The sequence below is a fragment of the Synechococcus sp. MVIR-18-1 genome (genome assembly GCF_014279835.1).
Classification (GTDB): domain Bacteria; phylum Cyanobacteriota; class Cyanobacteriia; order PCC-6307; family Cyanobiaceae; genus Synechococcus_C.
The window spans coordinates 2,385,959-2,442,809 of the sequence record NZ_CP047942.1; the positions used below are offsets into that span (position 1 = coordinate 2,385,959).

At 54.4% G+C, this 56,851-nt stretch carries 59 protein-coding genes (2 of these 59 cut by a window edge); 35 read left to right on the plus strand and 24 right to left on the minus strand.

Annotation, left to right across the window (positions count from 1 at the left end; genetic code table 11):
• The 3 genes in view from SynMVIR181_RS12830 to SynMVIR181_RS12840 are tightly spaced (at most 24 nt apart) and all read left to right on the plus strand, a layout consistent with a single transcriptional unit that may run on beyond the window.
• On the plus strand, positions 1-130 hold the end of the coding sequence (locus tag SynMVIR181_RS12830; RefSeq protein ID WP_186589500.1) for an anthranilate synthase component I family protein. It extends 1,214 nt beyond the left edge of the window; the window shows 130 of its 1,344 coding nt (coding positions 1,215-1,344); the start codon falls outside the window, past its left edge; the stop codon is at positions 128-130.
• Positions 127-993, plus strand: coding sequence for an aminotransferase class IV (locus tag SynMVIR181_RS12835; protein ID WP_186589501.1), 867 nt, complete (start codon positions 127-129; stop codon positions 991-993). The genes SynMVIR181_RS12830 and SynMVIR181_RS12835 overlap by 4 nt, the downstream gene beginning before the upstream one ends.
• Positions 994-1,017: 24 nt before the next feature.
• A complete protein-coding gene (locus SynMVIR181_RS12840; protein WP_186589502.1) occupies positions 1,018-2,613 on the plus strand; it encodes an APC family permease in 1,596 nt (531 codons plus the stop codon).
• On the opposite strand, the gene urtE is transcribed toward SynMVIR181_RS12840, so the two are convergent.
• The 8 genes from urtE to ureE all read right to left on the minus strand — a co-directional run bounded on the left by urtE (position 2,576) and on the right by ureE (position 9,590).
• Positions 2,576-3,283: an urea ABC transporter ATP-binding subunit UrtE gene (gene urtE, locus SynMVIR181_RS12845; RefSeq protein ID WP_186524157.1), complete on the minus strand. Its 708-nt coding sequence runs from the start codon at positions 3,281-3,283 to the stop codon at positions 2,576-2,578. The genes SynMVIR181_RS12840 and urtE overlap by 38 nt on opposite strands.
• Positions 3,280-4,053 (minus strand): urea ABC transporter ATP-binding protein UrtD, encoded by a 774-nt coding sequence (gene urtD, locus SynMVIR181_RS12850; RefSeq protein WP_186589503.1) that lies wholly within the window; start codon positions 4,051-4,053, stop codon positions 3,280-3,282. Before urtD ends, urtE begins: the two co-directional genes overlap by 4 nt.
• The gene (urtC, locus tag SynMVIR181_RS12855; RefSeq protein ID WP_186589504.1) at positions 4,050-5,180 is read right to left on the minus strand and encodes an urea ABC transporter permease subunit UrtC; all 1,131 of its coding nucleotides are present in this window, start codon (positions 5,178-5,180) and stop codon (positions 4,050-4,052) included. Before urtC ends, urtD begins: the two co-directional genes overlap by 4 nt.
• 4 nt (positions 5,181-5,184) lie before the next feature.
• Positions 5,185-6,339 carry a branched-chain amino acid ABC transporter permease gene (locus tag SynMVIR181_RS12860; RefSeq protein ID WP_186524160.1) on the minus strand — a complete coding sequence of 385 codons (1,155 nt, stop codon included), beginning with the start codon at positions 6,337-6,339 and terminating at the stop codon, positions 5,185-5,187.
• A gap of 91 nt (positions 6,340-6,430) precedes the next feature.
• The gene (gene urtA, locus SynMVIR181_RS12865; protein WP_186589505.1) at positions 6,431-7,726 is read right to left on the minus strand and encodes an urea ABC transporter substrate-binding protein; all 1,296 of its coding nucleotides are present in this window, start codon (positions 7,724-7,726) and stop codon (positions 6,431-6,433) included.
• A gap of 117 nt (positions 7,727-7,843) precedes the next feature.
• A complete protein-coding gene (gene ureG / locus SynMVIR181_RS12870; protein ID WP_186524162.1) occupies positions 7,844-8,446 on the minus strand; it encodes an urease accessory protein UreG in 603 nt (200 codons plus the stop codon).
• A complete protein-coding gene (locus SynMVIR181_RS12875) occupies positions 8,446-9,126 on the minus strand; it encodes an urease accessory protein UreF (protein WP_186589506.1) in 681 nt (226 codons plus the stop codon). The genes ureG and SynMVIR181_RS12875 overlap by 1 nt, the downstream gene beginning before the upstream one ends.
• Positions 9,123-9,590 (minus strand): urease accessory protein UreE, encoded by a 468-nt coding sequence (gene ureE, locus SynMVIR181_RS12880; protein WP_186589507.1) that lies wholly within the window; start codon positions 9,588-9,590, stop codon positions 9,123-9,125. Before ureE ends, SynMVIR181_RS12875 begins: the two co-directional genes overlap by 4 nt.
• Before the next feature lie 109 nt (positions 9,591-9,699).
• On the opposite strand from ureE, the gene SynMVIR181_RS12885 reads away from it, so the two are divergent.
• The 9 genes from SynMVIR181_RS12885 to SynMVIR181_RS12925 all read left to right on the plus strand — a co-directional run bounded on the left by SynMVIR181_RS12885 (position 9,700) and on the right by SynMVIR181_RS12925 (position 16,992).
• On the plus strand, positions 9,700-10,590 hold the full coding sequence (locus SynMVIR181_RS12885; protein ID WP_186589508.1) for an urease accessory protein UreD: 891 nt from the start codon (positions 9,700-9,702) through the stop codon (positions 10,588-10,590).
• Between the two features lie 63 nt (positions 10,591-10,653).
• Positions 10,654-10,956, plus strand: a complete 303-nt coding sequence (locus tag SynMVIR181_RS12890) for an urease subunit gamma (protein WP_186524166.1) — start codon at positions 10,654-10,656, stop codon at positions 10,954-10,956.
• A gap of 11 nt (positions 10,957-10,967) precedes the next feature.
• Positions 10,968-11,288: an urease subunit beta gene (locus SynMVIR181_RS12895; RefSeq protein WP_186524167.1), complete on the plus strand. Its 321-nt coding sequence runs from the start codon at positions 10,968-10,970 to the stop codon at positions 11,286-11,288.
• Positions 11,289-11,291: 3 nt separating this feature from the next.
• Positions 11,292-13,001, plus strand: a complete 1,710-nt coding sequence (gene ureC / locus SynMVIR181_RS12900) for an urease subunit alpha (protein WP_186589509.1) — start codon at positions 11,292-11,294, stop codon at positions 12,999-13,001.
• Complete coding sequence (locus SynMVIR181_RS13390; protein WP_255444324.1) at positions 12,998-13,144, plus strand: hypothetical protein; 147 nt, start codon at positions 12,998-13,000, stop codon at positions 13,142-13,144. Before ureC ends, SynMVIR181_RS13390 begins: the two co-directional genes overlap by 4 nt.
• A 29-nt stretch (positions 13,145-13,173) precedes the next feature.
• Entirely contained in the window at positions 13,174-13,365 is a 192-nt protein-coding gene (locus SynMVIR181_RS13395) for a gamma-glutamyl-gamma-aminobutyrate hydrolase family protein (RefSeq protein WP_255444325.1), read from the plus strand.
• A gap of 278 nt (positions 13,366-13,643) precedes the next feature.
• On the plus strand, positions 13,644-15,116 hold the full coding sequence (locus SynMVIR181_RS12915) for a circularly permuted type 2 ATP-grasp protein (protein WP_186517165.1): 1,473 nt from the start codon (positions 13,644-13,646) through the stop codon (positions 15,114-15,116).
• Positions 15,110-16,108 (plus strand): alpha-E domain-containing protein, encoded by a 999-nt coding sequence (locus SynMVIR181_RS12920; RefSeq protein ID WP_186589511.1) that lies wholly within the window; start codon positions 15,110-15,112, stop codon positions 16,106-16,108. Before SynMVIR181_RS12915 ends, SynMVIR181_RS12920 begins: the two co-directional genes overlap by 7 nt.
• A complete protein-coding gene (locus SynMVIR181_RS12925; RefSeq protein WP_186589512.1) occupies positions 16,093-16,992 on the plus strand; it encodes a transglutaminase family protein in 900 nt (299 codons plus the stop codon). The genes SynMVIR181_RS12920 and SynMVIR181_RS12925 overlap by 16 nt, the downstream gene beginning before the upstream one ends.
• Here SynMVIR181_RS12925 and SynMVIR181_RS12930 read toward each other — a convergent pair.
• From SynMVIR181_RS12930 to SynMVIR181_RS12940, 3 genes are all read right to left on the minus strand, one after another.
• On the minus strand, positions 16,980-17,471 hold the full coding sequence (locus tag SynMVIR181_RS12930) for a redox protein (protein ID WP_186589513.1): 492 nt from the start codon (positions 17,469-17,471) through the stop codon (positions 16,980-16,982). The two genes, SynMVIR181_RS12925 and SynMVIR181_RS12930, sit on opposite strands and share 13 nt — an antisense overlap.
• A 172-nt stretch (positions 17,472-17,643) precedes the next feature.
• Entirely contained in the window at positions 17,644-18,417 is a 774-nt protein-coding gene (cobA, locus tag SynMVIR181_RS12935) for a uroporphyrinogen-III C-methyltransferase (RefSeq protein ID WP_370593898.1), read from the minus strand.
• Between the two features lie 11 nt (positions 18,418-18,428).
• Complete coding sequence (locus tag SynMVIR181_RS12940; protein ID WP_186589515.1) at positions 18,429-19,115, minus strand: DNA mismatch repair protein MutS; 687 nt, start codon at positions 19,113-19,115, stop codon at positions 18,429-18,431.
• Positions 19,116-19,157: 42 nt separating this feature from the next.
• Here SynMVIR181_RS12940 and SynMVIR181_RS12945 point away from each other — a divergent pair, with 42 nt between their 5' ends.
• The 4 genes from SynMVIR181_RS12945 (at position 19,158) to SynMVIR181_RS12960 (ending at position 22,955) form a co-directional block, all read left to right on the plus strand.
• Positions 19,158-19,301 carry a hypothetical protein gene (locus tag SynMVIR181_RS12945; protein ID WP_255444326.1) on the plus strand — a complete coding sequence of 48 codons (144 nt, stop codon included), beginning with the start codon at positions 19,158-19,160 and terminating at the stop codon, positions 19,299-19,301.
• A 221-nt stretch (positions 19,302-19,522) separates the two neighbouring features.
• Positions 19,523-21,064 (plus strand): ferredoxin--nitrite reductase, encoded by a 1,542-nt coding sequence (locus tag SynMVIR181_RS12950; RefSeq protein WP_186589516.1) that lies wholly within the window; start codon positions 19,523-19,525, stop codon positions 21,062-21,064.
• 278 nt (positions 21,065-21,342) lie between these two features.
• On the plus strand, positions 21,343-22,230 hold the full coding sequence (locus SynMVIR181_RS12955; RefSeq protein ID WP_186590692.1) for a formate/nitrite transporter family protein: 888 nt from the start codon (positions 21,343-21,345) through the stop codon (positions 22,228-22,230).
• Between the two features lie 11 nt (positions 22,231-22,241).
• Positions 22,242-22,955 carry a HEAT repeat domain-containing protein gene (locus tag SynMVIR181_RS12960; protein WP_186589517.1) on the plus strand — a complete coding sequence of 238 codons (714 nt, stop codon included), beginning with the start codon at positions 22,242-22,244 and terminating at the stop codon, positions 22,953-22,955.
• 54 nt (positions 22,956-23,009) lie between these two features.
• On the opposite strand, the gene cynS is transcribed toward SynMVIR181_RS12960, so the two are convergent.
• Positions 23,010-23,450 carry a cyanase gene (gene cynS / locus SynMVIR181_RS12965; RefSeq protein WP_186524187.1) on the minus strand — a complete coding sequence of 147 codons (441 nt, stop codon included), beginning with the start codon at positions 23,448-23,450 and terminating at the stop codon, positions 23,010-23,012.
• Between the two features lie 515 nt (positions 23,451-23,965).
• Here cynS and SynMVIR181_RS12970 point away from each other — a divergent pair.
• From SynMVIR181_RS12970 to ppk1, 3 genes are read left to right on the plus strand one after another with little or no spacing between them, the layout of a single operon-like run.
• Positions 23,966-25,039, plus strand: coding sequence for an anthranilate phosphoribosyltransferase family protein (locus tag SynMVIR181_RS12970; protein WP_186590693.1), 1,074 nt, complete (start codon positions 23,966-23,968; stop codon positions 25,037-25,039).
• Positions 25,040-25,058: 19 nt separating this feature from the next.
• A complete protein-coding gene (locus tag SynMVIR181_RS12975) occupies positions 25,059-26,282 on the plus strand; it encodes an MFS transporter (protein WP_186589518.1) in 1,224 nt (407 codons plus the stop codon).
• A 60-nt stretch (positions 26,283-26,342) separates the two neighbouring features.
• Complete coding sequence (gene ppk1 / locus SynMVIR181_RS12980) at positions 26,343-28,472, plus strand: polyphosphate kinase 1 (protein WP_370593856.1); 2,130 nt, start codon at positions 26,343-26,345, stop codon at positions 28,470-28,472.
• A 154-nt stretch (positions 28,473-28,626) separates the two neighbouring features.
• On the opposite strand, the gene SynMVIR181_RS13405 is transcribed toward ppk1, so the two are convergent.
• Positions 28,627-28,791, minus strand: coding sequence for a hypothetical protein (locus tag SynMVIR181_RS13405; protein WP_255444534.1), 165 nt, complete (start codon positions 28,789-28,791; stop codon positions 28,627-28,629).
• Positions 28,792-28,798: 7 nt separating this feature from the next.
• Here SynMVIR181_RS13405 and SynMVIR181_RS12985 point away from each other — a divergent pair, with 7 nt between their 5' ends.
• The gene (locus tag SynMVIR181_RS12985; protein ID WP_255444530.1) at positions 28,799-29,665 is read left to right on the plus strand and encodes an RpoD/SigA family RNA polymerase sigma factor; all 867 of its coding nucleotides are present in this window, start codon (positions 28,799-28,801) and stop codon (positions 29,663-29,665) included.
• 43 nt (positions 29,666-29,708) lie between these two features.
• Positions 29,709-30,320 carry a diacylglycerol/polyprenol kinase family protein gene (locus SynMVIR181_RS12990; protein ID WP_186590694.1) on the plus strand — a complete coding sequence of 204 codons (612 nt, stop codon included), beginning with the start codon at positions 29,709-29,711 and terminating at the stop codon, positions 30,318-30,320.
• A 21-nt stretch (positions 30,321-30,341) separates the two neighbouring features.
• Here the strand turns inward: SynMVIR181_RS12990 and SynMVIR181_RS12995 are convergent, their stop codons facing one another.
• Positions 30,342-31,400: a 3-deoxy-7-phosphoheptulonate synthase gene (locus SynMVIR181_RS12995; RefSeq protein ID WP_186589521.1), complete on the minus strand. Its 1,059-nt coding sequence runs from the start codon at positions 31,398-31,400 to the stop codon at positions 30,342-30,344.
• A gap of 114 nt (positions 31,401-31,514) precedes the next feature.
• Here SynMVIR181_RS12995 and acnB point away from each other — a divergent pair, with 114 nt between their 5' ends.
• The 3 genes from acnB to SynMVIR181_RS13010 all read left to right on the plus strand — a co-directional run bounded on the left by acnB (position 31,515) and on the right by SynMVIR181_RS13010 (position 37,332).
• The gene (acnB, locus tag SynMVIR181_RS13000; RefSeq protein WP_186589522.1) at positions 31,515-34,097 is read left to right on the plus strand and encodes a bifunctional aconitate hydratase 2/2-methylisocitrate dehydratase; all 2,583 of its coding nucleotides are present in this window, start codon (positions 31,515-31,517) and stop codon (positions 34,095-34,097) included.
• 19 nt (positions 34,098-34,116) lie between these two features.
• Entirely contained in the window at positions 34,117-35,526 is a 1,410-nt protein-coding gene (locus tag SynMVIR181_RS13005; RefSeq protein WP_186589523.1) for a ClC family H(+)/Cl(-) exchange transporter, read from the plus strand.
• A gap of 201 nt (positions 35,527-35,727) precedes the next feature.
• A complete protein-coding gene (locus SynMVIR181_RS13010) occupies positions 35,728-37,332 on the plus strand; it encodes a radical SAM protein (protein ID WP_255444330.1) in 1,605 nt (534 codons plus the stop codon).
• Here the strand turns inward: SynMVIR181_RS13010 and SynMVIR181_RS13015 are convergent.
• Complete coding sequence (locus SynMVIR181_RS13015; RefSeq protein ID WP_186590696.1) at positions 37,268-38,563, minus strand: O-antigen ligase; 1,296 nt, start codon at positions 38,561-38,563, stop codon at positions 37,268-37,270. The genes SynMVIR181_RS13010 and SynMVIR181_RS13015 overlap by 65 nt on opposite strands.
• Positions 38,560-39,414 carry a formyltetrahydrofolate deformylase gene (purU, locus tag SynMVIR181_RS13020; RefSeq protein ID WP_186589524.1) on the minus strand — a complete coding sequence of 285 codons (855 nt, stop codon included), beginning with the start codon at positions 39,412-39,414 and terminating at the stop codon, positions 38,560-38,562. The genes SynMVIR181_RS13015 and purU overlap by 4 nt, the downstream gene beginning before the upstream one ends.
• 100 nt (positions 39,415-39,514) lie before the next feature.
• On the opposite strand from purU, the gene psbQ reads away from it, so the two are divergent.
• The 3 genes from psbQ to pstS all read left to right on the plus strand — a co-directional run bounded on the left by psbQ (position 39,515) and on the right by pstS (position 42,180).
• A complete protein-coding gene (psbQ, locus tag SynMVIR181_RS13025; protein WP_186589525.1) occupies positions 39,515-39,973 on the plus strand; it encodes a photosystem II protein PsbQ in 459 nt (152 codons plus the stop codon).
• A gap of 14 nt (positions 39,974-39,987) precedes the next feature.
• Positions 39,988-41,094, plus strand: coding sequence for an FAD-binding oxidoreductase (locus tag SynMVIR181_RS13030; RefSeq protein WP_186589526.1), 1,107 nt, complete (start codon positions 39,988-39,990; stop codon positions 41,092-41,094).
• Positions 41,095-41,175: 81 nt separating this feature from the next.
• Positions 41,176-42,180, plus strand: a complete 1,005-nt coding sequence (gene pstS / locus SynMVIR181_RS13035) for a phosphate ABC transporter substrate-binding protein PstS (RefSeq protein WP_186589527.1) — start codon at positions 41,176-41,178, stop codon at positions 42,178-42,180.
• Positions 42,181-42,267: 87 nt separating this feature from the next.
• Here pstS and dnaK read toward each other — a convergent pair whose 3' ends face one another.
• Positions 42,268-44,175, minus strand: coding sequence for a molecular chaperone DnaK (dnaK, locus tag SynMVIR181_RS13040; RefSeq protein ID WP_186589528.1), 1,908 nt, complete (start codon positions 44,173-44,175; stop codon positions 42,268-42,270).
• A gap of 131 nt (positions 44,176-44,306) precedes the next feature.
• Between dnaK and SynMVIR181_RS13045 the strand changes: the two genes are divergently transcribed.
• From SynMVIR181_RS13045 to SynMVIR181_RS13060, 4 genes are all read left to right on the plus strand, one after another.
• Positions 44,307-45,200, plus strand: a complete 894-nt coding sequence (locus SynMVIR181_RS13045) for a shikimate dehydrogenase (protein ID WP_186590697.1) — start codon at positions 44,307-44,309, stop codon at positions 45,198-45,200.
• A gap of 38 nt (positions 45,201-45,238) precedes the next feature.
• A complete protein-coding gene (locus tag SynMVIR181_RS13050; RefSeq protein ID WP_006854938.1) occupies positions 45,239-45,703 on the plus strand; it encodes a Tic20 family protein in 465 nt (154 codons plus the stop codon).
• 78 nt (positions 45,704-45,781) lie between these two features.
• Complete coding sequence (gene rpsF, locus SynMVIR181_RS13055; protein ID WP_186524200.1) at positions 45,782-46,147, plus strand: 30S ribosomal protein S6; 366 nt, start codon at positions 45,782-45,784, stop codon at positions 46,145-46,147.
• A gap of 41 nt (positions 46,148-46,188) precedes the next feature.
• Positions 46,189-46,503 (plus strand): hypothetical protein, encoded by a 315-nt coding sequence (locus tag SynMVIR181_RS13060; protein ID WP_186589529.1) that lies wholly within the window; start codon positions 46,189-46,191, stop codon positions 46,501-46,503.
• Positions 46,504-46,505: 2 nt separating this feature from the next.
• Here SynMVIR181_RS13060 and SynMVIR181_RS13065 read toward each other — a convergent pair whose 3' ends face one another.
• A complete protein-coding gene (locus SynMVIR181_RS13065; RefSeq protein ID WP_186524202.1) occupies positions 46,506-47,711 on the minus strand; it encodes an argininosuccinate synthase in 1,206 nt (401 codons plus the stop codon).
• Positions 47,711-47,965 carry a hypothetical protein gene (locus SynMVIR181_RS13070; protein ID WP_186589530.1) on the minus strand — a complete coding sequence of 85 codons (255 nt, stop codon included), beginning with the start codon at positions 47,963-47,965 and terminating at the stop codon, positions 47,711-47,713. The genes SynMVIR181_RS13065 and SynMVIR181_RS13070 overlap by 1 nt, the downstream gene beginning before the upstream one ends.
• Before the next feature lie 53 nt (positions 47,966-48,018).
• Between SynMVIR181_RS13070 and SynMVIR181_RS13075 the strand changes: the two genes are divergently transcribed.
• Together SynMVIR181_RS13075 and mraY are read left to right on the plus strand one after the other, a co-directional pair.
• Positions 48,019-48,282: a DUF3134 domain-containing protein gene (locus SynMVIR181_RS13075; protein ID WP_006854943.1), complete on the plus strand. Its 264-nt coding sequence runs from the start codon at positions 48,019-48,021 to the stop codon at positions 48,280-48,282.
• A 23-nt stretch (positions 48,283-48,305) separates the two neighbouring features.
• Entirely contained in the window at positions 48,306-49,418 is a 1,113-nt protein-coding gene (gene mraY / locus SynMVIR181_RS13080; RefSeq protein WP_186589531.1) for a phospho-N-acetylmuramoyl-pentapeptide-transferase, read from the plus strand.
• Positions 49,419-49,438: 20 nt separating this feature from the next.
• Here the strand turns inward: mraY and SynMVIR181_RS13085 are convergent, their stop codons facing one another.
• Positions 49,439-50,122, minus strand: coding sequence for a ParA family protein (locus tag SynMVIR181_RS13085; protein ID WP_186589532.1), 684 nt, complete (start codon positions 50,120-50,122; stop codon positions 49,439-49,441).
• Between the two features lie 492 nt (positions 50,123-50,614).
• Between SynMVIR181_RS13085 and SynMVIR181_RS13090 the strand changes: the two genes are divergently transcribed.
• Complete coding sequence (locus SynMVIR181_RS13090; protein ID WP_186589533.1) at positions 50,615-50,878, plus strand: hypothetical protein; 264 nt, start codon at positions 50,615-50,617, stop codon at positions 50,876-50,878.
• Here the strand turns inward: SynMVIR181_RS13090 and SynMVIR181_RS13095 are convergent, their stop codons facing one another.
• A complete protein-coding gene (locus SynMVIR181_RS13095) occupies positions 50,879-51,040 on the minus strand; it encodes a hypothetical protein (RefSeq protein WP_006854947.1) in 162 nt (53 codons plus the stop codon). It abuts the gene before it with no gap.
• A gap of 45 nt (positions 51,041-51,085) precedes the next feature.
• Between SynMVIR181_RS13095 and purT the strand changes: the two genes are divergently transcribed.
• Positions 51,086-52,255 carry a formate-dependent phosphoribosylglycinamide formyltransferase gene (gene purT, locus SynMVIR181_RS13100; RefSeq protein ID WP_186589534.1) on the plus strand — a complete coding sequence of 390 codons (1,170 nt, stop codon included), beginning with the start codon at positions 51,086-51,088 and terminating at the stop codon, positions 52,253-52,255.
• On the opposite strand, the gene SynMVIR181_RS13105 is transcribed toward purT, so the two are convergent.
• From SynMVIR181_RS13105 to uvrA, 3 genes are all read right to left on the minus strand, one after another.
• Positions 52,240-54,390, minus strand: coding sequence for an HAD family hydrolase (locus SynMVIR181_RS13105; RefSeq protein ID WP_186589535.1), 2,151 nt, complete (start codon positions 54,388-54,390; stop codon positions 52,240-52,242). The two genes, purT and SynMVIR181_RS13105, sit on opposite strands and share 16 nt — an antisense overlap.
• Positions 54,391-54,653: 263 nt before the next feature.
• On the minus strand, positions 54,654-56,168 hold the full coding sequence (locus SynMVIR181_RS13110) for an alpha/beta fold hydrolase (protein ID WP_186589536.1): 1,515 nt from the start codon (positions 56,166-56,168) through the stop codon (positions 54,654-54,656).
• A protein-coding gene (gene uvrA, locus SynMVIR181_RS13115) for an excinuclease ABC subunit UvrA (RefSeq protein WP_186589537.1) crosses the window boundary here: on the minus strand, positions 56,165-56,851 show its end. Its footprint extends 2,307 nt past the window's final position; the window shows 687 of its 2,994 coding nt (coding positions 2,308-2,994); its start codon lies off the right edge, out of view — the gene reads right to left on this strand; it ends in the stop codon at positions 56,165-56,167. Before uvrA ends, SynMVIR181_RS13110 begins: the two co-directional genes overlap by 4 nt.

The following is a 56,851-nucleotide window of genomic DNA, read 5'->3' on the forward strand; positions in this document are numbered from 1 at the left end:
CACCGTTCTGCGTAAAAACAATGAGCTTCGGGTACATGCAGGCTGCGGAATCGTTGCCGACTCGGATCCTCAGGCAGAAGCCGACGAACTGGACTGGAAATTGCTGCCACTTTTAGAGGCACTGGAATGACAGCATCTGAGCCACAACACTCCATCGCCTGGATCAACGGCACGTGGGGGCAGCCTGCAGAGCTGAAGCTGCCACTCAGCGACCGGGGACTGCAGCTCGCCGATGGACTATTCGAAACGGTCCTCCTTCATCACAACCGTCCCTGCCTGTTAGACGCACATCTGCGTCGATGGGAGCAAGGTTGTGAGCTGTTGGGAATGGCAGCACCGCCCAAAAGGTCCTGGTTGGATCCATTGATTCAAGAAGCAATCGAACGACTTGGAATCGCGCAGAGGTACGGGGCCATGCGCCTGAACTGGAGTCGAGGCGATGGAAGCAAGCGAGGAATTGGACTTGATCACCACTCTGCCGACCCCTCCAGGCATCGCTTTTGGCTGACGTTGCAAACCCATACGCCAACATTTGAGTCGGTGCGCACATGGATCAGTTGTCATGAATATCGGCATGCCTCCAGCCTGATGAGCCGATGCAAAACCTTTTCCTATGGGCAGGCCATTCAAGTGCGCCGGGAGGCTCAGCAAAAGGGAGCTGATGATGGATTGATGCTCAGCACCAATGGCACTTTGTGCTGCGGGAGCAGCGCCAATCTTGTTGTGCAACGCCATGGCCAATGGCTCACACCCCCTTTAAGCGATGGCTGCCTGCCAGGAGTGATGCGGGGCCAAGCCCTCAAGCAGGGACTGATGCAAGAGCAGTCGCTTTCAGCCGAACCGCAACCTGGTGATCAATGGTTATTAATCAACAGTCTTGGCTGCCGGACGATCAGCCAAGTGAATGGCGAACCACTCACGAACAGGGGGAATGGAGAAACCCTTTGGAGATCTTTATTGCCATCTCATTCTGAAATTTCATTGCCACCCTGAGCGCAACAGAACACGATCAGCCGCATGGAATTAAGGCGTGACTTAAGCCTTACAAGCCTCACCCTGACCGTCGTCACCGGAACGATTGGCTCGGGATGGTTATTTGCCTCCTATTACGCCGCTCGAACAGCTGGACCCGCAAGCCTGCCCGCCTGGCTGCTCGGGGGATTGATTTCCTTCATGCTCGCTCTGGTGTTTGCGGAGTTGGGCTCACTCATCAACAGCTCCGGCGCACTGGCCCAGATTCCACTTCTCAGTCATGGGCGATTGTCTGGCTTCATCGGTGGTTGGAGCATCTGGATCAGCTATTTGTGCGTCCCAACCATCGAGCTGTTAGCCATGCTCGATTATCTCGACAGCAGCCTGCCCTGGCTCACGCAAGATCGGAACGGCACACAAATTCTCAGCGGAGGCGGTCTGGCTGTCGCCATCGTCTTGATGGTGTTCTTCACCTGGATCAACCTCAACGGTGTGAAGGGTCTGGCCCGCTGGATCGACAACCTCACCATCTGGAAGTTGATCGTGCCCCTGCTTGTGGCCAGTGTGTTGATGCTGCTCAGTCAGCACTGGGGGAATCTGAGCATCCCAGTCACAATCGCCAGCGACCCATCGGCCAGCAACGCTGGCAGCGGCACGGAGCTGGTGAATGCCGTCGGAAGCGGTGGCATTCTGTTTTGTCTCCTCGGCTTTCGCACCGCCGTCGACCTCGCTGGAGAAGCGCGCAACCCCCAACGCAATGTACCGCTCGCCATGGGACTAGGGCTAGGCATCAGCCTGCTGATTTACCTCGTTCTGCAATGGTCTTTCCTGGTGAGTGTGCCACCAGAAGCCCTGCAGCAAGGATGGTCCCAGCTGAGCCTCGGCCAACATGGCGGTCCGCTTGCAGCCATCGCCCTTGGTCTTGGGCTCGGTTGGATGGTGGTGCTGTTGCTGATCGACGCAGCCCTTTCCCCCAGCACAACGGCGATGGCCTACCTGGGGGTATCGGCGCGGGTGAGCTGGATGATGGGTCGCTGCAACCTGCTCCCTAAGTCCCTGGGTCGGGTCAATAGATATGGAGTACCGGATGTTGCCGTCGTCAGCAGCTTGGTGTTGGGATGTGCCCTGTTCTTAATCGGCCCAGGCTGGCAACAGGTTGTGGCCTTTCTCACGGCAGCACAAATGATCGCCCTAGCCATAGGGCCAGCAAGCTTGTTAGCCCTGCGCCAACAACTCCCCCAAGAACGAGGCCATTTTCGAATTCCCTATCCCACGGCCTTGAGTGCCTTGGCCTTCGTGATGGCGACATGGGCAACGAACTGGTGCGGGCGCACAGCATTAGAGGGAGCGGTGCTCGCCATCGGAATCCCAAGCCTGCTCTTTGCGCTTCACAACTGGAGAAAAAGCCAGCCGATTGAAACCAAAGAAGGCCTGTGGTGGGGCCTTTATTTAGGCCTTCTTGTTTTGGATATGGAGCTATTCAGCAAAGGACAACCACTGGAGCTCACGAACCTGGCCCATCTCGCAGTCTTGGCGGGGATGGCCCTTCTGGTGCTGCCGATCGCGGTCAACAGCGCTCTTCCGGAGGTTTCACCCCATGCGCTCACACACTTAGGAAACGATCCACAACATCTTGGCTGAGCTCAGACGTGGAGCCACTGGCCACAATTCCTCCGCGCTGCATGGCGTAATAGCGATCCGCCTGTCGAACGAAATGCAAATGCTGCTCCACTAGCAGAACGCCAATCCCTTTCTCCGCAATAATGCGTTGAACAGCAGCTTCAATATCCTGAACAATATTGGGCTGAATACCCTCAGTAGGCTCATCCAAAAGCAACAATTTTGGCTGACCTAAAAGAGCACGAGCAATGGCAAGCTGCTGCTGCTGACCACCGGAGAGATCTCCACCTTTTCGTGAAAGAAATTCCTGGAGAATGGGGAAAAGTTCGTAAATAAAAGGATCGATACGACGATTTCGAGCAAGACCTCCTGGGAGGGCCTCCATCCCCAACATCAAATTCTCTTCAACTGTTAATTGAGGAATGATTTCCCTACCCTGAGGCACATAGCCAAGTCCTGACCTTGCACGCTGATGAGGAGGCTGACGCTCCATTCCATGGCCTTCAAAAATAATCTCACCAGACCGTGGTTTAAGCAAACCGATCAGAGACTTAAGAAGTGTGGTCTTTCCCACCCCATTCCGGCCGATCAGGCAAACCATTTCTCCAGCGAGGACCCTCAGATCAACATCTCGAAGAATATGGCTCTCGCCGTAATAGGTATTGAGGCCCCGAATCTCGAGCATTGTCATTGAGCTTCGTCCTCCGTAGTTCCTAAATAAACCTCAATCACTCGAGGATCCTGTTGCACCTGATCCATAGAGCCCTCACAAAGAACATGACCCTGGTGCAACACAGTCACCGGGCTATCAAGACGACGGATGAATTCCATATCGTGCTCAATGACCAAAACAGTGTGTTCTCCAGCCAAAGACTTCAGCAAATCAGCCGTTAGGTCAGTTTCCTCATCCGTAAGACCTGCAACCGGCTCATCCACCAACAAGAGATCGGGATCTTGACCAACCAACATTGCAATTTCCAACCACTGCTTCTGTCCATGAGAAAGAGATCCAGCTCTCCAGTCAGAGCGAGATTGAAGATTAACAATGTTCATGAGATGGTGAACTTGGTCACGCTGTTCAGCACTGATACGGCCAAAAAGCAAAGTCCAAGGCTGTTTTGACCGACTAACAGCCAATGCCAAGTTGTCCTGAACTGTTAGATCTTCAAACACACGAGGACTTTGGAACTTACGGCCGATGCCAAGTCGTGCAATGCGGTGTTCTGGGATTCCAACCAGAGATCGGCCTTTAAAAAGCACGCCTCCTGAGCTAGGCGCAACCTTTCCAGTGATGACATCTAAAAATGTTGTCTTCCCCGCTCCATTGGGACCGATGACCGCTCGTAGCTCTCCTGATTGCAAGCTGAGGTTGAGATCTCGAAGAGCAAGAAAGCCATCGAAACTCACCGTGATGTCCTTGAGCTCCAGCAATGCTCTGGAACCAGAAACAATATTGCTCATGGCTGCACCTCGTCATTGCCATCAACTTCAAGTTGCGGATAAGTACCAATCGGCCGAATAAAGCCCACACGGGACATCAGATTCCTCGGTCCTTCTCCTTGGAACCAACCAATCACCCCCTCAGGCAATGCCGTCACAACAAGAATGAATAAACCACCTTGGATGAAAAGCCAAGTTTCAGGCAATGCTTCGCTCACCAGACTTTTGGCGTACATGATGGCAACAGAACCAAGAATCGCTCCAACTAATGTTCCACGACCACCAACAGCGACCCAAATCACCATTTCGATCGAAAACGGAACAGTCATGAATTGCGGCGAAACGATGCCTGATTGCACGGTGTAGAGCGCCCCACCAATACCCGCCAATCCCCCAGCAATTGCAAACACAATTGTTTTAAATAACGTGGGGTTATACCCAGCAAAGCGAAGCCGCGGCTCATCATCACGGATTGCAATTAGAACGTTTCCAAAGCGACCACGCACAACCCAACGTAGAAAGATCCACACCAAGATCACAACGACAGCCGTCAACCAAAAGAAACCACGCTGCATCTCTGCCGATCCCAACTCGAGCTGCCCAAACAGAACTGTGACATCCGTTTTGAGACCATTGGTCCCATTAATCAGCTTTTGCTGTCCATTGAAGAAGTTAAAAAAGACCAACAGAGCAGCCTGGGTCAAAATCGAAAAATAAACCCCCTTAATCCGATTACGAAACACCAAGTTCCCCAATACAGCTGCAAGCAAAGCAGGGACTAGCCAAATTGCAATGAGCGTAAAGAGAGGCGAACGAAAAGGCTCCCAAAACAATGGCAACCGATCAACTCCATACAAACTGAAGAATTCAGGAATAGAATTGGGCATATCAATAGAACTCCTCAGTTGGAGATACATCGCAGCGGCATAACCTCCAAGAGCAAAGAAAATTCCCTGACCAAGACTCAGAAGACCTGTAAAGCCCCAAATCAAATCAATCCCAAGCGCCACAATCGCTAGCGATAGAAACCGACCCAACAGGTTCAGACGGAAAACAGGAAGAACCGATGGAGCAGCAACGATTACCGCGATGATCAACACCCAAACAGCCACCGAGAGCCATGGACGCTGTTGAAACGAACGAAACATCAGTTCAAGCCTCAACCATGCGGCCTTTTTGCGGGAACAGGCCTGAAGGACGGAACTGAAGGAACACCACAATGAGGGCAAACACCATCACCTGAGCCATGCTCGTGGTCGCAAAAAATTCAACGCCACCAGCCAGTGGCCCAGGCATATCGGGCCAAATCGTAAGCAGCCTTCCCGCTCCAATCAGATCAGTTAACAAGCCGATCGCAAATGAAGCCAAGACGGTGCCGAAAAGATTGCCAACACCACCGAGCACCACAACCATGAAACAGCCCACGATGTAAGACGTTCCAACGTTGGGACCTACCGAACCCAACAACGACACTGCAACTCCAGCCACGCCAGCCAAACCAGAACCGATCCCAAAGGTGAGGACGTCAACCGTGTCAGTCGGAATGCCGAGGCAGTCGCTCATCGAACGATTCTGAGTGACTGCCCGAATCCGAATACCCCAAACACTGCGGTTAAGGAACCAGATCACCCCAACGACAGCGATCAACGTCATCACGATGATCACAAGACGTGGCACCGGAAATGTGAGATCCATCCACTCGAGACCACCGCGCATCCACTTCGGAGCGGTGACATCCACATTGCGAGATGTCGCCTTAGCAATCCGGCTAATTTGCGAGGCCAATCCACCCGCAAATAACACTCCAATGAAAGCGGAAACAGCCCAACCACCTAATCGCACAAACCGGGATTGACGTCCCTCCAATAAGTGCTTCGGAAGAAACAACGGAACGCTGAATCCGAGCACGAGAAACAGAACCATTCCTGCCGCATAAGCAAGCGGAACGCTGCGCACAAACTGCTGGAGAATCAAACTGACACCCCACGTAGCAAGCAACGTCTCCAGTGGACTCCCATAGAGACGTCGTATCACTGTGCGTTCAAGCAAAATGCCAACAACACCGCTTACAACGAAGGCGCATGGAATCGCAACCAATACGTAGGCGTTGTAAATAGGTGCAAGTAGGGGAAGTTTGAAAATGAGCTGCACCACGTAGGTGGTGTAGGCACCAAGCATGATTAATTCGCCATGAGCGAGATTAATCACACCCATCAAGCCAAACACAATTGCCAGTCCAAGGGCGGCCATCAGCAACACAGAGCCGATGGCCACACCGTTGAACAGACTTTCGAAAAGCAGTTGCACGGGGAGGGTCTAGTAAGCGAAACAAATAAAAAGAGGAGCCCCCAAGGGACTCCTCCTGTAGCAATCCATCAATAGATGGAGCTATCAATGATCAGAGCTTGTACTTCTCTCCCTTGCTGGGATCAGACCAATCGCAAGCGAAGCCCTTCGATGTGGGCTCAAACTGGTTCCAGGTCTGAGGATCAATTGGGCTGTCCGACTCTTCTACGATTTCAAACTGACCATCTGCAGTGATCTCTCCGATCCGAACGATTTGAGAGATGTGATGGTTAGGACGAACCTCGATGGGTCCTTGAGGAGCATCAAACTTAATACCGATCAGGGCTTCACGTACTTTGTCGTCATCGAAAGTACCGGCTTTCTCAACAGCCTGCTTCCAGAGGTAAACCATGTTGTATGCAGACTCTTGAGGGTCGGCAACAACGCGGTCAGCGCCATACTTAGCTTTGAAGTCAGCAGCAAACTTCTTCGAAGCCGGGGTATCAATGGACATCATGTAGTTCCAAGCGCCGTAATGGCCCTCAAGGAACTCAGGTCCAATTGTGCTGATTTCTTCTTCAGCAATGGAATAGCTCATCACGTAGTAACCCTTTTCAGGAGTGATGCCAGCATCCTGAATCTGCTTAAAGAAAGCAACATTTTGGTCACCATTCAGGGTGTTAATAATTACACCACCATCAGGCAAGGCTTTTTTAATCTTGGCAATAATTGGAGCAACCTCAGTATTACCTAGAGGCAAATAGTCTTCGCCAACCACTTCTCCACCCAGAGACTTCACCTGCTCCTTGGTGATGGTGTTTGAAGTACGAGGGAAGACATAGTCAGAGCCCACTAGATAGAAAGGCTTTCCGGCAGCTGGTGACTTCTCGAACATGAAGCTGGTCGCTGGCTCCGACTGCTGGTTAGGAGTCGCGCCGGTGTAAAAAATATTCTTCGAACATTCTTGGCCTTCGTACTGAATTGGGTAATACAGAAAAGCATCCTTCGATTCGTACACCGGAAGCATTGCCTTACGGCTAGCAGAGGTCCAGCCGCCAAACACAACAGGAACTTTGTCCTGATCGATGAGTTTTTTGGACTTCTCAGCAAACGTGGGCCAATCGGAGGCACCGTCTTCAACGATGTAATCAATTTTGTACTTCTTGCCGTCTACCTCAACACCACCGGCAGCATTGATTTCATCAATGGCCATCTTTTCTGTATCCACCAAGGTGGACTCAGAAATCGCCATCGTCCCCGTTAGGGAATGAAGGATGCCGACAGTGACGCTGTCGTCAAATTCCACGCTGGAGGCTTTCTCATCGCCACCACCACAAGCGGTGACGGCCAGACCCAGCGACGCTGCGGCCATGCCGACGAAGAGACGCTTGGACAATGATGAACTCATGAGTACCAAAAACAAGTGAATCGACGCTTAAACGTCGGAGCATGAAAGGTACAGATCAAGAGCCGCAAGTTCCTGTATCAATAAAAACAATTTGGCTCTTAAGCGCCTAAATACGCTTCATTCTTGTATCTGTTGCAACACAAAGGCTTCCACGCGATCGAGTCCTTCTCCCGTCCGAAGGTTGGTAAAACACCAGGGCCGATCCCCGCGCATCCTCAGTGTGTCCTGTTCCATCACACCCAAATCGGCACCAACGAGGGGAGCCAGATCAATCTTGTTAATCACCAATAAATCGGACCGTGTAATTCCAGGTCCGCCCTTACGAGGAATCTTGTCCCCAGCCGCTACATCAATCACGTAAATACAAAGGTCCACTAATTCGGGACTAAAACTGGCCGCAAGATTGTCACCGCCGCTTTCAACCATCACCAGATCAAGACCGGGAAATTGCTGCTCCAATTCACTTACAGCAGCTCGGTTGATGGAGCAGTCTTCTCGTATCGCCGTATGGGGGCATCCCCCGGTTTCAACACCACGGATACGCTCCGGCTCTAATGCACCAGAGCGCGTGAGGAATTGGGCATCCTCTTGCGTATAGATGTCATTGGTTACAACAGCTAACTGCAGGCGATCACGCAATCTCCTGCAGAGCGCTTCCACGAGCGCTGTTTTACCTGAGCCCACCGGACCGGCGACGCCAAGCCTGAGTTTGCTGCTCATCAGCTTCGGAACAAACGTGAATACAACTCAGCATGAGCCAACTGGGCGAGCCCTGCACCAGCACCACCCGACCAAAGGCTGCGCGGATCTTGATCCTTCAAAACACTCGCCTGATCACGAATCATCGGCAACAGTTGCTGTTGGATCCGTTGAGCCGTGGTGGGACCAAGCGGCACCAAGCGGACAGCCGCACTTAGCTGATTCGCAACCCAGCCATAGAGATAACCCTCCACCATCTCCTGTTCAGAGATCTTCAACGACAAGGCAGCCCAAGCCCAGGCCGCTGGCCAAGCCAAGACCACCGGCTGAGGCAATGCCTGAGGCAATGGATGTCCAAGATCAGCCATCAACGCCAGCAAAGAACCGCCCATCTGCACTTGCTGGGCACGCACCTCAGCCGACTCCCTCAAAGCCAGCAACCAGCCATCCAGAGAGATCAAGTCGCTGGGCATCCCTAACCCTTCGCCCTCCCAGACTTGAAACAAAGCACGCAATGGTTGTAACGCCGCAGCTTCCAACCTCAGTGCACCTCTCTGAAGTTCCGCTTCAATCCAGTTCTGAAGATCGAATGCATCGTTCAGATCGCCATTTTGGATCAAAACCTCAAGCCCCTCGGAATAACTAAACGCACCAACGGGCAAGGCAGGACTCACCAATTGCAGCAATGCAAGCGAGGTCATGCGTGCTGGTGGGCGAGGTAAGCACCGCCTTCGGGCCTGAATGGACCACAACACCGTGTCAGCTTCAATCCACGGCCATTGAGCATGGCGGCGAGGACGGAGTCGTTGAGCAACAACAGCTCATGCTCATGCAGCTCAAGAGCCACATGGCGATTGCCAAGGTGATAAGCGGCCTCAAGCAATGCCAGCGGCGTTGCTGCCTCCACTAGCAATAACTCCTCAGGAGCAGCGGTCACCAACACATGCACCTGCCGAAGGGAATTAGTGAGGCGATCACCCGGCGCCAAGGCCCGCTCGCGTGGCAGCTGCAACAACACGTCTCGGCCACAGGCTGTGCGACGACGGCCACGCAGCACCGTGCGTTGATTCGCACTCAGCGGCAACTCCATCACCGCGAGGGTGGCGTCAGGCAATGACTCCTCAGGCAAGAGACGATGGTCCAACACGATCAAACCAACATCCAAGGGTGCAGACAGCCAAAGAGATCACGCAACAAAGACTGCCCAACCAGCACGCCTTCGTTTGGTAGTGCTTGCTACAGAGCCAAGAAGAGTTGGCGTCGAGCGTGCATCCATGCATCGACTTGATCCATGGCACGGCACCTGCAACCTGCAGTTTTTTGCAGGCAGCAGCGGCAGTCAGCATCAAGGGGGCTGCACCGCCCCCCTGAAATTGATGCTCGCCGAACGAGGAGAAAACGGGCGTTGCGAGCTTCCTCTGCTTCACACCGCTGGCGGTCTTGTGGGAGGAGACCAATTGAGCGTCAACCTCGGCTTAAGACCAGGCAGTCGCTGCCTGCTCACCAGCGTGGCCGCGCAAAAGGTATATGGATCAGTGGGTCGCAGCCAGCTCCATCCCCAGGGGGCTTGGGCCCGCCAACAGGTCTTGGCAGAGCTTGATACCGAGACCGATCTGGAGTGGCTTCCCCAAGAGCTTGTGCTTTACGCCGACGCTCTGTTTGAACAAAACCTCAGCGTCACCTTGCCCATGGATGGATCGTTTCTCAGCGCAGAAATTGTGCGTCTCGGGCGCACTGCCGCAAATGAAACATTGGGCCGCGGATGCTGGAGATCTAGCCTCCAAATTCAACGCCAAACGGCTGAAGGAAGGCGCTGGGAGCTTGTTGATCGGCTCGAAATCAGCGACGCAGCGCTGAAGGGAGTGCATGGACTCAATCAACAACCGGTCTTCGGCACCTTGGTTTGGGCGGCACCCTTCCCTCTCCCAACAGACAAGCTCAACACCCTCCTCGATGACATTCGGCAGGATCGAAACGAACTCAAAGGAACCATGCAATGCGGCGTACTCCCCCAGGGACTGATCGCCCGTTACAGCGGCTTCTCGAGCCGTGATGCCCGTTTCTGGTTCAGCAGGATTTGGGCTCGCACCCGTCAGGCAAGAGCCCTGGCTGCGCCGAAGATTCCCAGGGTCTGGCCTTTACAGGAAGATCCATTGAAGGCCTAAGCGTTCAAATTGAACATTCCGCTGGCCCCGGGAGATAGAAACTAAACGGAGTGCAAGGTCACCATGCACCTCAGCCCCCAGGAAAAAGACAAGCTACTGATCGTCACGGCTGCACTCTTGGCAGAACGTCGACTCCAGCGCGGCCTCAAGCTCAACCACCCGGAAGCTGTGGCATGGCTCAGTTTCTTGGTTATTGAAGGCGCACGCGATGGGAAGAATGTGGCCGACCTCATGCAGGAAGGAAGCACATGGTTAAGCCGCGACCAGGTGATGGAGGGCATTCCGGAGTTAGTCGATGAAGTCCAAATCGAGGCTGTGTTTCCCGATGGAACCAAGCTCGTAACCCTGCATGACCCCATTCGCTAAGACTTTCTCTGATGGCACCCCTGATCCCCGGTGAATTGATCCCGGAACCCGGCGAACTTGAACTCAATGCCAATAGGGAGGTCACAACCCTCAGCGTTGCCAACAGCGGCGACCGTCCCGTACAGGTGGGATCCCACTTCCATTTCCAAGAAGCCAATGCGGCCCTGATCTTTGACCGTGACGCTGCACGCGGCCAAAGGCTCGACATTCCAGCCGGTACGGCCATTCGCTTCGAACCCGGTGACAACCGCGACGTGAATTTGATCCCGTTTTCTGGAGCACGCCGCGTGGTCGGCTTCAACGGACACATCAACGGACCCCTCGACGCCTGATTCATGCCCTACCGCATCTCCCGCCAGGCCTACGCCGAAACCTATGGGCCCACCACTGGCGACCGCATTCGTTTAGCGGACACCGAACTCATCCTTGAAGTGGAGAAGGACTTCACCACCTACGGCGATGAGGTGAAATTCGGCGGCGGAAAGGTGATTCGCGATGGGATGGGCCAATCCCAAACCTCGCGGGCTGGAGGAGCCGTTGACACCGTGATTACCAATGCCCTCATCCTTGATTGGTGGGGCATTGTCAAGGCCGATATCGGGCTAAAAGATGGCCGCATCGTTGGCATCGGCAAGGCCGGCAACCCCGACATCCAAGAAGGCGTCACCATCGTGATTGGGCCCGGCACCGAAGCGATTGCTGGCGAAGGGCACATCCTCACAGCAGGTGGGATTGACACGCACATCCATTTCATCTGCCCCCAACAAATCGAAACGGCCCTGGCCAGCGGAGTGACCACACTCATGGGCGGTGGGACGGGACCGGCCACTGGAACCAATGCCACCACCTGCACCCCAGGTGCGTTTCACATCAGCCGAATGCTGCAGGCAGCAGAAGGGCTTCCCGTCAACCTGGGCTTTTTCGGGAAAGGAAACGCCAGCACACCAGAAGCTCTGGAGGAACAAGTACGAGCAGGAGCATGCGGGCTCAAGTTGCATGAGGATTGGGGCACCACGCCGGCCGCCATCGATGCCTGCCTATCGGTGGCCGATCAAATGGATGTGCAGGTTTGCATCCACACCGACACGCTCAACGAAGCCGGCTTCGTGGAAGACACCATCGCCGCAATCAAAGGCCGCACGATCCATACCTTTCATACAGAGGGGGCGGGCGGCGGCCATGCACCAGACATCATCAAAATTTGCGGCGAAGCCAACGTGCTTCCCAGCAGCACCAACCCCACACGCCCCTACACACGCAACACCCTCGAAGAACACCTCGACATGTTGATGGTGTGCCATCACCTTGATCCAAAAATCCCTGAAGATGTGGCCTTTGCGGAATCACGCATCCGCCGCGAAACGATTGCTGCTGAAGACATCCTTCACGACCTCGGCGCCTTCTCGATCATCGCCAGCGACTCCCAAGCGATGGGACGGGTGGGAGAAGTGATCACACGCACCTTCCAAACAGCTCACAAGATGAAGGTTCAACGCGGAGCACTGCCAGAAGACTCAAGCCGTAACGACAACCACCGCCTGAAGCGCTACATCGCAAAGGTCACGATCAATCCAGCGATCGCCCACGGCATCAGCCGTCAGGTGGGGTCGGTAGAAACAGGCAAACTCGCTGATTTAGTGCTCTGGAAACCAGGATTCTTTGGCATACGACCTCAACTCGTTGTAAAAGGCGGTTCGATCGTCTGGGCCCAAATGGGTGATGCCAACGCCTCAATCCCCACACCAGGACCAGTGCATGGACGACCCATGTTTGCTGCCTTCGGCAAAGCCCTTGCCCCCAGTTGCCTCACCTTCATGAGCGATGCAGCCATGAACGACAACATCCAAAGCAAACTCGGGCTGGAACGCACCTGCATCGCCGTAGAAAACACCCGCAGCGTTGGCAAAAGTGCTCTCAAACTCAACTCAGCACTTCCAAAGATGAGCGTGGATCCACAGACCTATGAGGTGTTTGCCGATGGTGAACTTCTCACCTGTGAACCAGCGGAGGTGTTGCCACTCGCCCAGCGTTATCTACTGCTTTGACCACGAACGTTCCCACCTTGCTGGTGGTGCAGCACGTTGATCGCGAGGGAGCTGACTTGATTGGCACCATCGCCGACGAGCGGGGAATGACGATCAAAATCCTGCGACCAAACCGAGGCGATACCATCCCCGATCCAACCTGACCTGGCTTCAAAGCAAACTTGATTGGCTGGTGGAATGGCACCGACAGAGGAAACCGGTCATCGGCATCTGCCTCGGAGCGCAACTGCTGGCCGTTGCAGCGGGAGGTGGGCATCGGTGCGGTCCACTGGGTGGTCGATCCAAGCGACGATCCCTGGCTGCGGGGGCTCCACGCCAGCGAGCCGGTGCTGCATTGGCATGGCGACCGTATTCGCCTACCTAAGGAGGCCAGCCTGCTGGGCTCATCTCTGCACTGCCCAGAACAACTCTTCCGAATCGGCCGACCATGCCGCAGGAGTGCAGTGCCACTGGGAGGTCACCGCAGAATCACTGAAGCGCTGAATCGCGATAGTCCACTCGCAAATCGAGCAATAGGTGATCGATACGACCAAAAGGCAGAAGCCAAGCTTGAGTTAAAGGAACGATCCAGGAATCAGTAACAAACAACACTTGAGGAAGAGGCACTCCAGTTTTTGGATACCCCCAATAACCGTTAGTGCGATGTTCAAGGAATACCGGCCATCGCATGGATATGACGAGTATTTCTGCAGGAAGCAGGCTGCCCCGCGTGCAGATTTAGAGCCTCTGCTCAACTCACTCGGCGCCATCGGCCTAGCAGAACTCCAACGTAACCATGCCTCTGCCAGCAATCTGTTGAGACGCCTTGGAGCCACGTTCCGAATCAACGGCTCAGGGCCCCGCGAAGCAGAACGCATCCTTCCTTTTGATCCCCTACCCAGATTGATTCATAAAAGTGAGTGGAACACATTAGAGGAGGGTTTACTGCAACGCCTTGACGCGATTGATCATTTTTTGGCAGATATTTATGGGCCACAACACATTCTTAACGATGGGGTCATCCCTAGAGAAGACGTAGAAAGTTCTCAGGGTTGGCGACCAGAAATGCAAGATATCGAATTACCGTTGGGACGCTGGTGTCATGTGTCTGGACTTGACTTGATCAGGGATGGTGACGGCAATTGGCGAGTCCTGGAAGACAACTTGAGATGTCCCTCAGGAGTGGCTTATTTCCTCGAAAACCGTCGTGTCATGAAACGATTATTTCCGAGCCTTTTTGTGGGTAGTCACATCCAAGCGATCGACGATTATCCTTCTCACTTACTGAGAACACTCCAAGACCTGGCCTTCTGGAGTGACTCTCCACGCGTGGCTTTACTCACTCCAGGAGTGTTCAACAGCGCCTATTTCGAACACAGCTACCTCGCCCAGCAAATGGGAGTCACGCTCGTGGAAGGTAGAGACTTGATCTGTGAGAACGGATATGTATGGATGCGCAGCACAGAGGGATTGCAGCGAATTGATGTGATCTATCGACGGATTGACGATGACTTTCTCGATCCCAATGTGTTCCGCCAAGATTCCATCCTTGGAGTGCCTGGCCTGATGGACGCGATGCGCAAGGGCAACGTTGCTATCGCCAATGCACCAGGAACAGGCGTTGCCGACGACAAGCTCATTTACGCCTACGTTCCCAAGATGATTCGCTACTACCTCGGGCAGGAACCCATCATCGAAAACGTGCCCACCTATCTCTGCTCCAGGCCAGATGACATGACCTACGTGCTGGAACACCTCGGATCACTCGTGGTGAAGTCGGTCGCTGAAGCAGGGGGCTATGGAATGTTGATCGGTCCCCACGCCTCAACAAACGAAATCGAGGCCTTTGCCGAGAAGATCAAGGCTCATCCTCGAAATTTCATCGCACAGCCCACATTGCAGCTCTCCACAGTTCCATCCATCAGTGAGGGTGAGCTCTATCCGTGTCATGTGGACTTACGTCCTTATGTTCTGCGTGGAAAAAGTAGCTGGGTCAGTCCAGGTGGACTCACCCGCGTGGCCTTAAGACGTGGTTCTTTAGTGGTGAATTCCTCCCAAGGCGGCGGTTGCAAAGACACCTGGGTGGTGAGTGATCGACAAGCGCCGATTGAACATCTGGAGGCCATGCCGTGTTGAGCCGCGTCGCGGACTCCCTCTATTGGATCAACCGTTTTGTAGAGCGCGCCGAAAACATCTCTCGCTTTCTCGAGGTAAGCAATGCGATGGCTTTGGACAATCCCAGCGGCAACGCTGAACCCTGGTTGCCCTTAATCGATGCGAATGGTGATCGCCAGCACTTTGATCAAAGCTATCCGCGTCGATCGTCAAAAGATGTCAGAGATTTTTTGCTTCTAGACCTCGACAACCCCAACAGCATTGTGAGCTGCATCTCGAATGCACGCGAGAACGCCCGCCAAATCCGTGATGTCATCTCTACTGAGATGTGGGAACACATCAACGATCTCTTTTGGAGTCTTCAAGACGGAGAAGTTCTATGGAGTGAACCAGACCAAGAGCAACTTCGAACGATTCGTCGCGGTTGCCAACTGTTCTATGGCATCACTGACGTCACACTCAGCCGCGATCAAGCCTGGTTGTTTAGCCGTCTAGGCCGGCTGATTGAAAGAGCCGATAAAACCTCCCGAATCCTTGATGTGAAGTACTTTCTGCTGTTACCAGTCCCCAGCGCAGTGGGGGGAGTGCTGGATGAGCTGCAATGGATTGCTCTTCTCCGTACCGCTGGGGCTTATCAGATGTATCGGCAGAGCGTCCAACAAGCAATCAGTCCCATTTCAGTGGCACGTTTTCTTCTGCTGGATCCGATTTTTCCGAGATCCGTACGGTTTTGCTTGCAAGAGATCAACGACACCCTGGAGCGAATTCAACACAAGCCCATTCCAGGTTCACCTGACAACCTCGAATGCCTGCGCGGTCAGCTGGTGGCCAAGTGGAGTTACGTGCGCATTGAGTCTCTGATCGACCGCGGTTTGCATGAAGTGATTGATCAACTACAGACCGATCTCAATCAACTGCATGAGCTCATTCATAAAAGCTATTTCCCCACCGCCGATCACACACCGCAGGACCTCTCAACCATTTCGACAGACCCATCATGCTCGTTGAGCTGACCCACACCCTTACGTATCAATACGACGCACCCATCAGTCTTGGAGCACACCGCCTGTGCCTCCAACCAAGAGGTCATGGTCATCAGCGACTGCTTGAACATCAGCTGATCGTGTCTCCAGAACCAAGCCATCAGCATGCTCTCGTAGCAGCCAGTGGAGATGAGATTCAACGCATCCGCTTTCAAGGCACAACAGACCATTTGTGCATCGAATCACGCAGCAAAGTGGAAACCCAAGCTGCAGCGCCACTGGAACAATGTTTCAACCCACTGAATCCTCCGCTCCCCTACCCCCGCGGACATCTCAATCCTGATCTTCACGGTGCGCTTGAAGGCTGGTTACCGAACGGTCAGCACGATCCCTCAGCCATAGCCCTAGCCCAGGATGCATTGATGGGGGGAAACCAGCAAACCTTGCCGTTTTTGCGCCAACTAATGGCGACCATTCAAGACCGGGTGAAATACACCGAACGACATTTAGGCCCAGCTTGGCCAGCTGGCCGAACCCTGAGGGAAAGAGTGGGCTCTTGCCGAGACTTAGCAATGTTGATGGTGGAATGTTGCCGCAGCGTTGGTCTGCCTGCACGGTTCACCAGCGGGTATCAACTCACCGATCCTGCCCCTACTGACTATGACCTTCATGCCTGGGCCGAGATCTATCTTCCTGGAGCAGGCTGGCGTGGTTTTGACCCCAGCGCTGGAAGCGAAATCAGCGAGCGCTACATCGTGCTGGCCAGCTCCTCAAAACCAGAGTTAACCGCTGCTGTTTCAGGCGATTTCAAAGGTCCACCCAACACCATCAGCAAGCTCAACTGGACGATCAAGGCACAGGTCTTAAGTTGGCCGCCCCAGAGCACTGCTCAAGAGACAACTCACGCTGCCTGAAGGACAGGTGCAAGACCATGCAATAGCGGACGCGCTGCCGCTTTTGAAGTGACTTGATAGAGCTTTGGGATCTTCAGGCTGTTGTAAACACGGAACTCTCTATCTACACATACATTGGAATTTCGCTTGGCCTGATTAAGAACAACAGATCCATCGGGATCAGACAAGGACCGGTGAAATGTACCTCTTGGGATATTAAGAATGTCACCCCCACTGTCCAAACGGACGATGTGAAAGGGATGTTCCCAAGCCAAGTTCACCAAATAGAAGGTTCGTCCACCACTAGCAGCAAGAAGATTGTCGTCTTGGTGAGGATGCAAATAAAACTGCCACGCCCCACTCTCTTCAGCATCCGGCGGACTCACCGCTGGCCCACGATGAACAACTAAGTCGCGAGCATTCGAATCAGGAATCGTGACATCAAAAAAACGAACAGATGGGGTATCTCGAAAACGCGTATACGGAATAAGTTCAAACATTTTAATGCCATTGAATTATTGATTCATTGTCTCTAGCGCTGATGGTTAGCTCAATCCGTATCGGATGCCACCCAGACATAGAAACCAAATTGTTGGTTTCAGCAGTGAACGCCTCCCTAACTGGATTAATCAGGGATGATTGATCACCGCACTGAACATCAATCAACAACCGTCAGAATGGAATCGGCATCGTGACCGCCGCGGGCTCAGGTGCACAAGCCTCCACTTGATGGTTGACCACGTCTCCCACAACAACAATCGAAGGAGAGGCAAATTTTTCAGTCCGAGTCGCGGCTGCCACTTCACGTAAGGGTGCTTTCAAGCAACGCTGACCAGCGACTGTGCCCTGTTGAACAACAGCCACAGGGGTGTCCCCATCAAGACCACCGGCCATCAATTCCTCGGCAATTCGCGGCAAATTATGCAAACCCATATAAATCACTAAGCCATCACTCGCTGTGGCAAGAGCACGCCAATTCACAGATGGACGACGCTTGTCGATCTCCTCATGACCGGTCACAAAGGTGACCGACGAGCCTGCTCGTCGGTGCGTCACCGGTATTCCGGAATAAGCGGGAACCGCAATCCCGGCCGTGACGCCGGGCACAACCTCAACAGCAATGCCATGGGAAACCAGATGGGCTGCTTCCTCTCCACCACGGCCAAACAGGAAGGGATCTCCACCTTTCAAACGAACCACCGTTTGATGGCGCTGACCCAACGCAACGAGAACTGAATTCGTACTGGGCTGAGGCACGGAATGGTGACCGCGGCGTTTGCCGACAAAGTGACGTTCACAGGAGTCTGGAACGAGATTGAGGACCTCACTGGGAACCAGGGAGTCGTAGACGAGGGCATCGCAACACTGCAGTAGGCGATGCGCCTTAACGGTGAGGAGATCGGGATCGCCTGGTCCAGCTCCAACGAGGTACACAGTGCCCGTCATGGTCGAGTCAGTCACGGCAATAGGGCAAGACAATGAATCAGTCCCTGCCGAAGCTGGGGATCTTCAAGGAGGGATGGCAGACCACCAGCCTGACGCAACGCCTCAGACATCCGATTGGGAGCCAAGGAGAGAGGTAATGGAACCACATTGGGATGGTCACTAGCAAACTGGTCCCAAGCATCAAAGGGCACCACAGGCAAGTCAAAGCGATGCTGAATTGAAGCTAGGAAACGATCAGACAGCCCTGGCCTCAATGGATGATGAACCAGCGCCAGAGAAGCGTTTTTAGCGGCAACATCCTCAATCCAACGCGCCATCAGAACCCACCAACAATTCCAGGCACCAAGAAAAGGAAGCGACTTCACAACAACGCCCTCAGCCTTCAAACGATCACGAATCAGCGGAACGTCACTGCGCGCATGACTACCAGGCAGCAGAAGCAAAGGAACAAGCCACTGGCTGTCGCACTGCACGGGCGAGGGATGCTCTGCAGTCAGCACTTCCAATTCAACTGGAGCCGCTCTACTCGCAGCGACCGCATCCACAATTTGGAGCAAGCATGGCGGTACAACTCCACCTGAGCGTCCATGGATCACAAGACGAAGAGCAGTTCCACCACTCAATTCGCCACGTTTCCGTAACAACGGCCACGGATCTGATGCCCCTGGAACTGATCTAGTCAGGTGGTTTTCATTCATGCATGCATGACTAACTACCGCAGAAGGCATTCTCGCGCTCCCATGCAGTCAACTGCTCGCAGGAACCGAGCACCACAGCAATTTAAAAATGATTTTGATCGCGATTTAGCGGCCATGGCAAGGGTTTGGTCGATGATCCGCCATGGAGCCGTTCGCTGGATCGGAGAAATAGGCCGCCAATACTGATTCAATTCTCTGCCGTTAAGGAGGGGTTAATCGAGCCAGAAACTGCAGAACTTCTTTGTAGCAAATCAAACATAAATGCGAGTCCATAGACGCTGATTTGGTTCCAACCGATACCGAAAGATCACGCCACAGATCGCTATAAACCTTTTCTCAGCACGAACACTTCTGATGTGCTGGAAATCTCGCTAACTGACGAATTCCTGTACCAGGGCATCAGCACTATGAGCATTCAAGTCCCCACAAGACCATTCTTAGAAAACAAGAAGCTCAATAAAATTGAGCAGAACAAAGCAGCAAAGGATGGGTTACTCGTTGGCAATGAGATTGAAGAGTTTGCAAGAATTGGTTGGGAAGAGGTCGATGAAACCGATCTTCAGCTTCGTCTGAAATGGTATGGAATGTTTTGGCGTCCCAAGACACCGGGCAAGTTCATGCTTCGCTTGCGAGTCCCCAATGGCGTCATTAATCATCGACAGCTTCGGGTTGTGGCTTCAATCGTGGAGCGTTACGGCGAGAATGGAAGCTGCGACATCACAACACGCCAAAACCTACAGCTGCGTGGCGTCCTGCTAAATGATTTACCAGATATTCTCAAGCGACTGAAGGACGTTGGACTGAGCTCAATCCAATCAGGCTTTGACAACCCAAGGAATGTAACTGGAAACCCACTTGCAGGCATTGATCCAAATGAAATTATCGATACACGGCCATTCACCACCGAGCTTCAAAACTTTCTCACCAACCACTGCGAAGGTAATCCAGAGTTTTCGAACCTTCCGCGCAAATGGAATACAGCTGTAGCTGGGGCAAAAGATAACTTTCTACTCCACAACGACATCGTCTTTCACCCTGTTGAACGAGATGGTGTTTTGGGTTTCGGCGTATGGATCGGAGGGATTCTCTCATCACAAATGAATGCGTATGCCATTCCCCTTAATGCTTGGGTGAAACAGGAGGAGATTTGCAAAATGACCGATTGCGTCATTCGCCTCTGGCGTGACAACGGCGAGCGGGACAAGCGACCGAAAGGGCGCTTCCGCATGTATCTCGACCAGCTCGGCATCGACGCGTTCAGAAGTGAAGTGGAAGGCCTCTTTGGTCCTCTCACAGAGGATCCAGGCTCAGTTTTTAACGACACTCCTCGTTCTCACTACGGAATCCACCCACAAAAAAATGCAGATGAGTTTTTCGCAGGACTGCATGTCAGCGTTGGACGACTCACGGCCACCGATCTGCACGACTTAGCCACAGCAAGTCTTGATTACGGGACTGGTGAAATTCGCCTAACAGAGGACCAAAACGTGATCATCGTGGGCCTTTCAACAGCCAATCTGGATCGCTTCAAAGCAGATCCCTTGTTGCAACGCTTCCCTCTTGAACCAGGTGTCATTGGCGCTGGCACGGTCTCCTGCACGGGAAACACCTACTGCAGCTTTGGTCTCACCAACACCAAGGACCAAGCCCTTGCCGTTGCCAAACAACTCGATGCAGATCTCGAATTACCCGAAGAGCTGAAGATCCATTGGACCGGTTGCCCGAATACCTGCGGGCAAGCCTTTATGGGTGCGATCGGGCTAACGGGCACCAAGGCGAAAAACAGCAAGGGCGAAATGGGTGAGGGCTACACCCTGAGCATCGGAGGATCTCAAGGTGAAAACCCTCAGATCGGCGAAGTGCAGCACAAAGCAATTCCCGCAGAAGACATTCAAAACGTTCTTCGACAGGTGCTGATCGAACAATTCGGAGCAAAGCCTCGGGCCTAAACAGACCGAATTAGATCTACGACGTCAAACCGTGGCGCTTTGTTTTGAAGCCATGGTTTGACGTATTTAAAATCAAACTTTTATTCATTTTACAATGACTTTCAAAGGTGATTTCCTATCGCGCTTTGTCAATTGGCTCAGCGCAAGTGGCAAAGACAAAGAACCGGTTTCTGTATCCCCACAGCACCAAGATGTTTTTTCACGCTTCATGAATCGCGTTAGCGGTTGATTCCCTTTTCATTTACTAAAACCCAATCATGAGCGCAACAGCGTCCCAGATGGACTACGTCCTACCTAATGAACTCGTCGACGGCATGATCTTAGCCGGCGGCAAGAAAGCAACTGTCAGCATTAAAAATCTGCTGATCCGTGGCTTTTATTCTGGCGCCATTCTTGGTCTTGCCGTCATCCTGGCCCTCACAGTAGGAATCCTTACGAAACTGCCATTTGTGGGATCTCTTCTGTTCCCCTTTGGCTTTGCCAGCATCGTCCTGTTCGGGATGGAGTTAGTCACTGGAAACTTCGCGTTGCTACCGATGGCAACATGGGCCGGGAAATGTAGCTGGAAAGCAACATTCCGAAATTGGACATGGGTCTGGATTGGCAATTTCATCGGCACGCTCGTTGTGGCGATCATCATGGCCATCAGCCTCACCAGCGGCAGCATGGATGCTTCCGCTGAGAATGTTGGTCCACCCATTTGGGATCTTGTGGCTCAAAAGATCGTTGCTCTGAATCAGATCAACGTTGTGAAAAAGTACGAAGCCCTTGGAAGCATGGGTTTCTTCTTGGCTTTCTTGCGTGGAGTTGTTGCAAACTGGTTGGTGTGCCTAGGCGTCACAATGGCTCTTGTGAGCAAAAGTGTTCCCGGCAAATTGCTGGCCTGCTGGTTGCCGATTACGGCCTTCCAAACAATGGGCATGGAACACATTGTTGTGAATCAATTCCTGCATACAGCTGGACCAATTCTCGGTTCAGGCGTTCCGTTCTACAAAGTGATCTTCTGGAATTTCCTCCCAGTCACGCTCGGGAATGTTGTTGGAGGTATGGTCTTTATTGGCATGCTCTTTTACAGCACTCACCGCACCAAAATTTCCGATGTGCTTCCCACAGAGCATGATGAAAAACTGGAACGTGAACTGGCTGCTGAGCTTGGTGCCCGCTAATTTCAAACTCCATGAGTGCCATTGATGAAGCCACCCTGTGGGATCGGCTAGCCAATGCACGGAAGATTCCCTTGAATCCAACCTGGCTGGGAGAGAATTTTTCTCCCAGCCTTTCTGATGAACTCCGTTTTGCGGTGGCTGAGCGTTTAGGAATGTTGGCAGAAACAGGCTGGCCAATCATCCAAACCCTGATCCAACAGTACGGAATTCGTCCTGAATTAATCCATGCCGCCGGACTCTGCCATCAACCTGAAGCAAAGAATTGGTTGCTCAAACAATTGGAGCAGTCCAATGAGCCTGATGCCTTATTGCTCAACGCACTGAGTTGCTGGGGTGCAGAACTCACGCTGTCTCAATTCGAGTCCATTTTGCAGCTGCCCGGCCAAGCACAACGCCTCGCCGCTCTCAATCTTCTTGGCTTCAAATCTCATCAACTTCAAGCCATCGAATTGCTGCAGTTATGTGAACCCGCTCTGCAAGATTGGCGTGATCCTGTTGTCATCGCCTGCATACGTTTACTGCAGCGACGAGATGACATTCTCATTAGCAACAAACTAGCCAATCTGGTCGAAGAAGGATCTGATACAGCCGCTGAGGCTGCCTTAAAAGCCCTGGGATGCATGGCCACAACTCATAGCAAAAGAGCATTGAAGTCATTAAGCGCAGAACTCACCAATCAAGAGCGACGTGAACAAGCCGTACGCCAGCTTCAGCAGCAATATTAAAGGCAATAAAAAAGCCCGATCGTGCCGGGCTCTTACTTAAATGAGATCAAAAACTCACCATTTCTTATAGGGTAAGAATTTTCCGCACATCGTGATTTTCACCCGATCACCCTTTGGATCTTCAACCTTATCCACATCCAAAGTAAAATCAATAGCACTCATAATTCCATCGCCAAACTTTTCCTGGATGACATCTTTCATGGGCATTCCATAAACCTGCATGATTTCATAGAAGCGATAGATCAATGGATCTACAGGAATGACGGGATCGAGACTTCCTTTCGTTGGAAACTCTTGCAGGGCAGCGGTAATGGCTGGATCTAGAGCCAACAAAGTTGCTAATTTCTCTGCTTCTTCAGGGGATGCGGTGGCCTGTCCATAAAAGAGGGAAGCAATCCAAACTTCATCGAGCCCAAGGGCCGCTTCTAGATCAGCAAAAGAAAGCCCCTTAGCCTTTTTTGCTGCCATGAGCGAAGCAGTAACCGTCGTTGTCATGTAAAAAGAAGAATAAATGAACTACTAGAGATCAGCAAGCCTTACGGAGCCACTCAGCAGTGAGTGGATCATCTACAAGATCAAGACCCAAAACTGATGCATTGGCTACCAATCCTTAATCCCAGAACAACCAATAGAAGCATCGGCGACAGAACGAATGAGAGGAAGAGCGCATCATTGAAAAGTTGATGGTTAGGTCGTACTCATGTTTCTATCCTCTTTCGCGAATCGGTTCAATCAATTCCTGAATCAAGTCTTCAAAAGTATTAATAGCATCCTAGTGAGCGACTCTTTGTCAGTGACTTCAGCCCTTGTTCGTCAAACATTTCCAAACCTGCTCATTGAACGTCTCTATTACGCCGAAGGGCGACAGCATCCATCCCACCCACTCCATGGAAGCTATGCAGGCCTGTGCAGGAGCTAAGCCTCGAGTTACATAAAAAGATCCGGTATCAATGACTACCGCCGAAGGGGATAATTCTGCGGAACGATCTCCTTCGGTTCCGGTGATATCAATGGAAATGTCTCCAGAAGCCAAGAAGCGTGCTTGTTTCAAGCAATTGCTACGCAAAATTGGCAGTGGAGAGCACACCAGCAAAGGGTTGACCCGAAGCGAAGCCGATGAGGCCATGGAGTTGATGCTCACGGGAGGAGCGTCAGACGTTCAAATTGGCGCCTTTTTGATCGCCCATCGCATTCGCCGGCCTGAGCCTCAGGAGCTCACCGGAATGCTCGACACCTATAAACGTCTCGGGCCTTGTCTTCTCAGTGAACCCGATCAACGCCGGCCGATCTGTTTTGGCATGCCCTTTGACGGTCGATCTCGCACGGCACCGATCTACCCCTTAACCACCTTGTTGTTGGTGGGGTCGGGACAACCTGTGGTCTTGCAGGGTGGGAAGCGAATGCCGGTGAAATTTGGAATTACAGCCTTAGAACTGTTCGCTTCCATCGGGCTCAACCTGAACGGACTCTCCATCAACGATGTTCAAACAGGATTCAACCGGCATGGTCTTGCCCTCATTTATCAACCGGAACACTTCCCCCTCGGAGAGGCTCTGCTGCCCGCTCGGGATGATCTCGGGAAACGCCCTCCACTAGCAAGCGCCGAGCTGCTCTGGACCGCACACCAAGGGCACCACCTCCTTGTCAGTGGCTTTGTGCATCCGCCAACGGAAAGCCGAGCCTGGCAAGCCCTGGAACTAGCCGGAGAAAAGGACGTCATCACCGTAAAAGGCTTAGAAGGCGGAACAGACCTCCCTGTCAGTCGAGCCGGAATCACGGCTCGGATCCAAAACTCAGGGGAACCCGAACGACACATCGTTCATCCCCGGGACCATGGCTGCTTCGGAGATGACCCCCGCTGGGAATCGGAGGAGGCCTGGGCTGCGCACGCCAAAGAGGCACTTCTAGGGCGAGGGCCCATGGCTCAGTCTTTGCGTTGGAACACAGGCTGTTACCTCTGGTTAAGCGGACTGAGCAAAAGCTTGGAGGACGGCGTGGAGAAAGCCCAAACCATGCAATCCAATGGAGTAGGCACCACAGCCCTAGAGAAACTGATCGCGTGGCGAGCATCTGTGGGAAGGTGAATAACCGCCTCGATCGAACGTGCGCCGTCCTCACGTTCCAACGTTATTAAGTGCGTTTCTCACGCTGCTCAATGACCGACTGAGCGAAAGCATTGTTTTTCCATTGCTGCCATTTCTGTTGGCATCGTTCAATGCCGACGGTCGCACCCTTGGGTTATTAGCTGGCAGTTACGCCCTCGCTCAATTTGCAGCAACTCCGTTAATCGGAGCCCTGAGTGATCGCTTCGGTCGCAGGCCCGTGATCGCCATCTGCGTGAGTGGTTCCGTTCTGGGCCTCGGACTCTTCGCCATCACCTTGAGCCATGACTGGCCTGCTGGTGCTGTGTTGCCCCTCTTCCTTCTGTTTGGAGCCCGTCTGATCGATGGGGTAAGCGGTGGAACAGCCGCCACGGCAGGCGCTGTACTCGCGGACATCACACCACCGGAGAAACGCGCACGCGCCTTCGGACTGATCGGAGTGGCCTTCGGCCTTGGATTCATTATCGGGCCCTTTCTTGGCGGCCAATTGGCCCGGATTGCCGTCACGGTGCCGATCTGGGTGGCCACCGGCTTCGCCGTCCTCAACCTCGTTGTTGTTCTCACGCTGCTTCCTGAAACCCATCCGGTGTCAGAGCGCCGCGTTCTTCCCCGCAAACGGGAGCTCAACCCCTTCGCTCAAATCGCGCGAGTGATTGGCAATCCAGCCGTCGGGCGTCTGGCCTTGGGCTTTTTTCTATTTTTTCTTGCCTTTAATGGCTTCACCGCAATCCTGGTGCTCTATTTCAAGCAACGATTTAACTGGGGCCCAGAGCTCGCTACCACGGCCTTTTTGATTGTGGGGGTGGTTGCCACCGTGGTCCAGGGTGGACTGATCGGTCCATTGGTAAAACGTTTTGGGGAGTGGAAACTCACGCTGATCGGTCTCGGGTTGGTGATCGCCGGCTGCTTGCTGATCCCCAGCACCAATCCAGAACAAGCCAGGATCGGGGTGTTCACAGCGGTGGCGATTTTGGCCAGCGGCACGGGTCTTGTCACCCCAAGCCTTCGCAGCCTCGTGTCTCGGCGTCTCAGCAATGAAGGACAAGGCGCCGCTCTTGGCAGCCTGCAAGCACTGCAGAGTCTTGGTAGTTTTTTAGGACCACCGCTGGCTGGATTGGCCTACGACCTCCTTGGTCAAACCAGTCCGTTCTTTGGCAGCGCAGGATTGCTGGTGGTCGTGCTGCTCTTGGTGACCCGCAGTCCCCTTGAACAGACCACAGGCTGACGCACGATTGCTACCTTTCCATTGCGAGCACTGTGCTCTAGACCATTGATGAGCGGCGTCATGCTTCCCGGGAATCTCTACATCAATCGGGAGCTCAGCTGGATCGCTTTCAACAGGCGCGTTCTAGCTCAAGCACTCGACCAAAGAACGCAGTTGTTGGAACAGGCCAAATTCAGCGCCATTTTCAGCAACAATCTCGATGAGTTTTTCATGGTGCGCGTGGCGTCCTTGAAGTCTCAGGTTGAGGCCGGCATCGACAAACAGAGTGAAGACGGGCGAACCCCTCGGGAGCAGCTCCATGAGATTCGCAACCAGCTCTCAGAGCTGCTGGAAGCCCAGCAGAAGCACTACCTCAACCACCTCCGCGTGGGCCTTGAAGACTATGGAGTGTTTCTGTTCAATTACGAACAACTAAACAACGCCCAAAGGCACTGGGTAGACAACTTCTTTCAAACGGCGATTTTTCCGGTCTTAACGCCCCTAGCGGTGGATCCTGCCCATCCCTTTCCCTTCGTTAGCAATCTCAGCCTCAACGTGGCCGCCCTGATCCACGACCCAGAGTCGGGCCAACGCCAACTGGCTCGCGTGAAGGTTCCCCAGAAGATCCTTCCTCGCTTTGTCTCGATTCCGATTGAGCTGAGCGGCCCTGATGCCAAACCGTTGCATACGGCAGTGCCTCTTGAACAGGTGATTGCCTTCAATCTCAGCCTGCTCTTTCCAGGAATGAGCATCGAAGGCCATTACTTTTTCCGGGTCACCAGGGATGCAGACCTGGAGCTACGAGACCTTGAAGCCGACGATCTCATGATCGCGATCGAACAAGGCCTGAGAAAGCGACGGATGGGGGGGGAAGTGGTCCGCCTAGAGGTTGCTGGCGACACACCGCAAGACGTCATTGAGATGTTGATGGACGGCATGTCTGTTGTTGAAGAAGACCTCTACAGAGTGAATGGACCTCTGGGCCTCGATGATCTCTTCGGCTTAATGGGCCTGCCGCTGCCTTACCTCAAAGACGCCACCCATTCAGGTCAAACTCCCGCCGTCCTCAGCCGCGCTCAGAGAGGCATGTTGGAAGACGGCTCGATCAAGGAAGAGGAGTTCGAAAGCATTTTCTCAGTCGTGCGTCGCCGCGATGTTCTCCTCCATCACCCTTACGACTTGTTTTCCACATCGGTAGAGGAATTCATCAATCAAGCAGCAGACGATCCCCTCGTCATGGGGATCAAGATGACCCTCTACCGCACGTCCAAAGATTCCCCGATCATCGCAGCACTCATCCGTGCAGCAGAAAATGGAAAGCAGGTGATGGCCCTGGTAGAGCTCAAAGCCCGCTTCGACGAAGACAACAATATTCAATGGGCCAAGCATCTTGAGCGCTCAGGTGTGCATGTGGTTTATGGCGTGATTGGCCTCAAAACACATACCAAGATTGTTCTGGTCGTTCGCAAAGAGAAAGAACGCCTGCGCAGCTACGTCCATATCGGAACTGGCAACTACAACTCCAAAACCTCTCGTCTTTACACCGATATAGGCCTGCTTTCAGCACGACCAGAACTCGGCCAAGACCTTGTGGAGTTGTTTAACTACCTAACCGGTTTCTCCAAACAACAAAGCTTCCGCAAACTACTTGTTGCTCCTGTCTCCTTAAGAAAGGGAATGGAGCAATTGATTCGGCGTGAAATCGAACATGCCCAACAAGGACGTGGTGGATCGATCAAAGCAAAAATGAATTCTCTGGTGGATCCCGGAATCATTGCTCTTTTGTATGAAGCATCTCAAGCCGGAGTCACGATCCAATTAATCATCAGAGGGATGTGCAGCCTCTACCCCCGCCTTGAAGGCATTAGCGACAACATCAAAGTGGTAAGCATCATTGGCCGCTTCTTAGAGCATTCGCGCATCTTTTGGTTTAACAACGGCGGCGAAGCGGAGGTATTCATCGGAAGCGCCGACTTAATGCCACGCAATCTTGACCGACGCGTCGAAGCGGTTGTGCCCATTGAAGAACCAGAGCTAAGAGCACAGCTCGAGCGCCTACTTGAGCGCTACTTAAGCGACAACAGAGGGGCATGGGACATGCAGCCTGACGGATCTTTCATTCAGCGGAATCCCGAAGGAGAAGAGCGCAACTCCCAATTGCAGTTAATCGATGACTGGAAAGGAAGCGCCCTACTTCAACCAAATCGGTAACCATTTACAAATTCAAATGAAAGCCAAAAAAGAAAAAACTCCGCATTTTTGTAGCGATTGACACTCTTGACGACTTAAATCGCCGAGTTCCAGAAAGGTTTCATAATTGCATTCATAACTTTTTCAGGTAGGTGCTATGTTTCGCCCAAATTCGTCAGGAGACCAGGGTGATGGGGATCCCTCTGGAGTCCAAAGAAGCTGCCCCTAAAGGCACTTCTAAGGAACCTTTATTGCCAGCGGCTAGTCGTCGCAGTGCAGCCAATCGCTCAAGTGGCACAACTTCGAGCAAAGGAAATCGCTCAAGTGGGCGCTTAGCCACAGATTCAATTGGTCATTACTTAAGCAGTATTGGTCGTGTTCCGCTCCTAACAGCTGCTGAAGAAATTGAGCTTGCACACCATGTGCAAGCCATGAAAGAACTGCTTGACATTCAAGAAGAAGACCGCACACCTAAGCAACGCCATCGCATCCGGATGGGGAAGAGGGCACGCGATCGGATGATGGCTGCCAACCTCAGGTTGGTGGTGAGTGTCGCCAAGAAATACCAAAACCAAGGCCTCGAACTGCTCGACCTCGTTCAGGAAGGAGCCATCGGCCTTGAGCGTGCTGTCGACAAATTTGACCCAGCCATGGGCTACAAGTTTTCGACTTACGCCTACTGGTGGATTCGTCAAGGCATGACACGGGCGATCGATAACAGTGCGCGCACGATCCGCCTGCCGATTCACATCAGTGAAAAGCTGTCGAAAATGCGCAAGATCACCCGGGAGCTCTCCCATCGTTTCGGGCGTCAACCGAACCGCTTGGAGTTGGCCCATGCCATGGGCATTGAACCGAGAGATCTAGAAGAGCTCATCGCTCAAAGTGCTCCCTGTGCCTCCCTGGATGCTCACGCCCGTGGCGAAGAAGATCGCAGCACCCTTGGAGAACTGATCCCAGATCCAAACGGCGATGAGCCGATGGAAGGCATGGATCGCAGCATTCAGAAGGAGCATCTGGGCGGCTGGCTCTCCCAGCTCAATGAACGCGAACAAAAAATCCTGCGTTTACGGTTTGGCCTTGGTGGGGAAGAGCCGCTCACCCTTGCCGAAATTGGTCGTCAAATCAATGTGTCGCGCGAACGGGTACGCCAACTCGAATCCAAAGCCATTTTGAAATTGCGCACGATGACCAATCATCAGCAGGCTGCCTGAGTCGTCCTTGCCTCTGCCATCTCTGTTGCTCATCGCCCTCTGGATGGCTGGTGTTCTCGGCAGCGCTCTGGCCTGCCGTCAACGCTGGCCCAACCAACGCGAGTTGAGTCGAAAAATTGTCCATATCGGCACCGGCCCGGTTTTGCCGCTCGCCTGGATTCTTCAGGTGCCTGCCTCCATCGCGGTTCCTTGTGCTGTGGTGGTCACCCTGATCGCCTTCATCAATCACCGCTGGACCTTGCTACCCGCAGTGGAAGATGTGGGCCGAAACAGTTACGGGACCGTTGCCTATGGCTTCGCGATCTGTTTGCTTCTGATCCTGTTTTGGGCTGACAATCCAGCTGCTGCCTGTGCTGGAGTGCTAGTGATGGCCTTCGGGGATGGCCTGGCAGGTCTGATTGGACGCGCCGTTCGTTCCCCCAACTGGACGCTCTTAGACCAGCGCAAGTCCATCGTCGGCACAACGACGATGGCCATCACCAGTGCTGTGGTGTTGCTCGCTTTAGTGCTGATCACCCAAAGTCAACTCACCCCACTGCGGCTCTTAGCGGTCTGCACGTTGGCAGTGGGACTCGAACAACTGAGCCTCTGGGGCATCGACAACCTGACCGTGCCCCTTGGAGTGGCCTTGAGTTGGACCTGGATGACGGCCTGATCAAATCCACAAGAGCGGCGCCTAGCTGAACCTTGCCCGAGCGACAGAAGCAGCGAGCTCTCCAAGCAATTCACCAGTGGTTTCAAGACTGATGCATGCATCAGTCACACTCTGCCCATACGTCAGAGAGCTCCTGTCTGCAGACAACTTTTGATTGCCTTCTACAAGGTGGCTTTCAATCATGACTCCCATGACATGGTCCGACTTCTGGTCCACCTGAGAGGCAACTGCTCTTAACACCTCGCTCTGACGGCGAAAGTCTTTGCTCGAATTGGCATGGCTGCAGTCCACCATCAAGCGATCCGGCAGCCCAGCACCCGTGAGCTCGGCAGCTGACTCCTGAATCGCCTCCACGTGGTAATTCGTTCCACGATTGCCACCACGCAAAACCAAGTGCCCATTTGGGTTTCCAGAGGTGCTAACGATCGAGGCATGACCCTCACGATTGATGCCCAGGAAATGATGGGGCTTAGCTGCAGCCTGCATTGCATTGATCGCAATCGTGGCACTGCCATCGGTGCTGTTTTTGTAGCCAATGGGCATCGACAAGCCTGAAGCCATTTCACGATGGGTCTGGCTTTCAGTGGTGCGTGCACCAATCGCTGTCCAGCTGATGAGATCCGCAATGTATTGAGGAACAACAGGATCCAACAGCTCCGTTGCTGTAGGCATTCCTTCTTGAGCCAAATCAAGCAGCAGCGAACGGGCCATCCGCAGCCCCGTATTGATGTCGTAAGAGCCATCGAGATGGGGATCGTTAATCAACCCCTTCCATCCCACGGTGGTACGAGGTTTTTCGAAATACACCCGCATCACAATCTCCAGCTCAGCGGCATGTCTCTCCCGCAAAGGCGCCAAGCGACGGGCGTAGTCGCGAGCCGCATCCACGTCATGCACAGAACAGGGACCAACGATCACCAACAGCCGTCGGTCCAAGCCACTCAGGATGGCTTGAATGCGGCTGCGAGCCGTCACCACTGTCTCTAAAGCCGTTGGATCAATTGGCAGATCGCGATGCAACAGAGCCGGAGGGATCAGTGGTCGGGTGTCCACCACATGGAGATCGTGGGTGGTGGTCATGCCTTGGCCTGAAATTCAGTTCAGATTACGCAAGTCGATCCACCCCAACAAACAACAGAGTGGAACGCTGACCAACAACAATGGTGTGTATCGCTGTCTGCGCCGCCAAAACCGATGCTGAGCTCCTATCGCGAGAACGCCGAGGAACGGGGAAACCAGGGCATCCCACCGCTCCCTCTTGATGCCGCTCAGACCAAGGCCCTCACCGAACTTCTTCAACAACCACCAGCAGGGGAAGATCAAACCTTGCTGCACCTGCTGAGCGAACGCATTCCACCCGGCGTCGATGAAGCGGCCTATGTCAAAGCAACCTGGTTAAGTGCCGTCGCCCAAGGCAAAGCCTCCAGCCCATTGGTGGCCCCTTTGGAGGCGGTGCAACTGCTCGGCACCATGGTGGGTGGATACAACGTTGCCGCACTGATCGAACTGCTGAAGCATCCGAACGAGACACTTGCGAGCTGTGCCGTTCAAGGTCTGAGCCGCACCCTCCTGGTTTACGACGCTTTCAATGACGTCATGGAGCTGGCAGCGAGCAACCGTTACGCCCAACAGGTGGTGGACAGCTGGGCCGCAGCGGAATGGTTTACCCGGCGAGATGAGCTCGCCAAAGAGATCACCGTGTCTGTGTTCAAGGTGGACGGCGAAACCAACACGGACGACCTCTCACCAGCCACCCACGCGACCACACGTCCAGACATCCCATTACACGCCCTGGCGATGTTGGAAACCCGTGATCCCGAGGGACTCAACACCATCGAAACCCTCAAGAAAAAAGGTCATCCCGTGGCCTATGTGGGTGATGTAGTTGGCACCGGAAGCTCTCGAAAAAGCGCCATCAACTCCGTGCTTTGGCACACCGGCAATGACATCCCCCATGTTCCCAACAAGCGCGCCGGCGGGGTGATTATTGGCGGCAAGATTGCCCCCATCTTTTTCAACACAGCAGAAGATTCAGGCGCCTTACCGATTGAGTGTGATGTCAGCGATCTGAACACCGGTGATGTGATCACGATTCGCCCTTACGCCGGCACGATCGAACGCGATGGCACGGTGATCAGCCGTTTTGAACTCAAGCCGAGCACGATCAGCGACGAAGTTCGTGCTGGCGGTCGCATCCCACTCATGATTGGCCGCGCTCTCACCGACAAGGTGCGCAGCCAACTTGGACTCGCCCCTTCTGAAACCTTCATCCGGCCTAGCGCTCCTGCCGATACCGGAAAAGGCTTCACCTTGGCTCAAAAGATGGTGGGCAAAGCCTGCGGTCTTCCAGGCGTCCGTCCCGGCACAAGCTGTGAACCGCTGATGACCACCGTTGGCAGTCAAGACACCACCGGACCCATGACCCGGGACGAAATGAAGGAGTTGGCCTGCCTTGGCTTTTCCGCTGATTTGGTGATGCAGAGCTTCTGCCACACCGCCGCTTACCCCAAACCAGTGGACCTGCAGACCCAGAAAGACTTACCTGATTTCTTTGCCCAACGCGGCGGTGTCGCCCTTCGCCCCGGTGACGGCATCATCCACAGCTGGCTTAATCGCATGCTTTTGCCCGACACCGTGGGCACAGGGGGTGACAGCCACACCCGTTTCCCGCTCGGTATTTCTTTTCCAGGAGGTTCCGGGGTTGTGGCCTTTGCTGCCGCAATCGGTGCCATGCCGCTCGACATGCCCGAATCGGTCTTGGTCCGGTTCAGCGGCTCTCTTCAGTCGGGGGTCACACTCCGCGATGTGGTGAATGCGATCCCCTGGGTGGCGATCCAAAAGGGTCTGCTCACCGTGGAGAAATCCAACAAGAAAAATGTCTTCAATGGCCGGATCATGGAAATTGAAGGATTGCCAGATCTCAAGCTGGAGCAAGCCTTCGAGCTCACAGACGCCACGGCAGAACGCTCTTGCGCAGGCTGCACCATCAAATTGTCCGAGGCCACAGTGAGTGAATATCTGAGCAGCAATGTGGCGCTGCTCAAAAACATGATTGCGCGCGGCTACAGCGATGCCCGCACCCTGGCGCGACGGATCAAGGTGATGGAGGACTGGCTGGCCAACCCCCAACTCCTTCAGGCGGATGACGACGCTCAATACGCCGAAGTGATTGAGATCAATCTCGATGAGCTCACCGAACCCGTCCTCGCCTGCCCGAACGATCCCGACAACGTGAAACTGCTCAGCGAAGTGGCTGGCGAAGCCGTTCAAGAGGTCTTCATCGGCTCTTGCATGACCAACATCGGCCACTACCGCGCCGCGGCCAAAGTTCTCGAAGAGGCCGGCGACATCGCCGCCAGGCTCTGGGTTTGCCCGCCCACACGCATGGACGAGGACATGCTCAAGCAAGAGGGCTACTACGCCACGTTTGAAGCGGCCGGCAGCCGCATGGAAATGCCTGGCTGCTCGCTCTGCATGGGCAATCAAGCCCGGGTGGATGACAACACCACCGTGTTCTCCACGAGCACCCGCAACTTCAACAACCGGCTTGGCAAAGGAGCACAGGTTTTCCTCGGCAGCGCCGAATTAGCCGCTGTTTGCGCCCTGCTCGGGCGCATTCCCACACCCGATGAGTACCAAAGGATCGCCGCTGAAAAGATCGACCCACTCTCCGCAGAGCTCTACCGCTATCTCAACTTCGACCAGATCGATAACTTTGTGGAACAAGGTCGGGTGCTGAGCGCTTCGGAACAAGCGGAGGTCATGGCCGGCGCCTAGACGGCGTCTGCTTAAAGCCATGACTGCAGCTAGCGACCTAAAAGAAAAACAAGATCCATCCGGTTCGAGTCGGAGCATTCGCCGGCTGCTGGAACGCCGCTGGCTGGTGGTTGTGCTCGCCTTGATGTTCACGGGCCTTGGCGCAGCCCTCACCGGGGTGTTGTTCAAGGTGGGCATCAAAGTTTTAGGTGCCTGGCGCCTGGAACTGCTGGCAGACCTTCCTGCTTGGGCCGTTCTGCCTTGCTTAGGCGCAACAGGTGGTTTGGTGTCTGGATTGCTGGTTTCTCGGCTGGCACCATCAGCAGGTGGATCCGGAATCACCCACATCATGGGATTCCTGAACCATCGGGCCGTCCCGATGGGTCTCAAGGTGGGCTTGGTCAAATTGGTTGCCGGAATCGTCGCCATCGGCAGTGGCTTCCCCCTCGGACCGGAAGGTCCCGCCGTTCAGATGGGGGGATCGGTGGCCTGGCAACTTGCGCGTTGGCTAAGAGCACCTGCGGCATTCCGTCGCGTGATCGTCGCAGCGGGCGGTGGAGCAGGGATTGCGGCCGTATTTCACGCTCCGATAGGCGGTTTTTTTTACGCCATTGAGGAATTACTGCACTCCGTAAGACCAGTCGTAATGCTGCTGGTGATCGTCACCACCTTTTTGGCGGATGCCTGGGCGGATGTGTTGGGGTTAGCGGGTTTAAGCACAGGTGGTAGCGGGCTGAACACTGGCCTTGGCTTTCAGCTGGAGAAGGAATACGAACCACTGGTGAGTTTTTTACCCATCGATCTGGGATACCTGATCGGACTGGGCGTTGTTGTGGGTGTCTTGGCCGAGCTGTATTGCCGCTATGTCATCGCCATGCAGAAACAAGGGCATCGTTGGTTCGGTGACCGCCTCGTTCTGCGCATGGTGATCAGCGGAGCACTTCTAGGGGGGGTGTATTCATGTCTCCCCTCCGAATTTCACAACCTCCAAGGATTACAAGACCTCATCGGTGATGGGAAAGCTGATATTCCAATGGCGCTCGGCACCTTTGTGGTGCTGTTTTTCAGTACGGGATTAGCAGCAGCGTCTGGTGCACCTGGAGGCTTGTTTTTCCCAATGCTCACCCTGGGCGGTGCCATCGGCCTCGCCTGTGGGATTTGGGTGGAAGCACTCACTGGCCACGTGCCCAGCACCTATGTCTTTGCGGGGATGGGAGCCTTCGTAGCCAGTTGTTCACGCACGCCGATTACGGCCATGTTTTTAGCCTTCGCTCTAACCAAGGATTTGTTGGTTCTAAAACCAATTCTGGTGGCCTGTTTGGCGAGTTTTCTGATCGCACGCCTGTTTGATCACCGCTCGATCTACGAGAGACAAATGGAGCTCGAATTTCTAGAGGAAGATCACCTCCAAGCCGAAATTGAACGACGAAGAGGCATTCAGCATGAATGAGCTGGCTCGACGCGGCGGCAACAACTGACCCCAAACACAGCAATCCTCGATAGCTGAAATGGCCATAGCAAGGGATCAGGGATCCATCGCGTTGCCTGCTCCGTTGATCCTGCAGGATGAAACCGTGATGCACGGGCTCTGCTGAACCGCGAAACCCTCCTGTTTGAACCTGCTGTAGCCGAGGTAGGTGCACTGAAAACAGTGCTGGCCTTCCCCAGCACCTACACCGTGGGCATCACCAGCCTTGGCTACCAGCTCGTATGGGCCAGCTTGGCCATGCGCTCCGATCTCGATGTCAGGAGGCTCTTTACAGATCAAGGGGATCCTCAACACCGTCGCTGTGATCTCTTTGGCCTCTCTCTGAGCTGGGAGCTGGATGGGCCTGTTCTTTTGGATCTCCTGGAACAACAACGGATTCCCCTTTGGAGCCATGAACGTGGTGATCAGGATCCAATCGTGTTCGGTGGCGGTCCCGTTCTGACGGCCAACCCCGAACCGCTAGCCCCGTTTTTTGATGTTGTGCTGCTCGGGGATGGAGAAGAGCTGCTGCCCGCCTTCATCGACGCCCTGCAGCAGGTGCGAGACGAATCCCGTCAAAAGCGCCTTCGTTATTTAGCGCAGATTCCTGGCATCTATGTGCCCGATCTGCATGCTCCACAATTCAGTGCCGACGGCGCCTTTGTGGGGATCAAACCCAGAGAGGCAGATCTACCTGAGCGCATCGCGAAACAAACCTGGAGGGGCAACACCCTGAGCCACTCCACAGTGATCACCCCCGAAGCCGCCTGGCCCGACATTCACATGGTGGAGGTGGTGCGCAGCTGCCCAGAACTCTGTCGCTTTTGCTTGGCGAGTTACCTCACCTTGCCCTTCCGAACCCCATCTCTTGATGACGGCCTGATTCCTGCGGTTGAGAAAGGGCTTAAAGCAACCCGGCGTCTCGGATTATTGGGTGCCTCGGTGACCCAACATCCCCAATTCAGCGATTTGCTGCAGTGGCTGGATCAAGACCGCTTTGATGACTTGCGCGTGAGTGTCAGCTCCGTGCGCGCTGCCACCGTGACACCTCAGTTAGCTGAAACCTTGAGTCGCCGCGGAAGCAAGTCGGTGACGATCGCCATCGAAAGCGGAAGTGATCGAATGAGGCGCGTCGTGAATAAGAAACTCAGCCGGGAGGAAATCAGCGCCGCAGCCCGTTATGCAAAAGAAGGAGGACTGAAAAGCCTCAAGCTCTACGGAATGGTGGGACTCCCCACGGAGCAAGACGAGGACATCGAAGCCACCGCCGACCTGCTTCTGGATCTAAAAAAACAAACTCCAGGCCTGCGCTTCACCTTGGGGGTGAGCACCTTTGTGCCAAAAGCCCACACACCATTTCAGTGGCAAGGGGTTCGGCCAGAAGCCGACAAACGCCTCAAACGACTCGCCAAACGGCTCAAACCGAAGGGTGTGGAACTGCGTCCTGAGAGCTACGGCTGGAGCGTGATCCAAGCCCTGCTCTCCCGCAGTGATCGTCGACTCGCACCAGTGATTGCCGCAGTGAGGGGCTCTCAAGAGAGTCTTGGTGGCTGGAAAAAGGCCTATCGCGCAGCACGAGCAGAAGAATTACCAGCCGCTAGCTCTGCCGGAGTGCCTTTGCCCCGCCCTCCCGCCTGGGAGGAAGTTGTGCATGAAACCTGGTCAGACGACCACATTCTTCCCTGGTGCCATCTGGATGGTCCCCTTCCCAACGAAACGCTTCTCAAGCATCAACACCAAGCGCTGAGTCCAGAGAACGCTCCTGACGACGCTCCTCACTCGGTCTGAGCAAACAGCGCAGTCCCGCCAACAAAATCCAGCCAGCAATATTCACGCGGCTATCAAAAAACGGCAGATCGGTGCCGTGCAAAACCAACAAGGTGAGCACTGCTGCCCACCAAGCACGATCAAACAACCGTCTGAGCCCACGACGAAGCGCCACGATCAACAAGGCCAGCACCAACCCCGCCACCAAAGCCGCCACCGGTAAGCCATGGGCAATGGCCAGTTCAAGGGGAAGGTTGTGGGCATGCCCATGCCATTTCCCTGTTCTGAGTGGATAAATCACCGAAAAAGCCGCTGCCCCCCATCCCAGCCAGGGCCTCTCAGCAATCAACTGAACAGCCACACCCCACTGACTCAGGCGCGTAGACGCAAGAACGCGCTCACCAGCGTGCTGACTATCACTGAGCCGGCCCCAGATCCCCTCTGGCACCAGCGACCGTGCGGGGACCTGAATCAACAACGGCATCCCAGGCACAACAGACACAATCAACACCCCAAGGCCAACCGCCAACAGCGGTACAAGCCAAGGCCAGCTGATCGGACCCAACACAATCGGGAGCGCCAGCACCAAAGCACCCCAGCCATTGCGCGACTCGGTGAGCACGAGGGCCGTCACAAAAGAGACCACCAGGCCCAGAACAACAGCCCGCCGCAGCTTGCTCAGGCCCGGTTGAATCAGTGCTGCAAGCGCCAAGGGCCAAACCAGTGCCAACCAGGCGGCGGCGATATTGGCGTAATCAAACAGCCCGGACAGACGTCCTTCTGGTTCTCCACCAGGGGTCATGAACCAAATAATCGATCCGCCCAAGACTTGCCAGGGGCCTTGCCAGCCCCACCAAAGTTGCCCCAAACCCGTCAACACCACTGGGAAGCTACCCGCCACCAACCAAAGCGCAGAGCGACGGCGTGCCTCAGCCGAGCTGACGTAGGGCTGAAAGCCCCAAAACGCCCAAAAGAACGGCAACCAGTTCCCCATGCCCACCCAGGCGAGGGATCCGGAATAGGAGCCAAAGCATCCGATCACCATCAACAACGACGCCAAAAACAAGGGCGCATTCCAAGGGTCACGCCAAAACGGTCGCTCGCTCCTCCAACTGCTCATCAGCAGAGAGGGAAATAACAACAGGCTGGCCAGCAGTGCCGAAGAGGGCAGGAAGAACAAGCCAATCTGGAAACATCGCCAACCCCAACGCGATGCTTCAAGCGGGCGGGACGCATCGATTCGCTGGATCACGCGAACACCGCCGTACGACCGCGATACACCATGACCTGACGGCACAAATGCAAGCGCAGAGCCCTGGCCAAGGCCAACCGCTCCGTATCCCGACCCTTGCGGATCAAATCCTCCACCTCATCGCGGTGACTCACAGAAAGGGTGGCCTGCTCAATGATCGGACCATCATCCAACTGTTCCGTGACGTAATGCGCCGTCGCACCAATCAGTTTCACGCCCCGATCCCAGGCGCGGTGATACGGCTGAGCGCCTTTAAACGCCGGTAAGAACGAGTGATGGATATTGATCACCTGGGGGAAGCGCTTTAAAAATTCGCCACTCAGTACCTGCATATATTTCGCTAACACCGCGAGCTCAATGTCCTGCTCTTCAAGGAGGTCAAGAATTCGGGCTTCAGCGTCCCGCTTGGTTGCGGGCGTGACCGGTACGTGAACAAATCGCCCCCCAAAGTCACCACAGAGTGGTTCCAATTCGGGATGATTGGAGATCACCAAAGCAACCTCCATCGGCAATTCACCACTGCGAGAGCGCCAGAGCAAATCCAGCAAACAGTGGCTCTGCTTACTCACAAAGATCGCAACACGGGGCAACGCGTCGGAGAAGTGAAGCTGTGCCTCCCCACCTAGACGCTCTGCGAGGGCACGAACCGCTGGCTCTATGGCATGCCGAGGCAATCCGAAACCATCAAGCTCCCACTCAATCCGACTTAAAAACAACCCCGCACCCGAGTCGGTGTGATGGTCAGCGTGACGAATGTTTCCACCATTGGCCGCCACCCATCCAGCCAGCTCACTGACGAGTGCTGACCGATCAGGACAGATCAGTTGAAGGATGACCGTTGACCCGTTCACGCTCAGCAGAAATTCACAAGTTCATTCTCTCTTGGCAGTCCGTGCTCAGGGATCGGAACAACGCAGGTAAACTCGCGTCCTCCCTTCTTTCCCTTTCCCCATGCTGAGCGCCCTGCGTCGCATCGCTGCGTTTTGCCTCTGCGTGTGCCTCTGCTTCGGCCTCGCGGCCTGCAGCGGTAATGGCAATGCCAAGCCCGCAACGATTAGCCCTGAAGACATGGCAGTCATCCGCAGGCAGGCTGAGGGATTCACGCAAGCCCAAGAACGTCTTCCAGATCTGGCAGCCCTCGTCAATCAGCGCGATTGGACTTTTACCCGCAACCTGATTCACGGACCCATGCAAGAGGTTGGTCGCGAGATGTTGTACATCAATCAACGCCTCCTTCCAACCGATCGCGCCGAAGCCAACAAATTGGCAACAAAGCTCAAAGAAGCTCTCGCTGATGTGGATGAGGCCGCCCGTCTCCAAGATGGAACACGCTTGCAAAAGTCCTACACATCCGTTGCAACGGGTTTTGCTAATTACGCTCGCGTTATTCCCGCTGAAGCTCTGAGCTGATTATCTCGATTGCCGTGATTGGTGCTGGTGCCGTCGGCGCCGGCACGGCTTGGCATTTAGCCCGTCAAGGACACGACGTCACGCTGATTGATCCGTCATTAGACGCACCTCTTCAGCGCAGCAACAGCCATGACCAAGCCCTCAATGGCACGGCTGCTTCACTTGGCGTCTTGATGGGGAACGTGTTTCGTCGATCCAGCGGACGTGCTTGGCGGCTGCGTCAACGCAGCATGGAACTCTGGCCTCAATGGGTGGAGAGGCTCAACCATCCCGAGTCCCCCCTGCAGCTCGACACTCCACTGATCCAGCTGGCTTCTAGCTCCTTGGAATCAGAACGCATGCAGAGTCTTGCCAAGCAACGCCCCGAGCTTGGACTCGAAAGCTTCAGCTCAGAGAGCACAGAGGCTCTGCAAACGTCCGATCAGATTCCCTGGCCCAATCCTGGGCACGGAGGATTGTGTTCCCAAAACGACGGACGGATTGATCCCTTCGCCCTGCAACGGGCGTTACGACGGAGCCTCAAGGCCGAAAAGGTGGCTCTTCTACCAGCTCGCGTGACGACGCTCCATCGCCCGAATCCAGGTGATGGAAACCGCTGGCGCCTGGACCTGAACACAGGCCACAACACTTACTGCGACGTTGTTGTGATCTGCACAGCCTTAGCCAGTGCACAGTTGTTGCAACCTCTAGGGCACGCGTTCCCGATGGAAGCAGTCCTAGGCCAGGTGCTGGACCTTGAAGTGTCGGCCACCACTAAGGCCTGGGATCACTGGCCAGCAGTGCTGGTCTGCAACGGAATCAATCTGATTCGTCATGGAGACAACAGGCTTTGGCTGGGCGCAACCCTCGAACAAGGTGAGGAACCTTCCGCCAATGAACCTTCAATCATGCGCCGATTGGATGGCCTGGCACCGAACTGGCTGCAACAGGCTGAGGTCGTTGATCAATGGCATGGCCTCAGGGCCAGACCCTCGGGACGGCCAGCTCCATTGCTTGAGGTGTTGGAGCCAGGCTTGATTTTGGCCAGCGGTCATTATCGAAACGGCGTTCTTTTGGCGCCTGCTACGGCAGACTGGGTTGGTCAGCAAATGATGTCTACAACGAAGATTCCAGCCTCCTGACCCTGTCTTAACTCGATCGTTATTGGTCTTTGACACCTCAGATGTAGAGATGACATGCAAGTAAAACGCTCATTTGGCCTCATGCGTCGCCATTCCTTGAACCGTTCCAGCACGACACTGATCGGTGTTGCAGCAGCTTTCAGTCTTGCTGCCTGCGCGTCGAGCGATCAGGGAACTGGCAACCAACAGGGCCGTCTATCAGCCGCAGGGGCATCATTCCCAGCTGCGATTTACCAACGCTGGTTCCAAGATCTGGCGCCCCAAGGAATCCAGGTCAACTACCAATCCATTGGATCAGGTGCGGGAGTCCGTCAATTCACTGCTGGCACCGTTGATTTCGGGGCCTCTGACAAGCCCATGCAGGCCGAGGCCATTGCCAAAGTGAGTCGCGGCGTCGTTCAGGTGCCGATGACAGCAGGCGCCATTGCGGTGGCTTACCAGAATCCAGGCTGTGAATTGAAGCTCACGCGAGAGCAACTCGCTGGAATCTTTTTAGGCACCATTCGTGACTACAGCGCATTGGGTTGCCAATCCAAAGCAATCAAGGTGGTGCATCGCTCCGATGGCTCTGGCACCACGTACAACTTCACCAAGCACCTCTCTGCCATCAGTCCGAAATGGAGCAACGCTGTAGGCGCCAGTAAATCCGTGCAATGGCCTACAGGTGTAGGTGCCAAAGGCAACGAGGGTGTGGCCGCCCAACTCACCCAGATCGATGGCGGGATTGGCTATGTCGAGCTGGCCTACGTCAAAGGTGATCTACAGGCGGCGGCTGTTCAAAACGGCTCAGGACAACAGGTGGTACCCACTAATGCCTCGGCAAGCAAAGCCTTGGGTTCGATCGACCTCGGACCCAATCTCATCGGTAGCAATGCCAACCCTATGGAGGGCTATCCCATCGTGACCTTCACTTGGGTGCTTGCCTACGCCAACGGCAACGGCAGCAACACGGCCGTACTCAAATCAACGTTCGATTACATGTTGTCTGAGGTATCACAGGCGAAAGCACCCGAGCTGGGCTACGTCTCCCTTCCCCCAGAGGTGATCGTTCAAGCCAAGGCAGCGGCGAATACGATTAAGGAGTAACAGCAATACGCGGAATGAAGGCATAAAAAAGGGGGACCAATGTCCCCTTTTTTTATAGTCTGATTGAATCAAAAACCAAGGCTTGAATTACTTGGTTTCTGTGAATTCAGCATCGATGACATCATCAGAATTGCTAGATCCATCGCCAGAGTTACTAGCTGCGCCCTCTTCACCAGAAGCTGCAGCTTCCGCACCAGCCTGTTGGTAAACAGATGCACCAACGGTGTAGAGCTCCTGCTGTAACTCCTCAAGGAGGGTCTTCATCGACTCAAAGTCCTCTTTTTCAGTCGCTTCCTTGAGCTTGGCGGCCTTCTCTTCAACCTTGGCCTTGGCCTCGGCATCAACCTTGTCGCCGAGTTCAGCCAGCTGCTTTTCAGCCTGATACGCGAGAGTTTCAGCCTGATTCTTCAGGTCGATTTTCTCGCGCTTCTCCTTATCAGCACTGGCATTACTCTCGGCATCCTTCACCATCTTCTCGACTTCATTGTCAGAAAGGGTGGAGGCTCCTGTGATCGAGATCGACTGCTCCTTGCCGCTGCCCTTGTCCTTCGCGGTCACGCTGAGGATGCCATTGGCGTCAATGTCAAACGTGACTTCAATCTGAGGCACACCACGAGGGGCAGCTGGGATGCCATCGAGACGGAAGGTGCCAAGACTCTTGTTATCTGAGGCCATCTCGCGCTCACCCTGGAGCACGTGAATCTCAACGTTGGTTTGACCATCCACAGCAGTGGAATACGTCTCTGATTTTTTGGTTGGAACGGTGGTGTTCCTCGTGATCATTTTCGTCATCACCCCACCAAGCGTCTCGACGCCTAGGGATAGGGGTGTGACATCCAGCAGCAGGATGTCTTTGACTTCACCAGCCAAAACACCACCTTGAATGGCGGCACCGATCGCCACCACCTCATCAGGGTTCACGGTCTGGTTGGGGTCCTTGCCAGTGGTGCGCTTCACAAGCTCGAGCACAGCCGGGATCCGGGTGGAGCCACCCACCATCACAATCTCGTCAAGCTCACTTGATGAGAGCTTTGCGTCTTTCAGAGCCTGCTCAACCGGGATGCGGCAACGATCGATCAGCGTGGAAGCCAACTCTTCAAACTTGCCGCGCGTCAGGGTGAGATCAAGATGCTTAGGTCCCTCCGGGGTCGCCGTAATAAAGGGCAAATTGATTTCGCTCTGGGTCGCACTCGACAGCTCAATTTTCGCCTTCTCAGCAGCTTCGGTTAGACGCTGCAGAGCCTGCTTGTCCTGACGGAGATCTATACCTTCGTTGGATTTGAAACTGTTGGCGAGATGGTCAACAATCACCTTGTCGAAGTCATCACCACCAAGGTGCGTGTCACCCGAAGTGGAGAGCACTTCAAACACACCATCTCCAACTTCCAGCACAGACACATCAAAGGTGCCGCCGCCAAGGTCGAACACAAGGATGCGTTCGTTGCTCTTTTTATCGAGGCCGTAGGCCAACGCCGCAGCTGTTGGCTCATTAATGATGCGCAGCACTTCCAGGCCTGCGATCTTGCCGGCGTCTTTTGTGGCCTGGCGCTGCGAATCGTTGAAGTAAGCGGGAACGGTAATCACCGCTTGGGTCACGGTTTCACCGAGGTACTTACCGGCGTCTTCGGCCAGCTTGCGCAGCACCTGGGCACTCACCTCTTCAGGGGCGAACTGCTTGTCGAGAACGGGGCACTTGACTTTCACATTGGAGCCGGCCTTTTCAACGCCGTAGCTCACCTCTTTTGATTCCTCGTTGACCTCATCAACGCGGCGACCAATGAAGCGCTTGACAGAATAAAACGTGTTGTCGGTGTTCATCACCGCTTGACGCTTCGCGATCTGACCGACCAGCTGATCCTGATTTTTTGTGTAGGCCACCACCGATGGAGTGGTGCGGAAGCCCTCAGCATTGGCGATCACGGTGGGCTTGCCGCCCTCCATCACCGAGACACAACTGTTGGTGGTACCTAAATCAATGCCGACAACCTTGCCCATCAGTGCCCTCCTATCTCTCGAAAAAGTGTGACTAGAACTTGTGCATCTTCGTCAGAGACATCACCAAGAGGCGAGGTGTGGTTCCCGAACAGCCCGAACGGCAGGCTGGTCACGGACTGCCAAACAAAGGAATGATCAGCGGAACCACATCACTGGTCGCACTGTTGGGACAACCAGTGAGCCACTCACTCTCACCGGTGATGCAAAACGCAGCCCTGAAGGCGATGGGGCTCGACTGGAGCTTCATGGCCCTGCCCTGCAGCGCTGATGATCTCGCCACCGTGCTCAAGGGAATGGAGGCCGTGGGGTGCCGTGGCCTCAACGTCACCATCCCCCACAAACAGGCCGTCTCCTTGCTCTGTGACGAACTCAGTCCGCTGGCTCAACGACTCGGGGCCGTGAATACCCTCACTCCATTGGTCAATGGTGGCTGGCACGGACACAACACCGACGTAGAAGGTTTTTTGGCCCCGCTCCTACAGAACAACGCGAACTGGAGCGGAACACGAACTGTGGTGTTGGGGTGTGGCGGCAGCGCCCGAGCCGTTGTAGCGGGATTGCAGGACTTAAAACCAAGCGAGATCACAATCGTGGGGCGTCGGGCTGAAACGCTCCACCCGTTTTGCAACGATCTCCAGCAAGGCAGACCAGCCAACAGTGTTCTGTTACAACCACTTTTAGACACTGACCCGCACCTTCAAACCCGAATTCAGCAAGCGGATCTAGTGGTCAACACCACCCCAGTTGGCATGAGCAGCCATCAGCCTGATCGAGGTCCCGCCCTGCCGCTCGGCCTGGACATTTGGGACAAGCTCAACGCTCAGACCGTGCTCTACGACCTCATCTACACACCACGGCCCACGCCATGGTTAGAGCGCGGGAAGAGGTTGGGCTGCCGCACCTATGACGGCTTGGAAATGCTTGTGCAGCAAGGAGCCGCCGCTCTGCGGCGTTGGAGCGGCATCGATGAGGTTCCAGTAGACGCGATGCGGGAAGCAGCACTCAAAAATCTGAGCCATCCCTAAACGCCGCCTAGCCTTAAAGCACTCATCAGCTTCAACCTGTGCCCATCCCCATCTGGCAGCGCCTGCTTGGTTTGTTGGTTTACGTGTTGCCATGGAGCGATGCCATCCCCATCGGCCAACATCTGCTCATTCAGTTTCCTGTGTTGCAGTGGCTGACCCTGCCGGCCTTGCCTCTGTTCATTTTGGAACGGGGTATTCCTTTCGGTCTTGGGAATCTTCTGGTGTTTTTCTTGCTGTTCTTGGCGGTGGTGAGGAATCCAAACGTTCCCTACTTCATTCGCTTCAACACCTTGCAAGCGCTGTTGGTTGACATCATTGTGGTGATCATTAGCTATGCGTTCGCCATCCTGCCTATCGGTGGCGGACTGATGATGCGCACCCTTTCCAGCACTGTTGTTGTAGGTGTTCTGGCGGTTGTGATCTTTGCCCTAATCGAGTGTTCTCGAGGCCGTGAGCCCGACCTACCGGGCTTAAGTCAAGCGGTTCGCATGCAGTTGTACTGATTCCCATAACACCAGGCGATATGGTGGTAGATCCGTCGCTCATTCACTGAGCCTTCAGTCCCCGTCGGATCTGTCTCCATGACCCAACAGCCTTACTACGAGACCATGTACATCCTCCGTCCGGACATCCCGGAAGAGGAAGTTGAGTCTCACGTGACCAAATACCGCGACATCTTGACTGAGACGGGTGCCGAGGTTCTCGACAACCAAATGAAAGGCAAGCGTCGTCTGGCCTATCCGATTGCCAAGCACAAAGAAGGCATCTACGTGCAGCTGAGCCATAACGGTGATGGCCAACAAGTGGGCGTTATCGAAAAAGCAATGCGTCTCAGTGAAGATGTGATTCGCTACCTCACCGTGAAGCAAGAAGGTCCATTGCCTGCTCCTCGCGTTGCACCTGGAACAGAAGCACCAGCCGAACCTGAAGCTGCTGCTCCTGCCTGACGGCCATTGTGCAAGCCATGGACGGGCGATAAGGTCCGCCCATGGCCGATCAGGACTCCAACTATTGCTCACCTCCACCGGTCTGGAAAGCCGCCAGGCCACCAAGTGGTGACCTCGAAGCACTCAAAGCCAGGGTGCATGAACTGGAAGAGCAGGTCAGGGACTACGAAGCGCTGTTGAGCGAACTCCCCGACCTCTTTGAACGCAAATTCCAACAGAGATTGGAACCGCTGTTGGAGCGCTATCGGTTGCTAGCTCAGGCTCAGCAATTGAGGGCAGCACCGCCGGAAGCCGAAATCGTTCCTTTGCCCTTACGAGCCGATCGACAAGGCCAAAGAAACAACATCGCAGCCTGATCTCAACGCCGATGCTTGGCGGCCCACAAGCGTGTGGGTAAGCCCCAAACGTAGATAAAGCCTTCAGCAGCACGATGATCAAATTTATCTTCGCTGCCGTATGAAGCCATCTCGGGGACGTACAAGCTGTTGGCTGCAGAAGCTCTCCCCGTGACCGTGGCATTGCCCTTGTGAAGCTTGAGGCGCACGACCCCATTCACATGGATCTGGGTGCGATCCATAAAGCCATCAAGAGCCTCTTTAAGAGGGCCAAACCAAAGGCCCTGATACACGAGATCTGCCCATTGCATCTCAAGCTGTCGCTTGGTCCGCAACACATCGGCAGCAAGAGTGAGACTCTCCAACTCCTGATGCGCCTGAATCAACAGCAGCAACCCAGGCGTTTCGTAAATCTCCCGACTTTTAATCCCCACCACACGGTTCTCGATCATGTCGAGACGACCAATGCCATGGGTGCCTGCCAAACGGTTGGCTTCTCGGATCAGCGCAACGGGATCCAGCCCTTTGCCATTGATGGCAACAGGATTTCCGCCTTCAAACTGGATCTCGATCTCCTCGGCATCGTTAGGGGCTTGATCCACGGAACGGGTCATCGCAAAGACCTCTTCTGGTGGCGCCACCATCGGATCTTCCAAGGGACCAGCTTCAATGCTGCGCCCGAGCAGGTTGAGATCGATCGAATAAGGAGATTTTTTGCTCACGGGAGACGGCATGCCAAATCGCTCGCCATAAGCGATCGTTTCCTCTCGGCTCATCCCCCATTCACGGGCTGGGGTTAATACCTTCAAGTCGGGGGCAAGCGATGCAATCGCAACATCAAATCGCACCTGATCGTTTCCCTTGCCCGTACAACCATGGGCCACAGCATCAGCTCCTACCTCCCGTGCCACCTCTACTAGGCGACGGGCAATCAAGGGGCGAGCAAGGGCCGTTGAGAGGGGATAACGACCCTCATAAAGAGCATTGGCGCGAATCGCCGGAAAGGCAAAGTCCTCGATGAAGGGCTTAATCAGATCACCAACCAAAGACTGACTGGCTCCAGCTTCGAGTGCTTTGAGTCGTATCGGTTCCAGTTCATCGCCCTGACCGAGATCAGCGGCGAAAGTGATCACCTCCTCAACACCCCATTCCTGCTTGAGGTAAGGGATGCAGACGCTGGTGTCCACCCCACCGGAATAAGCGAGAACGACCTTGGTTGCGCGTCCCATCAGGTGGACTCCTGCTCTGAATCAGATTGCACTGATTCTCCACTCCCGCCGGCCCGCTGGAGCGGCTGTGGAGCCAGCCGAGCAAGCCAAAACAGCCAAAGCGCCATTAAAAAGGCAGGAACAAACAACAGCGCAAGCACTGGAACCGTAGTCACCACAAGCGGATCTGGATGCAAGCGCCCCCACTTCCACAGGCCAAAACTCAGGAACAAAGCCCCGCCCCACACAGAGAGGAGCAGCCACACCTTGACCAAAAGACGTCCTCAAGACTGCACTCACCTATGATGATTGATTACGGAACTGGACAGTGTCGTCTGAGTTGAGCGCCCTCGACAACATCAATCCAGCTCTCACGCGTTACGGGCGGAAAGAACCCGCACCGGTCTTGCCCCTGCGCGAAGAGCCCGATTTGCTGAGCTGGCTTGAAACAAGCGGTCGCCTTGTAGAAGACGAGGAATCCAGCACAGCTGAAGTGAGCACAGTGGAAGAAGAAGAGCTCTCCGCTCTCATGGGCGAAAAAGAGGATTACAACGCTGCCGATGAGCAAACAGAAGAGAATTGGGAAGATTGATTTAAGGTCCCTGCCCTAAGCCGTTGAAGGAACGGGACGTGAACGACGCACAAGAGACTCCCACACCCCTAGAGGGGAAAGTCTCTGCTGGTGTACTTGCCGTTGTTGTGGTTGCAGCAGCGTTTGCATCAGACCGCTGGATCCCCAATAGCCTGCTGAGCCTCCCCTTACTGATTGCGACGCTGATCGCTGCAATCGTGACCTGGTGGGGTGTGCCCAAGCTTCGAGGCTTAAAGCTCGGGCAAGTGATTCGAGAAGAGGGACCAGAGGCCCATCTCAGCAAATCTGGAACCCCAACGATGGGTGGGCTGCTGGTCGTGCCGGTCGGCGTGATCGTGGGCGGCCTGATCAGTTGGAGCGGTCAACCCGCTGAACAACTTTTAGCCGTGGCTTTCATCACACTCGCCTACATGGTGGTGGGAGGAATTGACGATTGGCGCAGTCTCACCAAACACACCAACACCGGTTTAACGCCACGCGGAAAATTACTGCTTCAAGCCTTAGCAGCCGTAATCTTTCTGATCTGGGCAGGAATGCGCGGTTGGATCAGTGGCGATGTGGCCTTGCCGTTTGATATCACCCTTCCCTTGGGCTGGATGATTTGGCCACTTGCGGTCTTTGTGTTTTTAGCTGAAAGCAACGCCACCAACCTCACCGATGGCTTGGATGGTCTTGCCGCCGGCTGCGGGGCCCTGGTGTTCACCGGGATGGCACTTCAGCTCACACTGCGCGGAAACAGCGGAGATCCAAGTCTTGCTGGCTTCTGCATGGCGATGGCAGGCTGTTGGATTGGTTTTCTTGTACACAACCGCAATCCAGCCAAAGTGTTTATGGGCGACACCGGCTCTCTGGCCATGGGAGCTGCTCTCACAGCGGTGGCCCTATTAACGAACAGCCTTTGGCCGTTGCTCGTGATGGGCGGAGTTTTCCTAGCGGAATCTCTCTCCGTGATCATTCAAGTGTGGGTCTTTAAAGCAACCAAAGGCACTAATGGTGTTGGGCGCCGGGTGTTCCGAATGTCTCCCTTGCACCACCATTTCGAACTAGGAGGGACACCAGAGCAAACGGTCGTACCGGGATTTTGGTTGGCAACGATAGGGCTCGTGTTGCTCGGATTGGCCTTACGCCCCCTATGAGCAAAACCAGATCGCTGCAATTAGGCAGCACGATCTTCTAGGCGTGAAAGATTCCAACCCATAGGCATAGGAATGACCTTTGGCTTCGGCATTAACAGTTCAATTTCACGGCAAGCTTGTGAGTAGGCGAAAAATCCCAACATTCTTCGGCGATCAGATCTCCCATTTTTCGCGACTGCCCGATCAACAGTGACTCCCTCAGTCTCAGCATTTTCAAAAGCATTTAACAATGGAATTTCTGAGTCAAGAACTTGGATATCAAAACCACCCAAGATGCTCCGGGCAAATTGAATCGAAGCTTTCTTTCTCGCATCCGCCTTCACGATGAGTGCTGCATAAGGGATATCAAACTTGTTCAGCATGCATGACATTTCCACCGTTAATTCTATTGATCTGCTTTGTGCAGTTGTAGGGAGAACAATAAAATCAGACCCTTCAACTAAATTCTTTAGCTCCTCTTCATTGCTACTGGCCTGACCATCAGTGACGACAATTTCTGCACCCCTTGTTGCTTTTGCCGCCGCTTCCATGGGCACAACATCAAATGGGAGCAAACCTCTAGAGGCGTATGCAGTGGCTGATCGATTGCGATCAGAATCAACCAAGACAACAGAGCGACCACTATTGGCCCAATGAGCAGCAAGATGAATACTTGTGCAGGTTTTAGCTACTCCTCCTTTTTGCCCAAAAGTAGTGACAAACACAATGTGTATTCATAGCGATAAATCTCTTATACCTCATAATCTAATTTCCGCAAGAGGGGCTGCAAGAAGATTGTAATTTTTGAGTGGGCTAGATGGATAAAGAAGGCAGCCCCTTGATTTCAAAACTTAATCTACCCTTGCAAATCAGACCCTCCTGCTCCCGCCACTCACTATCGCGACAAAAGATATCAATCTATCTAATTATAATTTAAGCGATGCCAACGAGATCAGTTAATACAAGTTTTGGCATTTAGCCTCATTTGCGGCAGGCGAGATTCATTGAGCCAATCAGAAACCGGTATCCGAGACTCTCTTTCCATGGTTTTCTATATCTCAGTGACTCCTACAACCGATCGCTTTTATAAATCTGGTAGAAGATGATTATTGAGATCCACTATTGGTTGCAGACCAACCCGAAACTGCCAGGATCAAACAAAACCTAAAAGCCCTCAACACCAGTCTTCATCGACAGTCCCTTGGATCATCAAGACCATGAGCTATTTCACCTGGAAAGAAGCCGGCCTCACGAGCGACTGCGCCAGCCTTGAAGCGATGGCCTCCCGCTTTGAAGAAGCAGCCAGCCTGATGCGCCGAATGGCACAACAGGGCTTTGAGCTCAACTCAAAGGGACGTCAACAACAGATCACCCACAGCGATGCCGACGTCTTTGAGTCTTGGGGCTTTGTGAATGAAGAACCTGCCTTCCGCCAGCTCACCTTGATGAGCGATCCATCCACCGAGTCCCCCGCGCCTTAATCAACGACGGCGAAAGCCACCAATCACCCACACCAGGACAAACAAAAAAGAAGACAGCCCGAGGTAGATCAAGGCCCACTTCTGAACGGTGGCGATCTCCCAACCAAAAAGCAGACCATTGGCCGCGTCTCCAGCCGTTGTAAACGCGAGCGGCAAAGGCATGAGGGCAGAGCGAGAGGATCAAGCCATGCTGCCTTGAAATCCCCCATGTCGAACTTCCCAAAGACAGTGATGCTGCTCGGTAGCGGCGAACTGGGCAAAGAGGTGGCGATCGCTGCCCAGAGATTGGGTTGCCATGTCATCGCCTGCGACCGTTATGCGGGTGCGCCAGCGATGCAGGTCGCAGATCAGGCCGAGGTGCTGACCATGACCGATCCAAACGCCCTAAAAGCTGTTGTGAACACACATCAGCCGGATGTGTTGATCCCGGAAATCGAAGCGCTGGCCGTGGACGCCCTTCAAGATCTGGAAGACAACGGCATCTGCGTGATTCCCACCGCCAGGGCCACTGCCGTAACGATGAACCGTGACCGAATCAGAAATCTTGCTGCTGGTGAACTCGGGCTACGGACCGCACGCTTTGCCTATGCCTCCGATGCGCAGGAGCTCCACCGTGCCGCCGCACCGTTGGGTTGGCCTGTAGTCGTCAAACCAGTGATGAGTTCATCAGGGAAAGGCCAAAGCGTGGTTCACTCCGCTGCTGAATTAGATCAGGCCTGGGAGATTGCCATGGCAGGAGCACGAGGCAGCTCCGCCCAGGTCATCGTGGAGGAATTTCTTGAGTTTGATCTTGAAATCACGCTGCTCACCATCCGTCAACGCGATGGAACCACCCTGTTTTGCCCACCGATCGGTCATCAACAAGCCAATGGCGACTACCAATGCAGTTGGCAACCCGCGTCAATCTCGCCAAGCCAACTGCAACAAGCGCAAACGATGGCCCGCACTGTCACAGACAACCTTGGCGGCGCAGGTCTATTCGGGGTGGAGTTTTTCTTATGCGGCGATGAGGTGGTGTTTTCCGAGCTCTCTCCAAGACCCCATGACACTGGTCTCGTGACTCTAATTAGCCAAAATTTAAGCGAATTCGACCTGCATCTCCGTGCCGTGTTGGGGCTTCCCATCCCATCGATCACTGCTGCCGATGCTGCGGCCAGCCGCGTCATCCTGGCCGAAAGCCAGGGAAACGAGGTCGCATTCAGTGGCGTGGAACAAGCCCTCTCGGAGCCAGACACCAACCTTCTGCTCTTTGGCAAACAAGAGGCTCGGCCAGGACGTCGGATGGGCGTGGCTTTGGCCCGCGGCACTGATCTCAACGAAGCTTTAGCTAAGGCAGATCGCTGTGCAGCAGCAGTGAAGGTTCAGGTGAAGGACTGATCATGCCGGGCTCGTCCGCCCAAAAACCGATAGTGCTGGATGCCCTCCAGCACGCCAGGCAATTGGGAGCGACTCGCAAAGTACACACGCTGTTGCTGTCGAAAATCATCCAGACAAGGATCGTGATCGCCCAAAACAACGGTGGCGGGTCGACCACAAACCAACTCGCCATCTCCCTGTTCACTGGCCACAACCAAGATCTGTTCCAATGGAAGCCCCCAGCGCAGAGCGAGAAAACGGATTGCTTCGCTACGGGATGCCCGCAGGGGCAGCACATCTAGAAACCAATGGCAGCGAAGCTGGGGACGCGCAGCCTGCTGGCGCTGGCGCAGACGTTGCCGGATCAAGGGAAGGATCTCTTCTCGAGCATCGCGAATGGTGTAACTCAGCTTGAACGAACCTTGCTGCTCAGGTCGCTGCAATTCGATGTGATCGGTGAGGTCTGCCAATGCACGTTCCACACCTGCTCGGTCCCAATCCGCTCCAATCTGAGCCGACCAAAACAAATCAGGCGCACTCTCCTGGCCGTAGTGAATCTCCGTACCAGCCCCTGTGATCCAAACCTTCGGTTCCGGTAACAACAACTCCGCAAACCGTTGTCTGGCAGCAGGCAACGAACGGCCTGACAGGATCCCTAGAGCACAGCGCTCGAGCTGCTCACGCAAAACCTCGAGAGCATCTCCATCGGGCTGTTCCAAACTGCGATCGAGATCAAGCAACAGCAAGCGATCGCCCAAGGGCTGGAAACCTCCAGTGGAGGCGGTCTGACTGGATGGCAACACCATTGGCTGCGTCACCGAGAGCAGTCTCACCTGCATTAATGCCAGGTAAGAGCAAACGTGGGCATCCCAGCTGAAATGGCGACTGACCGCCTCCACGCCGTTGTCACTCCAGCGGCTCCAGCGTTGAAGATCAGAACCCGCACACTCCAAAGCATCTTGAAGGGCCTCACGATCCGTCACATCTGCCAGTAATCCGTTGTCACAGCGGGCAAGGATGTCCCTTGGACCTCCGTCATCTGTCGCCACCATCGGCAGTCCGCAAGCGGCAGCTTCCAACAAGGTGAGTCCAAACGGCTCCGTCAGCGCAGGATTCACAAAGAGGCCGCGGCGCTCAGCAGCCCAGCGATAGATGGCAGGAATCTGATCGCGACGATGCTGCTTGGGATAGGCAATACGGCCGTAGAGGTCATAGCGATCAACAAGATCAAACACCTGCTGAAACACATCGCGCTGCTGTTTCTCCATCTGGCGGGGATCCTCCCGACAGCCCAGCACCAGCACCAAATTGTGGCGTTGCCGTAAGACAGCAGACCGGCCAAACGCCTCAACCAGAGCGGGAATGTTCTTACGACGAACAGCCCTAGAAATCGCCAACAGCGGTGGAAGCTCAGGCTGACGCAAGAAAGGCGTTAAGAGTCCCTCAACGTCACTCACTTCTGCCTCCACCGAACCAGGGTGAAAGCGGCGTGCGTCCACGCCGGGAGGAACCACCTGAGCCCGATCAGCACGAAATCCGCCGTATCGGGAATACTGCTGATCACATTCCTGGCGCGTACTGGTAATCACCAGATCGGCATGAGCCAGTGCTAACTCCTCCGCATCAATGCGACGGCTGATCGAATAGGTCTGCTCGAGCTGTTGATGGTCCCCACCTGCAGCTAAGAGTCGACGCTGCTTCTCACGACCAAGGGAATGGCCTGTGAACACCAAGGGAATGCCAAGACGACGACTCAGCAGGGCCCCGACGTAACCAGCATCGGCGTAGTGCGCATGAATCCAATCCGGTCGATGTTCAGGCTTCTGAAGATGCACCACAAGCTGATCAGCGAGATCCTCGAGATAGGGCCAAAGCAATTCCTTGCGGAGGTAGCGCTTAGGACCGAAGGCAAAACGCTGGATGCCGGCACCGGCAGCAATCGCTTCAACGGGCTGGGCGTAATCAGCTGAAACCCGCCGGTCTTGAATCAGGCGCGTCACCACGTCAACGCGATCCACTTCAGCCCGAGCTGCAAGGCTGCGCACCAGTTCGAGCACATAGAGGGTTTGACCTCCGGTATCGGCGTCCCGTCCCAGCTCCAGATCATGGGAGCGGAACAGTCCGTGAAGATGGAGATGAAGAAGCCGAAAACCCACAATCAACCCTCACTAGAACAAGACATCAGATGCATGTCTTGATTAAGGATTAAGGCGTTCAAACAGGTTCAAAACTGAAGAGATCCTTAGAAATCAGCAGCTAGAACCATTTGCTTCGGTTAAAAGCCTGGCTGAGTCTGGATCTTTGCCTGTTAACGCAGCAACAAGACAATGCAAACTGATGATGAAATGCAACGCAGCATCGTGGAGATCGATCAGCTTGTTCTGATCATTTGAAGACAACGCTTTAAGAAAAGGGGTTTTTAGAGCTGTCCAGTGACATCCACCAAGGGGACGGACGCATGGCCCCAACCACCGCCACTAAAAGTATGGGAGGAGGGAACAGCCAGCTGTTCGTTAATCCAAGCCAAAATGAGCGGCCCAAGAATCGGGGCTTCCTTCTGATCCACAGGCGCCCAAAGATTGAAATGGGTGCCACCTGAGGCGAGCACAAGGCGATGCCCATTGGCCAGTGGGTTACCTCCCTTCAATGGCACCACAGCCTCAGGATCGGAGGGAACCACCCAGTCTTTGGTTCCACTCACCAACAACACCTTGGCCTGAAGGGAGGGGCCGCTCTCCTCATCAAAAAGAAGTCTCATGGGTGGACTGACCACGACGGCTGCCTTGACTCGAGGGTCAGCCAATGATCCCTGATCAGCTCGCGACAACCAGCTGCATTGCAACACCCAACTGAGACTTCGATCTGGGTCACGAGGATCCTGACAACGCGTTTTCAGCTTCCTGCTGGTGGTTTGTAAACCACTCAATTGCAACGCCGTTGTGGCACCCCATGAATGGCCCACAACAGCTACATCTTCAACAGCAATCTGCTGTCCTTTCAACAGGGTGCCAGCTTCCACTCCATCCAGGAGAGCTGAAACATCCAGAGGACGCAACCGTAGCTCCTCAGAACTCGGCGGGGGCGAGGCTCCATCAAGTAGTTGCTTTTGCTGCTTGGCGTCGCTGCCTGGATGATCTGGAAGAAGGACTATGTATCCATTAGCAGCAAGCAAGCGGCCCCAACCTTCAAAACTTTCTGGCTCATCCCACAAGCCATGGGAAATCACCACAAGCTTCCCGTTCGAGGTTCCCTCTGGCGTCAAAACAGTGATGTCGAGAGCTTCAGAGCGATGGGCCACAGGAAAGCGAATCTCTGCCCGTGTCCAACCCTCAGCCCCTGATTCAGCCAACGACTTTGGCGCTGGGGTCATCGCTGTTCCTTTCTGAACCAGTGCGCGGGCATCATCTTGATTGTCCCGTAAGCGTTTGGCGTTAAAAGCCAAGGCCTGAAAGTCGATGGATAACGACTCACCCGGGACGCGACGAAGCAAGCCCAACACATTGGGCTCTCCATCGCGATAGGCGGCTTGCAGAGCATCTGACAACATTTGTCCACTGGTATCCGCCGGCAAACCCTCCACCTTCACCAACTGGGAAGCCGTCAATAAAGCTTGCTCAAGCAGTGGATGGCCCACCGATTGTTCCAACACGCTTGATGTGCGCTGGGGAAGAGGTGCGGTAAGGAACTGGCCAAGCAATCGGGACACAGAACCATCGCCCGCTTGATCTAATTCCTGGAGATCAGGGTTGGCCTCAATCAACTCCGCCGTTGTGCGTGCCCCCTTCAGATTCAAAGAGACATTCACATCCAAAAGTGGCAGATCAATCGTCAGTCGTTCGACTGCTGAAACGGATCCAGCTAATGAAACACTCAGTACGGACGCCAACGCAGCGGAACGAACACCATCACTGCAACGATCAGAGAAAAAAGTCATGCCGCTACCTCGATGGATTCAGGTGGATGTTGCTCCAAAATCTTGCTGAGATAGCGGCCGGTATGACTGGTTTCATGCTGGGCTACCTCCTCAGGCGTTCCAGTCACCACCACATGACCGCCCTTATCACCACCCTCTGGACCTAAATCAATAATCCAATCGGAACAACGTATTACATCTAAGTTGTGCTCAATACAGATAATTGAGTTTCCTTTATCAACAAGACGCTGCATCACATCCATCAATTTATGGACGTCATAAAAGCTGAGTCCGGTGGTTGGTTCATCAATTAAATAAAGCGTTTTTCCGGTCGCTCGACGCGAGAGTTCAGTCGCAAGTTTCACGCGCTGAGCTTCACCTCCAGAAAGGGTGGGAGCTGGCTGACCAAGTTTCACGTAACCCAAACCAACATCAACCAAAGTCCAGAGTCGATCAGCAGCTTGAGGGATTGCAGAAAACACATCAGCAGCCTGTTCCACTGTCATTTCCAGAACATCAGCAATCGTGTGTCCTTTGTAGGTGACCTGAAGCGTTTCGCGATTGAACCGAGCTCCTTTACAGACATCACATTGCACATAAACATCAGGTAAAAAATTCATTTCAATAACGTTCACTCCCTGGCCACGACAAGCCTCACAACGGCCACCCTTCACATTGAAGCTGAACTGTCCAACCTGATAGCC

Bases quoted from the DNA above. Each gene is read 5' to 3' on its own strand.
- SynMVIR181_RS12835 (WP_186589501.1), top strand. From the start codon at position 127: ATGACAGCATCTGAGCCACAACACTCCATCGCCTGGATCAACGGCACG.
- SynMVIR181_RS12840 (WP_186589502.1), top strand. From the start codon at position 1,018: ATGGAATTAAGGCGTGACTTAAGCCTTACAAGCCTCACCCTGACCGTC.
- urtE (WP_186524157.1), bottom strand. From the start codon at position 3,283: ATGACAATGCTCGAGATTCGGGGCCTCAATACCTATTACGGCGAGAGC.
- urtD (WP_186589503.1), bottom strand. From the start codon at position 4,053: ATGAGCAATATTGTTTCTGGTTCCAGAGCATTGCTGGAGCTCAAGGAC.
- urtC (WP_186589504.1), bottom strand. From the start codon at position 5,180: ATGTTTCGTTCGTTTCAACAGCGTCCATGGCTCTCGGTGGCTGTTTGG.
- urtA (WP_186589505.1), bottom strand. From the start codon at position 7,726: ATGAGTTCATCATTGTCCAAGCGTCTCTTCGTCGGCATGGCCGCAGCG.
- ureG (WP_186524162.1), bottom strand. From the start codon at position 8,446: ATGAGCAGCAAACTCAGGCTTGGCGTCGCCGGTCCGGTGGGCTCAGGT.
- SynMVIR181_RS12875 (WP_186589506.1), bottom strand. From the start codon at position 9,126: ATGACCTCGCTTGCATTGCTGCAATTGGTGAGTCCTGCCTTGCCCGTT.
- SynMVIR181_RS12885 (WP_186589508.1), top strand. From the start codon at position 9,700: ATGCATCGACTTGATCCATGGCACGGCACCTGCAACCTGCAGTTTTTT.
- SynMVIR181_RS12890 (WP_186524166.1), top strand. From the start codon at position 10,654: ATGCACCTCAGCCCCCAGGAAAAAGACAAGCTACTGATCGTCACGGCT.
- SynMVIR181_RS12895 (WP_186524167.1), top strand. From the start codon at position 10,968: ATGGCACCCCTGATCCCCGGTGAATTGATCCCGGAACCCGGCGAACTT.
- ureC (WP_186589509.1), top strand. From the start codon at position 11,292: ATGCCCTACCGCATCTCCCGCCAGGCCTACGCCGAAACCTATGGGCCC.
- SynMVIR181_RS12915 (WP_186517165.1), top strand. From the start codon at position 13,644: ATGTTCAAGGAATACCGGCCATCGCATGGATATGACGAGTATTTCTGC.
- SynMVIR181_RS12925 (WP_186589512.1), top strand. From the start codon at position 16,093: ATGCTCGTTGAGCTGACCCACACCCTTACGTATCAATACGACGCACCC.
- SynMVIR181_RS12930 (WP_186589513.1), bottom strand. From the start codon at position 17,471: ATGTTTGAACTTATTCCGTATACGCGTTTTCGAGATACCCCATCTGTT.
- cobA (WP_370593898.1), bottom strand. From the start codon at position 18,417: ATGACGGGCACTGTGTACCTCGTTGGAGCTGGACCAGGCGATCCCGAT.
- SynMVIR181_RS12940 (WP_186589515.1), bottom strand. From the start codon at position 19,115: ATGAATGAAAACCACCTGACTAGATCAGTTCCAGGGGCATCAGATCCG.
- SynMVIR181_RS12945 (WP_255444326.1), top strand. From the start codon at position 19,158: ATGCAGTCAACTGCTCGCAGGAACCGAGCACCACAGCAATTTAAAAAT.
- SynMVIR181_RS12950 (WP_186589516.1), top strand. From the start codon at position 19,523: ATGAGCATTCAAGTCCCCACAAGACCATTCTTAGAAAACAAGAAGCTC.
- SynMVIR181_RS12955 (WP_186590692.1), top strand. From the start codon at position 21,343: ATGGACTACGTCCTACCTAATGAACTCGTCGACGGCATGATCTTAGCC.
- SynMVIR181_RS12960 (WP_186589517.1), top strand. From the start codon at position 22,242: ATGAGTGCCATTGATGAAGCCACCCTGTGGGATCGGCTAGCCAATGCA.
- cynS (WP_186524187.1), bottom strand. From the start codon at position 23,450: ATGACAACGACGGTTACTGCTTCGCTCATGGCAGCAAAAAAGGCTAAG.
- SynMVIR181_RS12970 (WP_186590693.1), top strand. From the start codon at position 23,966: ATGGAAATGTCTCCAGAAGCCAAGAAGCGTGCTTGTTTCAAGCAATTG.
- ppk1 (WP_370593856.1), top strand. From the start codon at position 26,343: ATGCTTCCCGGGAATCTCTACATCAATCGGGAGCTCAGCTGGATCGCT.
- SynMVIR181_RS12990 (WP_186590694.1), top strand. From the start codon at position 29,709: ATGGCTGGTGTTCTCGGCAGCGCTCTGGCCTGCCGTCAACGCTGGCCC.
- SynMVIR181_RS12995 (WP_186589521.1), bottom strand. From the start codon at position 31,400: ATGACCACCACCCACGATCTCCATGTGGTGGACACCCGACCACTGATC.
- acnB (WP_186589522.1), top strand. From the start codon at position 31,515: ATGCTGAGCTCCTATCGCGAGAACGCCGAGGAACGGGGAAACCAGGGC.
- SynMVIR181_RS13005 (WP_186589523.1), top strand. From the start codon at position 34,117: ATGACTGCAGCTAGCGACCTAAAAGAAAAACAAGATCCATCCGGTTCG.
- psbQ (WP_186589525.1), top strand. From the start codon at position 39,515: ATGCTGAGCGCCCTGCGTCGCATCGCTGCGTTTTGCCTCTGCGTGTGC.
- pstS (WP_186589527.1), top strand. From the start codon at position 41,176: ATGCGTCGCCATTCCTTGAACCGTTCCAGCACGACACTGATCGGTGTT.
- dnaK (WP_186589528.1), bottom strand. From the start codon at position 44,175: ATGGGCAAGGTTGTCGGCATTGATTTAGGTACCACCAACAGTTGTGTC.
- SynMVIR181_RS13045 (WP_186590697.1), top strand. From the start codon at position 44,307: ATGATCAGCGGAACCACATCACTGGTCGCACTGTTGGGACAACCAGTG.
- rpsF (WP_186524200.1), top strand. From the start codon at position 45,782: ATGACCCAACAGCCTTACTACGAGACCATGTACATCCTCCGTCCGGAC.
- SynMVIR181_RS13060 (WP_186589529.1), top strand. From the start codon at position 46,189: ATGGCCGATCAGGACTCCAACTATTGCTCACCTCCACCGGTCTGGAAA.
- SynMVIR181_RS13065 (WP_186524202.1), bottom strand. From the start codon at position 47,711: ATGGGACGCGCAACCAAGGTCGTTCTCGCTTATTCCGGTGGGGTGGAC.
- SynMVIR181_RS13090 (WP_186589533.1), top strand. From the start codon at position 50,615: ATGAGCTATTTCACCTGGAAAGAAGCCGGCCTCACGAGCGACTGCGCC.
- SynMVIR181_RS13095 (WP_006854947.1), bottom strand. From the start codon at position 51,040: ATGCCTTTGCCGCTCGCGTTTACAACGGCTGGAGACGCGGCCAATGGT.
- purT (WP_186589534.1), top strand. From the start codon at position 51,086: ATGTCGAACTTCCCAAAGACAGTGATGCTGCTCGGTAGCGGCGAACTG.
- SynMVIR181_RS13110 (WP_186589536.1), bottom strand. From the start codon at position 56,168: ATGACTTTTTTCTCTGATCGTTGCAGTGATGGTGTTCGTTCCGCTGCG.